This is a genomic window from Bifidobacterium sp. UTCIF-1 (assembly GCF_006408915.1).
In the GTDB taxonomy this organism is placed as follows: Bacteria; Actinomycetota; Actinomycetes; order Actinomycetales; family Bifidobacteriaceae; genus Bifidobacterium; species Bifidobacterium reuteri.
This window is the reverse complement of sequence record NZ_JFAG01000006.1, coordinates 1-57,671: the sequence shown is the minus strand read 5'-3', so window position 1 is coordinate 57,671 and position 57,671 is coordinate 1. Positions and strand designations below refer to the sequence as shown.

Annotated in this window: 37 protein-coding genes and 1 pseudogene (1 of these 38 running past the window's edge); 22 read left to right on the top strand and 16 right to left on the bottom strand. The window is 60.7% G+C overall.

Annotation, left to right across the window (positions count from 1 at the left end):
- The 4 genes in view from BW09_RS04015 to pknB are tightly spaced (at most 5 nt apart) and all read left to right on the top strand, a layout consistent with a single transcriptional unit that may run on beyond the window.
- On the top strand, positions 1–1,687 hold the 3' portion of the coding sequence (locus BW09_RS04015; RefSeq protein ID WP_258184982.1) for an FtsW/RodA/SpoVE family cell cycle protein. 56 nt of this gene lie to the left of the window's left edge; the window shows 1,687 of its 1,743 coding nt (coding positions 57–1,743); the start codon falls outside the window, past its left edge; it ends in the stop codon at positions 1,685–1,687.
- Positions 1,684–3,150, top strand: coding sequence for a penicillin-binding protein 2 (locus BW09_RS04010; RefSeq protein ID WP_140463402.1), 1,467 nt, complete (start codon positions 1,684–1,686; stop codon positions 3,148–3,150). The genes BW09_RS04015 and BW09_RS04010 overlap by 4 nt, the downstream gene beginning before the upstream one ends.
- Positions 3,147–4,097 carry a serine/threonine-protein kinase gene (locus tag BW09_RS04005; protein ID WP_044089513.1) on the top strand — a complete coding sequence of 317 codons (951 nt, stop codon included), beginning with the start codon at positions 3,147–3,149 and terminating at the stop codon, positions 4,095–4,097. Before BW09_RS04010 ends, BW09_RS04005 begins: the two co-directional genes overlap by 4 nt.
- Positions 4,098–4,102: 5 nt before the next feature.
- Complete coding sequence (gene pknB / locus BW09_RS04000; protein WP_140463434.1) at positions 4,103–6,181, top strand: Stk1 family PASTA domain-containing Ser/Thr kinase; 2,079 nt, start codon at positions 4,103–4,105, stop codon at positions 6,179–6,181.
- Between the two features lie 222 nt (positions 6,182–6,403).
- Here pknB and BW09_RS03995 read toward each other — a convergent pair whose 3' ends face one another.
- From BW09_RS03995 to BW09_RS03985, 3 genes are all read right to left on the bottom strand, one after another.
- Entirely contained in the window at positions 6,404–7,048 is a 645-nt protein-coding gene (locus BW09_RS03995; protein WP_140463400.1) for an aminodeoxychorismate/anthranilate synthase component II, read from the bottom strand.
- Between the two features lie 97 nt (positions 7,049–7,145).
- Positions 7,146–8,414: a class E sortase gene (locus tag BW09_RS03990; RefSeq protein WP_140463398.1), complete on the bottom strand. Its 1,269-nt coding sequence runs from the start codon at positions 8,412–8,414 to the stop codon at positions 7,146–7,148.
- An 8-nt stretch (positions 8,415–8,422) separates the two neighbouring features.
- A complete protein-coding gene (locus BW09_RS03985) occupies positions 8,423–9,226 on the bottom strand; it encodes a DUF881 domain-containing protein (protein WP_140463396.1) in 804 nt (267 codons plus the stop codon).
- 110 nt (positions 9,227–9,336) lie between these two features.
- Here BW09_RS03985 and crgA point away from each other — a divergent pair, with 110 nt between their 5' ends.
- Both crgA and BW09_RS03975 read left to right on the top strand, forming a co-directional pair.
- Positions 9,337–9,795 (top strand): cell division protein CrgA, encoded by a 459-nt coding sequence (gene crgA, locus BW09_RS03980; protein ID WP_140463394.1) that lies wholly within the window; start codon positions 9,337–9,339, stop codon positions 9,793–9,795.
- Positions 9,796–10,103: 308 nt separating this feature from the next.
- Positions 10,104–10,553, top strand: a complete 450-nt coding sequence (locus BW09_RS03975; protein ID WP_258184981.1) for a DUF4143 domain-containing protein — start codon at positions 10,104–10,106, stop codon at positions 10,551–10,553.
- Positions 10,554–12,125: 1,572 nt separating this feature from the next.
- Here BW09_RS03975 and BW09_RS03970 read toward each other — a convergent pair.
- Entirely contained in the window at positions 12,126–12,857 is a 732-nt protein-coding gene (locus BW09_RS03970; RefSeq protein WP_140463392.1) for a rhomboid family intramembrane serine protease, read from the bottom strand.
- A 273-nt stretch (positions 12,858–13,130) separates the two neighbouring features.
- Between BW09_RS03970 and BW09_RS03965 the strand changes: the two genes are divergently transcribed.
- Positions 13,131–13,361, top strand: coding sequence for a hypothetical protein (locus BW09_RS03965; protein ID WP_140463390.1), 231 nt, complete (start codon positions 13,131–13,133; stop codon positions 13,359–13,361).
- Positions 13,362–13,576: 215 nt separating this feature from the next.
- Here BW09_RS03965 and BW09_RS03960 read toward each other — a convergent pair whose 3' ends face one another.
- Positions 13,577–16,021, bottom strand: coding sequence for a glycogen/starch/alpha-glucan phosphorylase (locus tag BW09_RS03960; protein WP_140463388.1), 2,445 nt, complete (start codon positions 16,019–16,021; stop codon positions 13,577–13,579).
- 274 nt (positions 16,022–16,295) lie between these two features.
- On the opposite strand from BW09_RS03960, the gene BW09_RS03955 reads away from it, so the two are divergent.
- Positions 16,296–16,724 (top strand): sterol carrier family protein, encoded by a 429-nt coding sequence (locus BW09_RS03955; protein ID WP_140464755.1) that lies wholly within the window; start codon positions 16,296–16,298, stop codon positions 16,722–16,724.
- A gap of 375 nt (positions 16,725–17,099) precedes the next feature.
- Here the strand turns inward: BW09_RS03955 and BW09_RS03950 are convergent, their stop codons facing one another.
- Positions 17,100–17,483: a DUF3073 domain-containing protein gene (locus BW09_RS03950; RefSeq protein WP_044089522.1), complete on the bottom strand. Its 384-nt coding sequence runs from the start codon at positions 17,481–17,483 to the stop codon at positions 17,100–17,102.
- Between the two features lie 134 nt (positions 17,484–17,617).
- On the opposite strand from BW09_RS03950, the gene trpS reads away from it, so the two are divergent.
- Complete coding sequence (gene trpS / locus BW09_RS03945; RefSeq protein ID WP_140464753.1) at positions 17,618–18,709, top strand: tryptophan--tRNA ligase; 1,092 nt, start codon at positions 17,618–17,620, stop codon at positions 18,707–18,709.
- A gap of 686 nt (positions 18,710–19,395) precedes the next feature.
- On the opposite strand, the gene BW09_RS03940 is transcribed toward trpS, so the two are convergent.
- Positions 19,396–20,421, bottom strand: coding sequence for a hypothetical protein (locus BW09_RS03940; RefSeq protein ID WP_044090684.1), 1,026 nt, complete (start codon positions 20,419–20,421; stop codon positions 19,396–19,398).
- Positions 20,422–20,643: 222 nt separating this feature from the next.
- Here BW09_RS03940 and BW09_RS03935 point away from each other — a divergent pair, with 222 nt between their 5' ends.
- Positions 20,644–22,281 (top strand): amidohydrolase, encoded by a 1,638-nt coding sequence (locus tag BW09_RS03935; RefSeq protein ID WP_044090683.1) that lies wholly within the window; start codon positions 20,644–20,646, stop codon positions 22,279–22,281.
- A 270-nt stretch (positions 22,282–22,551) separates the two neighbouring features.
- On the opposite strand, the gene BW09_RS03930 is transcribed toward BW09_RS03935, so the two are convergent.
- Both BW09_RS03930 and BW09_RS11070 read right to left on the bottom strand, forming a co-directional pair.
- A complete protein-coding gene (locus BW09_RS03930; RefSeq protein WP_140464751.1) occupies positions 22,552–24,189 on the bottom strand; it encodes a sodium/proline symporter in 1,638 nt (545 codons plus the stop codon).
- A gap of 155 nt (positions 24,190–24,344) precedes the next feature.
- On the bottom strand, positions 24,345–26,474 hold the full coding sequence (locus tag BW09_RS11070) for a threonine/serine exporter family protein (RefSeq protein WP_238566986.1): 2,130 nt from the start codon (positions 26,472–26,474) through the stop codon (positions 24,345–24,347).
- Between the two features lie 692 nt (positions 26,475–27,166).
- On the opposite strand from BW09_RS11070, the gene BW09_RS03920 reads away from it, so the two are divergent.
- Positions 27,167–29,920, top strand: a complete 2,754-nt coding sequence (locus tag BW09_RS03920; RefSeq protein WP_140464749.1) for a phosphoenolpyruvate carboxylase — start codon at positions 27,167–27,169, stop codon at positions 29,918–29,920.
- Between the two features lie 386 nt (positions 29,921–30,306).
- On the opposite strand, the gene BW09_RS03915 is transcribed toward BW09_RS03920, so the two are convergent.
- Both BW09_RS03915 and BW09_RS03910 read right to left on the bottom strand, forming a co-directional pair.
- Positions 30,307–31,596, bottom strand: a complete 1,290-nt coding sequence (locus BW09_RS03915; RefSeq protein ID WP_258184980.1) for an ATP-binding protein — start codon at positions 31,594–31,596, stop codon at positions 30,307–30,309.
- Positions 31,597–31,829: 233 nt separating this feature from the next.
- Positions 31,830–35,234, bottom strand: a complete 3,405-nt coding sequence (locus BW09_RS03910) for an Ig-like domain-containing protein (RefSeq protein ID WP_140463500.1) — start codon at positions 35,232–35,234, stop codon at positions 31,830–31,832.
- A gap of 204 nt (positions 35,235–35,438) precedes the next feature.
- Between BW09_RS03910 and BW09_RS03905 the strand changes: the two genes are divergently transcribed.
- Positions 35,439–35,834, top strand: a complete 396-nt coding sequence (locus tag BW09_RS03905) for a substrate-binding domain-containing protein (protein WP_140463498.1) — start codon at positions 35,439–35,441, stop codon at positions 35,832–35,834.
- Positions 35,835–36,075: 241 nt separating this feature from the next.
- Here BW09_RS03905 and BW09_RS03900 read toward each other — a convergent pair whose 3' ends face one another.
- Both BW09_RS03900 and ahpC read right to left on the bottom strand, forming a co-directional pair.
- Entirely contained in the window at positions 36,076–38,079 is a 2,004-nt protein-coding gene (locus BW09_RS03900) for an FAD-dependent oxidoreductase (RefSeq protein WP_044089210.1), read from the bottom strand.
- Positions 38,080–38,384: 305 nt separating this feature from the next.
- Positions 38,385–38,948, bottom strand: a complete 564-nt coding sequence (ahpC, locus tag BW09_RS03895) for an alkyl hydroperoxide reductase subunit C (protein WP_044089211.1) — start codon at positions 38,946–38,948, stop codon at positions 38,385–38,387.
- Between the two features lie 561 nt (positions 38,949–39,509).
- Between ahpC and BW09_RS03890 the strand changes: the two genes are divergently transcribed.
- Positions 39,510–40,175: a carbonic anhydrase gene (locus BW09_RS03890; RefSeq protein ID WP_258184988.1), complete on the top strand. Its 666-nt coding sequence runs from the start codon at positions 39,510–39,512 to the stop codon at positions 40,173–40,175.
- Between the two features lie 92 nt (positions 40,176–40,267).
- Here BW09_RS03890 and BW09_RS03885 read toward each other — a convergent pair whose 3' ends face one another.
- Positions 40,268–41,404 (bottom strand): ATP-binding protein, encoded by a 1,137-nt coding sequence (locus tag BW09_RS03885; protein ID WP_140463496.1) that lies wholly within the window; start codon positions 41,402–41,404, stop codon positions 40,268–40,270.
- Between the two features lie 236 nt (positions 41,405–41,640).
- On the opposite strand from BW09_RS03885, the gene BW09_RS03880 reads away from it, so the two are divergent.
- From BW09_RS03880 to BW09_RS03870, 3 genes are all read left to right on the top strand, one after another.
- A complete protein-coding gene (locus BW09_RS03880; RefSeq protein ID WP_181161768.1) occupies positions 41,641–42,993 on the top strand; it encodes a hemolysin family protein in 1,353 nt (450 codons plus the stop codon).
- Positions 42,994–43,323: 330 nt separating this feature from the next.
- A complete protein-coding gene (locus BW09_RS03875) occupies positions 43,324–44,682 on the top strand; it encodes an ATP-binding protein (protein ID WP_140463493.1) in 1,359 nt (452 codons plus the stop codon).
- Positions 44,683–44,964: 282 nt separating this feature from the next.
- On the top strand, positions 44,965–45,444 hold the full coding sequence (locus BW09_RS03870) for a Dps family protein (RefSeq protein ID WP_044089218.1): 480 nt from the start codon (positions 44,965–44,967) through the stop codon (positions 45,442–45,444).
- A gap of 800 nt (positions 45,445–46,244) precedes the next feature.
- Here the strand turns inward: BW09_RS03870 and BW09_RS03865 are convergent.
- A complete protein-coding gene (locus BW09_RS03865) occupies positions 46,245–47,630 on the bottom strand; it encodes an ABC transporter substrate-binding protein (RefSeq protein ID WP_140463491.1) in 1,386 nt (461 codons plus the stop codon).
- 404 nt (positions 47,631–48,034) lie between these two features.
- Here BW09_RS03865 and BW09_RS03860 point away from each other — a divergent pair, with 404 nt between their 5' ends.
- From BW09_RS03860 to BW09_RS03845, 4 genes and pseudogenes are all read left to right on the top strand, one after another.
- Positions 48,035–49,069, top strand: coding sequence for a LacI family DNA-binding transcriptional regulator (locus BW09_RS03860; protein ID WP_140463488.1), 1,035 nt, complete (start codon positions 48,035–48,037; stop codon positions 49,067–49,069).
- A 309-nt stretch (positions 49,070–49,378) separates the two neighbouring features.
- Positions 49,379–50,728 (top strand): annotated as a pseudogene (locus tag BW09_RS03855) (ABC transporter substrate-binding protein).
- Positions 50,729–50,898: 170 nt separating this feature from the next.
- Positions 50,899–51,999, top strand: coding sequence for a glycoside hydrolase family 172 protein (locus BW09_RS03850; protein WP_140463486.1), 1,101 nt, complete (start codon positions 50,899–50,901; stop codon positions 51,997–51,999).
- Between the two features lie 587 nt (positions 52,000–52,586).
- Positions 52,587–53,924 (top strand): ABC transporter substrate-binding protein, encoded by a 1,338-nt coding sequence (locus tag BW09_RS03845; protein WP_140463484.1) that lies wholly within the window; start codon positions 52,587–52,589, stop codon positions 53,922–53,924.
- Between the two features lie 330 nt (positions 53,925–54,254).
- Here BW09_RS03845 and BW09_RS03840 read toward each other — a convergent pair whose 3' ends face one another.
- Positions 54,255–55,262 (bottom strand): LacI family DNA-binding transcriptional regulator, encoded by a 1,008-nt coding sequence (locus tag BW09_RS03840; RefSeq protein WP_140463482.1) that lies wholly within the window; start codon positions 55,260–55,262, stop codon positions 54,255–54,257.
- A 348-nt stretch (positions 55,263–55,610) separates the two neighbouring features.
- Here BW09_RS03840 and BW09_RS03835 point away from each other — a divergent pair, with 348 nt between their 5' ends.
- Both BW09_RS03835 and BW09_RS03830 read left to right on the top strand, forming a co-directional pair.
- Positions 55,611–56,465 carry a carbohydrate ABC transporter permease gene (locus tag BW09_RS03835; protein ID WP_140463480.1) on the top strand — a complete coding sequence of 285 codons (855 nt, stop codon included), beginning with the start codon at positions 55,611–55,613 and terminating at the stop codon, positions 56,463–56,465.
- Entirely contained in the window at positions 56,462–57,298 is an 837-nt protein-coding gene (locus tag BW09_RS03830; RefSeq protein ID WP_140463478.1) for a carbohydrate ABC transporter permease, read from the top strand. Before BW09_RS03835 ends, BW09_RS03830 begins: the two co-directional genes overlap by 4 nt.
- Positions 57,299–57,671: the final 373 nt, after the last annotated feature.

Genomic DNA, 57,671 nt, shown 5'->3' with positions numbered 1-57,671 from the left:
CGCCCTTGCGATCGTCCAGATGTTCGAGCGCACGACGAACTCCATGCCGCAGGACTATACGATGCTGTTCGGCATCGTCGCAGCACTGTTTCTGGTGCTGTGGGGGCTGACCGCGCGATTCCAGCAGTACGCGAGCCAGTCGATCATGCCTTGCGTGCTGCTGCTGACGGCCATCGGCATCACGATGATCGCCCGCATCGACCAGAGCATGGACACGACGGTGGCCAAACGCCAGCTGATGTGGCTGTGTCTGGCACTGGTTCTCAGCGGTCTGATCATCGTGTTTCTGCGGGATTACCGCGTATTGCGGCGGTTCTCGTATGTGTCGATGGTCGTGGGTCTGGCGCTGCTGCTCTCCCCGATGCTGCCGGTGATCGGCCAGGAGGTGAACGGCGCGCGCATCTGGGTGAGGATTCCCGGGCTCGGACAGTTCCAGCCTGGCGAATTCGCCAAACTGTTTCTGGCGTTCTTCTTTGCCTCGTATCTGTTCGACCATCGCGATCAGCTGGCCGTGGGCGGCAAGAAGGTGCTGGGTCTGCAACTGCCGCGCATCAAGGATCTGGGACCGATCATCGTGGTGTGGGTCGCCTCGATGGGCGTGTTGGTGATGCAGCATGACCTGGGTACCTCGCTGATGTTCTTCGCCATGTTCGTGGCGATGCTGTACACGGCCACCGGACGCACCAGCTGGATCGTCATCGGTCTGATCGCGTTCGCCGTAGGCGCGGTGGCCGCCGCCAGTGTCTTCAGCCATGTGGGGCAGCGCGTAGACGCCTGGCTGCAGCCGTTCAGCAATGAGCAGTACAACAAGGAATACGGCGGCTCGTGGCAGCTGGTCACCGGCATCTTCGGCCTGGCTTCAGGCGGCATGCTGGGTACCGGACTCGGCCAGGGGCATCCGGCGCTGACCACGTTCGCCAATTCCGATTTCATCTACACCGCGCTTGGCGAGGAACTGGGTCTCACCGGCGTACTGGCCATTCTGATGCTGTATCTGATCATCATCGCCTCGGGATTCGTGGCCGCGATGAAGATCAAGGACGGCTTCGGCAAACTGCTGGCATCCGGTCTGGTGTTCACGATGGCGTTCCAGGTGTTCACCGTGGTGGGAGGCGTGACGCTGGTGATTCCGCTGACCGGTCTGACGCTGCCGTATATGGCAGCCGGCGGCTCAAGCCTCATCGCCAATTACATTCTTGCGGCGCTGCTCATCGTCATTTCCGGCGCCGCCAACCGGCCTGAGCCGGAGCTCACCTCCGATTCCTTCCAATATGAGGCGCTTGCGGCCCTGCGCAACAAGGAGCTGGAGGAGCGCGCCCGTGCTACGGAGCCGGTTTCCCGTCCGCGCACGGCATCCGCTCGCGTCTACGATCTTGACGACCCGGACGGCGAGATCGTGGACACCACCAAGCGCGCTCCAGTGAACGAAGTCACTACGAACGATGGCGTTGCCGGCGACGGCACCGACTTCGACGGCGACGGCACCACCACGGGCTTCGCGGAATACACCGCGCCCACCGGCTCGCTGCCGCCGGTGCCATCCTCTGCAGCACCATCCCCCGCAATGCCACCGGCACCACAAATCCCGCCGATCCCGGCAATCCCGGCTCCCCCGATCCCGCCGGCAGGCGGCAGCCATCAATCCCCAGCCCATCACGGACCACGACATGGAGGTGCGCGCGCATGAACAAATATCTGCGTCAGCTGTTCACCGCAGTCGTATGCCTGTTCGTGATACTCGGGCTGTCGTCGACCATCCTTATGGCGGTGCGCGCCAATTCGCTGAACAGCGATTCGCGCAACGCCCGCTCCCTCTACCATCAGCTGGGCGCGTATCGTGGCGCGATTCTCGCTTCGGACGGCACGGTGATGGCCCAATCCGAGCCGGTCAACGACGCGTTCAAATACCAGCGCACCTATTCGAACGGCCCGCTGTATGCTCCCATCACCGGATTCTTCGCCATCAACCAGAACGCGGACCGCGGGCTTGAAGCCTCCCGCAGCATGCTGCTCAACGGCGAAGCCGATTCGCTGATCTGGCAGCGCGCCAAGTCGATGCTCACCGGCAGCACCAACAAGGGCGCCTCCATCGAGACCTCCATCGATCCGAAGCTGCAGCAGGTGGCCTATGACCAGATGAGTTCACGTGATGGTGCCGCCGTGGCCATCGAGGTCAAAACCGGCCGTATCCTCGCCATGGTGAGCACGCCAAGCTACGATCCGAACCAGTTGGCCACCCACGACACCAAGGCCGCTGCCAAGGCGTACAACGACCTGGCAGCCGGAGAAAACAGCCCGCTCATCAACCGCGCCACCTCACAGCTGTATCCGCCAGGCTCCACGTTCAAGACCATCGTGGCTTCCGCCGCCTTGGAAACCGGCGACTACCAGACCGATACGCAGATTCCCGCAGGAGAGAGCTACACCCTGCCCGGCACGGCCACACAGCTGCCGAACGCGGTCTGGCAGGCCAACGGCACCGACGGCAAAATCACACTGCAGAATGCCATCGCGTATTCCTCCAACACCGCGTTCGCCCAGCTCGGCGTGGCCCTTGGCGAGGACAAAGTCAAGGAAATGGCCACCAAATACGGGTTCGGCAATACGATCACCATCGATGGCACCAGTGCCACCGGCATTCCGATGACCGCCACCGCCTCCACATTCCCGTCCGCCACCACGCCGGACAAGCTCGCCCTGGCCTCAATAGGCCAGGGCGACACCAAGGCCACGCCTCTGCAGATGGCTATGGTGGCGCAGGCCATCGCGAACGATGGCAAGATGATGCGTCCGACGCTGGTCGACCGCGTGCGCGCCTCGGACCTGTCCGTCATCAGCCAGACGACGCCGGAAACCCTGGGCAAGGTCATGGGCAAGGATTCCGCCGACAAACTCACCACCATGATGGAGCACGTCATCACCGACGCCAACCCGTCACTGGCCATCAACGGCGTCACAATCGCCGCCAAAACCGGTACCGCGCAGATCGGCGTGGACAACACCAGCATCGATGGTTGGATCATCGGATTCGCCCCCGCCGAGGATCCCCAGATTGCAGTAGCGGTCTTGGTGCACAATACTGATTTGCTTGGTTCGCTTGCCGCGGGCCCGATTATGCGCGCGATGATTCAGGAGGCTCTGCAGCAATGAAACTGATCGAAGGACAACTCATTCACCGCCGCTACCGCCTCGACGCGCGACTGGCGCAAGGCGGCATGGGCGAGGTCTGGAAGGGCTATGACATCCAGCTTGAACGCCCAGTGGCCATCAAGGCGCTGCGCTCGGATGCCACGAACGCGGAGGCCAAACTGCGCCGCCTTCGTGCAGAAGCGCATAACTCCGCGAATCTGGCGCACCCGAATATCGCGGCATTGTTCGAGTATTACGAGCATGACGGCATCGGCTTCCTCATCATGGAATACGTGCCGTCGAAATCATTGGCGGACCTGTATCACGAACAGGGCGCGATGGACCCCATCGACCTGCTGCCGATCCTCATCCAGACCGCGCGAGGCCTGTTCGTCGCCCACTCGCATGGGGTAATCCATCGCGATGTGAAGCCCGCCAATATCATGGTCTCCGATACCGGCGAGGTGAAGATCACCGACTTCGGCGTCAGCTACTCCACCGGCCAGGGGCAGATCACCCAGGACGGCATGGTGGTCGGCACCGCACAGTACATCTCCCCCGAACAGGCGCAGGGCAAGCAGGCCACGCCGCAATCGGACATCTATTCGTTGGGCGTGGTGGCCTATGAGGGCCTGTCCGGGCACCGCCCGTTCACCGGTGCCACACCGGTCGACATCGCCGCCGCCCACGTGAACGATCCCGTGCCTCCGCTGCCGGACACCGTGGACGTTCAACTTCGTGAATTCGTCATGTCCATGCTGTCCAAGGACCCGCTCGACCGACCCAAGGATGCACTGGTGGTATCGCGCACCTTGGCACGCATCGAACGGAGGCTCCTGGACCAGCAGACCGAACAGGCGGATCAGACCATGGTCACATCCAGCGTCCGGCCATTGCGCCGAGTCATGAGCACACCTCGTATCGTATTGGACGCTCCTGCCTCGAAATTGGGAGGGAATAAGCAATGAGCAACATGCCTAATGCACTGGCCGGTGGCCGATATCAGCTGGGCCAGCTCATCGGCCGAGGCGGTATGGCCGAGGTGCGCATCGCCCTCGATACCCGACTGGGCCGCACGGTCGCCGTGAAGATCATGCGCGCGGAGCTCGCCAACGACGATATCTTCCTGGCGCGTTTCCGCCGCGAGGCCCGTTCCGTGGCACAGATGAACAACCCGAACATCGTGAACATCTACGATTCGGGCGAGGAGACCATCACCACCGACGCCGGTGACACCGAGCGCCTGCCCTACATCGTGATGGAGTACGTGAAGGGCCAGACCCTGCGCGACATCATCAAGGTGAACGGCGCGTTGAGCCAGCGCGACTGCGAGCAGGTGATGCTCGGCGTGCTGAGCGCCCTCGACTATTCGCATCGCATGGGCATCATCCACCGTGACATCAAGCCCGGCAACATCATGATCTCCGAGCAGGGCGTGGTCAAGGTCATGGACTTCGGCATCGCCCGCGCTCTGGACGATTCCGCCGCCACCATGACTCAGTCCCAGGGTGTGGTGGGTACCGCGCAGTACCTCTCCCCCGAGCAGGCCCGCGGCGAGACTGTGGACATGCGCTCCGACCTGTATTCCGCAGGCTGTGTGCTCTATGAAATGCTGACCGGGCGTCCGCCGTTCACCGGTGATTCCGCGGTGGCCATCGCCTACCAGCATGTGTCCGAAGTGGCCACTCCGCCGAGCGCCATCGTGCCCGGCCTGCCGAAGATGTGGGATTCCATCGTGGCGAAGGCCATGGCGAAGGACCGTCAGAACCGCTACGCCACGGCTGCAGAGTTCAAGAACGACATCCTGACCTATATGAACGGCGGCGTGCCGGTGGCGGCCGCGTTCAACCCGCTGACCGATCTGTCCGGCGTGAAGGCGCGTAAAGAGGCCGAACGCGACCAGCCGACCGTGCCGATGGGTGCCGGTCAGCCCACACAGGCGTTCAACCCGGCCACCGGCCAGTTCGAGCAGATTCCGCCGGCGAACGCAGCCATGCAAAACGCGTTGAAGAGCCGTGCCGAACAGCGTGCGGCGGCGGCCAAGGCGAAACGGAAGAAGCAGATCATCATCGGCTCGATACTGGGCGTCATCGCGGTGATCGCCATCGTGGTGGGCGTGGTGTTCGGCATGGATGCGGCAAAGAAGAACGCCGTGGAAATGGTCACCGTGCCGGAATGCGCCTCCACGACATCCAAGGATGGCTTGGAGGCAAAGCTCCAGGCGCTGGGTCTGGAGATGGTGGAGAAGCAGGATACCGATTCCACCAAGGCCGCCGGCACCTGCACCAAGATGAGCCCGGAAGCGGGTTCCAAGGTGGCCAAGGGCTCCAAGGTGACCGTGTGGTTCTCCGCAGGCCCACAATCCATCGCGGTGCCGGACGTCAAGGGCATGACCCAGGAGGCGGCCCGCACCAAGCTTGAAGACGCCGGTTTCGAGGTCAGCTCCACGGTGAAGACCGAGGACAGCGCCGACATCGACAAGGATGAGGTGACCCGTACCGATCCGGCCGCCGGCACGCCGACGCCCAAAGGATCGACCATCACGATCTACGTGTCTTCGGGCATGACCGCGATGCCGAACCTGGTGGGCCAGTCCAAAGATGCGGTGTTGAGCCAATACAACGGCATGTTCAACTTCGTGGTGGAGAGCGAGTCCTCCGACACCGTGGAAGCGGGCTCAATCACCCGCACCGACCCGGCCGCCGGCACATCCATCGAACAGGGCGCGTCCATCACGATCTGGGTGTCCACCGGCAAGGAGAAGGTCACCGTGCCGTCCATCAACGCCGGCACCGACTTCGCCACCGCCAAGCTGCAGCTTGAGGCCGTGGGGCTCGTCGCTGCCGCCAACGGCCCTTCGGACAGCACCGCCGTAGTGGTGAGCATCGATCCCGCCGCCGGTACCGAGGTGGACAAGGGCTCGACCGTCACCATCACCACCAAAGCCAGCACGTCCTCAGGCACTGACACCGGCGATTCGGACAACACGGGCACCGGCGGTACCGGCGGCAACACCAGCACCGGCAACAGCAACGGACGAGCCGGCGAGTAGCCGTTCAAAGTCATCTGGTTCCGGCTCTCGCTAGTGGTCTGTCTCGTGCTGAGGGGCGTTGGCCCCCTCTGACGGGACGTTGCCGTGAAGCAAACAGCGGAGCTGTTTTGTAGGCAACGTGCGAGCCGACAGGCGAGCCAGTAGGATGCCGCGCGGAGCGCGTCCATACTTGCAGGACGGGCTGTCAGCGAAGCTGACTGGGGGAGAGACTCTAATCCAGGACTACTTGGTAACCTTTGGCTGCAATCCTGCGGACTTGGCCACGGCGTTCGCCTGTCCGCACACGGCAAGCCAATTGGCCAGCAGACGATAACCATCCTGAGTCATCACCGATTCGGGATGGAATTGCACGGCGTACATCTTCTTGCCCTTGACCTTCAGCCCCTGCACGATGTGGTCGCCCTGCGTCCACGCGGTCACTTCCAACGTATCGGGCACCGAATCCGGCTCGACCGCGAGCGAATGGTAGCGGGTGGCGGTCATCGGATTGGCCACGCCGGCGAAGATCTCGTCATCGATATGCTCCACCTGGCTCGTCTTGCCATGCATGATGGTGGGCGCATGGTCCACCGTGCAGCCGAACACCTCAGCGAGCGCCTGCAGTCCCAAGCATACGCCGAACATCGGCACACCGGCGGCCGCGCACAAGCGAATCATATCCTCGCTGGCACCGGACTGGGCGGGAGCGCCTGGGCCTGGGGAGATCAGTACGCCGTCATAGCCGTCCAGCACACCGGGGGCGGCAGGATCGATGGCATCGTTGCGCACCACGTCCACCGTGGCACCCAGCGTCTTCAAATACCCGACGATGGTGTACACGAACGAATCATAGTTGTCCACCACCAGAATGTGCGCGGAATCAGTCATACTGCCTCTCCTTGGACGGGCTTGCGGGCATGCCTCGGCCCTTCGCGAACCTCACCTGTACATGTATGTGAGTCATACTACTTCAGCACAGCGGTCTTTACTCCGGTACGGCCACGAAGTTCGACATCTGCCGCAGGAACGGGATGTTCGTGGCTGCCCAGGGGAAGGTCCACTGGAACAGCGCGGCGGCGGCGGCGAACAGCAGCAGAAGCAGAAGCAGCCATCGAATGGGCAGCGCGCCCGGCTGCAGTCGCACCAACAGGCCATAGATGCTGGCGTCCGGACGACGGCGCTCACCCAGGCGGATGGCGCGCAGTACCGGCCAGCGCCAGGCGATGGCGGCGGCGATGAACATGATCAGCCAGGCGACAAGCGCACCGTACACCACCTTGTCAAGCGAGCCGATACGCGATGCCACGGACGGGGTTTCGGAGATCGCAAACTTCACCGAGCCGGACGAGTCGGTGGTGGCCAGTTCCTGGGGCACACCGTCCGACACCTTGGCCCAGTAGGAGAGCTCGCCGTAGCTGATCCAGCGATGGGTGGGAGTGGAGTACTTCGGCTCGCAGGTGGTCAGTGTAATCATGCGTTTGGTGGGATCGACGCCGGAGTTCTCCGGGTTGGGTGCGATGACCCAGATGTCGGTGGGCAGCACGATCTGATAGCGCGTGTAATGGTAGACGTACCAGTAATCCTGCGTACGGATGATGATTGGGTCGCCTTCCTGGAGCTTGTCCACGTCACCGAGCGGCTGACCGTAGCCGTTGCGGTGACCAGCGACGGCGAAGTTGCCGATCTGGCCCGGCAACTGGGATGACTGGTAGTGGCCCAGACCGTGACGGTTGATCTGTTCAAGGGTGGTGCCCTCCACCACGTTGCGATGCCATTGACTGCCGAAGCGCGGAATATAGATCTGTGCGATCAGGTCGCCGTATTTGGGACCCTGGGGCTGCACGGGCGGATCGCCTTCCTGGGCTTTCGCGACCTTCACGTCGCCGCCATTGCCTGCCGGGTCGGACCAGTTCATGGATTTGGTGGTCTCGTTCTGGGTCTGTTCGGCCTCCACGCCGGTCCACCACATCTGCCAGACGATATACAGCGCGCAGATCGCGGCTGCGGTCAGCAACAGTTCGGCGAGGATGCCCAATGCCTGCCACAACGGGCCACGGCGTTCGGCTGCGGCGGCAGCGCGGCGGGCGCGACGGGACTGGGGCTGGGCGGCCGTTGCCGTGAAGGCTGCAGCACCGCCGTTCCCGTTGCCGTTCCCGCCGAACGGCGTGAATTGTGCGGTGCTTTCGGGGTCCGCGAAATCATTCAGATCGGTCGAAGTCTGCACATTCGCAGCACTGTGTCTGTTGTGTCTCATGACTGCCTCTACTCCTCGTCCTTGGTCTTCGGCGTATCGACGGTGGCATATTTGAACTGCTGCAGCAAAGCCGTGGTGGCCTCGAACTGAAGATTGTCTTTGTTTTCCACCTTGTAACCTATGCCGAATGCGCTGACGTATTGCTTCAGAATGGTGATGGCCTTGGAATCGTTCAGCGCCTTGCGCATCGCATCCTGGTCACCAATGGCGGAAATGGTGAACGGTGGCGCGTACTTCTTGCCGTGGATGGAGAGCACATTGCCCGAGCAGATCACCGCCGAATTGAACAGTACCCTCTGATCCATGATTTTCATGGCTTCGGCGCCACCCGCCCATAGCGCATTCACCACGGATTCCACGTCCTGCTGGTGAATCACATAATCATTGATATTCGCAGTGGTACCGTTGTCGTTCACCGCACTCTCCCACAGCGGCGAATCATCCAGCGTCACTGTGACGCCTGCGCCGGATAGTTCCGGGAGCATCAGGCTTGCATCGCCACCGTTATTGGCGGCGTCGGTATTGGTATCAGTACTGGCATTGGAATCATCGGAACTCGACGAACTGCCGGAGCCCAGCGCCTCGGTAAGGTTGTTCACCTGCTTCTGCAGATCGTTGACATCGGTCTGCAGCTGGGAGACCTCGGCCACGCTGTTCTCCACGAGGTCGGCGGTATCGGTGTTCACCGTAGCGGTGCGATTGACACGGACGTTGGTGCTCAGCAGAAAGCCGGTCAGCGCGACCACCACAACCGCAGCGATCCCGCTGGGCACGGAGCGACGTGCGCTATGCCTTCCCTGATGTCTGGCCATACCAATCCCGTCTTTGTCACCGGTGTGTTCACCTTTTCACACGGCGTGTTCACCAGTTTCGAGTGTAGCCACTATTATGACTTCTAGCCTATTGAATGGAGAATACGCTGATGGCTGACGAAGAGCTGCACGAAAACGACTCGAAGGACCAGAAGGACTGGCCGGACGAGGGCGTGAATGACGACAAGTCCGCGGACACCGCCGCCGACACCGCCACTGACAAGGTCGCCGACGAAGACGAGACCTATGGTGTCGATATGGATCAGGTGCAGGCGGTGCTGAACGCCACTGCCGACAAGGCCACGCTGACCCCTCAGATGCAGCGCATGATGAACCGTCAGGCCGAGAACACGAAGCGTGTCGAGGAGACCATCAAGGGCACCAAGTCGAACCCGCGCTGGTTCGTGCCGGTGTTCTGCGCGTTCATGATCATCGGTCTGATCTGGTGCGTGGTGTATTACCTCTCCCCGTCCGGCGCTTGGCCGATTCCGAACATCGGCGCATGGAATCTGGCGATCGGCTTCGCGCTGATCATGATCGGATTCCTGATGACGATGGGTTGGCGCTGAACCTTAGTTCCCCTGTGAGCCGCTGGCGCTTTTCTGCGACAGCGGCTCGCTGTGTATTATCAGTGGTTATCAGTGGCTCACCTGACAGCGAAGCCGAGATTCTCGATTATCACTGAGACGAACCACTGGCATGCCGTGTCAATACTGCGTTATCGGCATGACTGCCCTCAGGCGGGCTTCTCAGGCGGGCTTCTCAGGCGGGCTTGCCTGTAATTCGCATCCCCATGCACAACATATGGCGCTACAGTTCCAAACGCGCAAAACGTGACAACCGCGTTATCACAGTTGAGAAAAACGTGACATAAAGCATGCTATTGTGCGCGGCCTCGATGGGCAACGTCCAGTTCGCGCTCCTACAGGGCGAGCTCGATGTCAATCTCGGATTAATCGCGGAGAACGTGGTGGCCCAGGAACTAACCGCGCATGGATACGCCGCGCATTACTTCGACGCCAAGAAATACGGCGAAGTCGACTTCGTCGTTCAGTCGGGCACCCGGGTCACGCCGGTAGAGGTGAAATCCGGCAACGATTGGACCAAGCACAAGGCATTGGACAACGTGCTCGCCGTGGACGAATGGGACATCGACCATGCCTGGGTGCTATGCAGGGGAAACGTAAGCCAGGATGGAGCCATCACCTATCTGCCGCTGTACATGACCATGTTCCTCGAGCCCGAACGGCTGCCCGCCTCGATGCCATTCACGGTGGATCTGAGCGCGCTGGATACGACGGGCGAGCCAGCTGAATACCGCGCGTAGCGCGACCGTGCGATACCGACTGGCCATTGACTGGCCGTCTGACTTCGCTGGGAGGCTACGTGCGATGCAGGCTGGCCAGTATATGGCCCTCTGGCGTCGCTGGGGTGTTGTGTGCGACGTCAGCCGGCCAGCATGTGGCCGTCTGACGTCACTGTCGGACGCTCAGTGAAGTCAGACGGCCAGTTCTCGTCCAGCGACTTCGCTGAGGGCCTGCTCAGTGAAGCCACCATGACATGTACTGGCCTTCCCCCATCGCTCGAGCCGCTCAGTGAAGTCGGTTGGGCACTTGGTGGCCGTTTGGCTTCGCTGCATGTCGCCGAGCGAAGCCATCAGGGCACGATGCGGCCGTTCCGCTTCGCCGAGGGCGAGCAAGGTGTGGTGCGGATGCTTGTCGCGTGTCACGGCGCTGCAATCGCGTGCCACGCCGCTGTAATATCGCCCGTATTGCACTGGCGTGGCACACGGGCGGTCCCACGCGCGTCCTGCGCCACGCCAGCGTCCTGCGCGGAATCATCGGAGATTGCCAGCACGAGGACGCACCCGGTTCTCGAACACGACCCGGGACAGATAGGACCATCGACGACGCGGACGTCCCGATGACCATGCCTTTCACGTTGAGAAGACGCCTGAACAAGCTGCCCATCAGGAGCTTTTCGGCCGTTGTTCTTCGTGGTTGATGAACATCCAACCCAAAAACGCTTCTCTCTCTTACCGGCTCAACGGCCCAACCACGAACCGCCGTCCACGAAAACAGCAACAGCGCCAGTCGGGAAGGCAATCCACAGGGGTTATACCCAGCTATCCACATGTTATCCACTAGTTATCCACATGGTTATCCACACGATGTGGATGAATTACATATCTGTAGTTTTCCACCGAATGTGGAAAACTCTGTGGATAAGTAGTGGATAAGTAGTGGATAAGCACCATTCGACGGTGCATAACACGTGGATAACTGCGAAATACCTCGAATACAACCGCTGTGGATATGTCCGCGGCCGAAGTCTCCCATGAGTTATCCACATTTGTTGTTGATGGACTTGTACACATCCCCACATCACAGGAGCTCCCCTCCTCACATCACGGAAGCTCCCTCAGACACATATCCACAAGTTATCCACCGTCTTATCCACAATTGTGCACAACTATCCACTGTTAACCTAACCATTACCTGCCAGTCACCATCCCCAGCACATAACGCTGCGCCAATCGCCGGGGAACCGGAACGCCAACGACGAAATACCCACGCGACAGCCCTAGCGGTATGCCTCGTAATTGGTTGAGTGGTGCTGGCTCCCTCTGATGGACGTTGCCGTGAAGCAAACAGCGGAGCTGTTTGTAGGCAACGTGCGAGCCGACAGGCGAGCCAACAGAACACGCGCACAGCGCGTCCATAATTGCAGGACCGTTGCCGTGAAGCAAACAGCGGAGCTGTTTGTAGGCAACGTGCGAGCCGACAGGCGAGCTGGCAAACCGCGCGCAGAGCGCGTCCCTGATTGCAGGACGGGCTGTCAGCGAAGCTGACTGAGGGAGAGAAAAGCTGAATCCCTCAATTATTTACGAGACAGGACACTAGTAGGAATATGGGTTTGCGAGGGCGCATAGCACTATTACGACGACCACCAGCGCCGTCACCGGCCACCCGTAGACCTGCATACGCCATGCCAGGCTTTTGCCGCGCCAGGCAGGCACGCCGCTGGTCAGCAGCCATGTCAGGGCGCCACCAATCAGGAATCCGCCCACATGCGCCTGCCATGCCACGCCGCCGACTACGAACGGCAACGCGAAGTTGATTGCCATCCACACCATCATCGAGCGCATATCCGCACCGATACGCCGATACACCACCAGAATCGCCGCGAACAGCCCGAAAATCGCGCCTGAGGCACCATACGCGGCCATGCGCCACCCCTGACCATCGGGAGCGAACACACCCCACAGCATCAGCCCCATGGCGCCGCCAAGACCGGAAATCATATACAAACCGAGGAAGCGCCAGTGACCCATCAGACGCTCCAGCACAGCGCCCACCGAATACAGCGCGATCATGTTGAACAGAATGTGCATTATCGTATTGGGCGCGTGAAGGAACATCGACGTCACCACAGTCCACGGGCGTTGCATCACGGAGGCGGGCGAGAACATGCCCCCGAGGAGGAGCAGCGACTGCAGGTACGGCGAAAGGAACCCCGCTATCACCTCAATCATCCAGATCACGGTGCAGATGGCGATCAACGCCCATGTGACGACCGGACCGCCACGTTCCCATTGCTGACGTATTTCCTGTTTGGTAGGCATATGCATGGGGCCAACTGTATCCGATGTATCAGAGCTTGGGAGCGAATTCCCTTGCCGGAGAAGCTGTCCGGAAAAGCTGCCCGGCAAAGCTGATCATTATCCTGCCCCAGCAATCCGCAGACGACATAACTACCCCGCTGTCGGCTTCGCCGGCCGCGGCGGCTAATCTCCCGGCGATTCAATCCACCCAATCGTCACAATCATCGGCCTAGAATAGGGAGCAGAGTCGGTCTTGGATGGACATGCCGACCAGACGATCCCTGAAGGAAAGGAGCCGTCATGGAGAACAACTCTTCTTCTAACGGTTGGAAGTTCTTCGCGCTGCTGTTTGGCGCAGCGCTGGCCGCGCTTGTTGGCCTGTACATCTACAAGCAGCAGAATCCGGATTACGATCCGTGGGAGGAGCCGTGGGAGAACAGCTCTTCGCCGGTCGATCTGGGCCTGAACAAGGCCGAGGACAAGGGCGACGAGGCTGAGGGCGAAGCCGCAGCAGCCCCTGCCGAGGCCTGATTCGGCAGCGTTAACGCAGGAAGCCCCGCAACCATTCGATGTGGTTGCGGGGCTTCTTTCGTGTGATTATTGCCGGTGATTCACAACCGATCGGGGAGGGGCGGGGAGTGCATCTCGACACACTCCCCGCCCCTCCATTTCCGATTTCAGCTGTCAATCATTCGACAGTCGTGAGGCAGGAACCCGCGCGCAGCTGGCGCGCCGGTTCCTAGCCGTCAGGCCAGAGGGCCGGTGTGCCAGATACGCTCGAGGTAATCCTCCATCGAGCGATCGGAGCTGAAGTAACCGGAGTTGGCGACGTTGAGCAGGGCCTTGCGGTTCCACTCGAGCGGGTCGCGGTAGAGCTTCTCGATCTGGGCCTGAATGTCGGCGTAGGAGGAGAAGTCGGCGAGGGCCATGAACCAGTCCTTGGTCAGCCAGTCGGCGACCAGCGGGGCGTAGGTGTTACGGTCACCGTTGGAGAAGGTGCCGTTGGCGACGAGGTCGATGGCGTGCTTCAGACGAGGATCGGCTTCGTAGTACTTGGCCGGATCGTAATCCTCGGCGTAGAGCTTCTCGACCTCATCAACGGTCATGCCGAAGAGGAAGAAGTTCTCAGCGCCGACCTTCTCGCGGATCTCGACGTTGGCGCCATCGAGGGTGCCGACGGTGAGCGCGCCGTTGAGGGCGAACTTCATGTTACCGGTGCCGGAAGCTTCCTTGCCGGCCTGGGAGATCTGCTCGTCGAGCTCGGTGGCCGGGATGAGGTTCTGGGCCATCTCGATGTTGTAGTTCGGGAGCATGTGGACGGCGAGCTTGCCCTTGACGTCCGGGTCGTTGTTGATGACCTTGGAGACGTTGTTGATCAGCTCGATGGTCAGCTTGGCCAGGTAGTAGCCCGGAGCGGCCTTGGCACCGAAGAACACGGTGCGCGGCAGGATCTCCTCGGCGGAGACCTCACCCTTCTTGAGGGCGGCGTACTGGGAGATGACCAGCAGGATCTTCAGGCTCTGGCGCTTGTACTCGTGCAGACGCTTGACCATGGTGTTGAACAGGGTGTTCTCGTCCACGTCGATGCCGTAGTGCTGCTTGGCGAAGCCCACGAAGGCGTGCTTGTTGGCCTGCTTGACGGCGGCGAACTTCTTGACGAACTCGTCGTCCTGGGCCAGCGGGACCAGACCCTGGAGCAGGTCGAGGTCGGACAGCCACTTATCGGTGCCCAGACCCTCGGTGATGAGGTCGGACAGGCCGGGGTTGGCGAGCTTGATGAAGCGACGAGGAGTGACGCCGTTGGTCACGTTGGTGAACTTGTCCGGGTAGGCGTCGGAGAAGTTCTTCAGGGTGACGTCCTTGAGCAGCTGGGAGTGGAGCTCGGCCACGCCGTTGACGTGGGAGCCGCCGTAGGTGGCGAGGTAGGCCATGCGGACCGCGTCACCGGTGTAGATGCGCATGTCTTCGATGGTCTTGTCGTCGATGCCCTTGTCCTTGAGCTCGTCCTCGAACTGCTCGTTGATCTTCTCGATGATCTCGAGGTGACGCGGCAGCAGCTCGCCGATCAGGCTGGCCGGCCAGACCTCGAGGGCCTCCGGCAGCAAGGTGTGGCAGGTGTAGTTGAAGGTCTTCTGGGTGATGCCCCAGGCGGTGTCCCAGTCGTAGTCGTACTCATCGATGAGGATGCGCATGAGCTCCGGGATGCCGATCACCGGGTGGGTGTCGTTGAGCTGGAAGGTGATCTTGTTCGGGAAGGTGGTCAGATCCGGCTTGTCCTGGCCCGGGTAGAAGACGCGGATGGCGTCGTGCAGGGAGGCGGACACGAAGAAGTACTGCTGCTCAAGGCGCAGTTCCTTGCCGACCTTGGTGGAGTCTTCCGGGTACAGGATCTTGGAGATGTTCTCGGCCTTGACCTGCGGCTTGACGGCGTCGAGGTACTCGCTCTTGTTGAAGGCGAGCAGATCGAACTCGTCGTAGGACTTGGCGGTCCACAGGCGCAGGGTGTTCACACGGCCGGAGGCGTAACCGGGGACCAGGTAGTCCACCGGCACGGCGCGCACGGACCAAGCCGGCTTCCAGACCTTCTTGCCGTTCTCGTCGACGACTTCGCCGCCGAAGGAGACCTTCTGGTCGCGGTTGTAGTCGACGTGACCCCACGGCTCTTCGTTGGTCAGCCAGTAATCAGGGGTTTCGACCTGCTTGCCGTTCTCGTCGAAGGTCTGCTTGAAGATGCCGTACTTGTACTGGATGCCGTAGCCGAACGCCGGCACGCCCAGGGAGGCGAGGGAGTCGATGAAGCAGGCGGCGAGACGGCCGAGGCCACCGTTGCCGAGGCCCGGCTCGTATTCGGCGTCGACGATGTCCTTCGGCTGGAAGCCCAGTGCTTCGACGGCGGCGTCGAACTGCTCGGTCAGACCGGCGTTGAGCAGCGCGTTCTCCAGCTGCTTGCCCATGAGGAACTCAGCGGAAAGGTAGCCAACAGCCTTGGTGTTGCCGTTGACGGTGTCGGCCTGGGTCTTGAACCAGGAATCGGCGAGGTGGTTGCGCACGGCCTTGGCAGCGGCAACGTAGACGTCAGCGGCAGTTGCCTGCTCGGGGGTGACGTTCTGGGTGTACTTGAGTTGTTCACGAATCTCGTCGGCGAACTGCTCTGCCGTGACGGGAGACTTGGGTGCGGTGATTTCGGTCATTATGACTTTCCTTCCGGGATAATTGCCCGTATTCATTATGCCGCGCAATAGGTAGCGCGATATGAACGTACGTATGAACTCTCCGTAACGGCATCGGCAAAGATCGTTATGCATACGTTCGCATAACAGAGCCTAGCATGACTACGTAGTTTGTGCATCTTTCATGCCTGTCATCGTTTGCAGACACAGGACAAACCATGCCTCGGCAACGCCACCTCGCCAAGGCCACCATGCCGCGACACGGCCGAGCGCCGTCCCGTGCGAAGATGGACGCATGGCTGTCATTTTGGAAAAAGACCTGAAACGAGGGGCCGAGGCGCTGCACCAGTGGAGCGACGCAGCCCATGAAGCCTCACTCGCCGCAGGCGCGACCAGCGTCGCGGACCGTCTCGCCATCGCCCCCACGCTGCCGCGACCGGCATGGGCCATGGCCGTGCGATACTCCTTATTCCTTTTGGAGCGCAAGGTGCCCGGCCCCGGCGTGGAAGTACGCGTGGCGCCGTGGGGTGCAGTCAAGATACTGGACGGCCCGGCATCGGATCCGCATAATCTCACACCGCCCGATGTCATCGAACTCGAACCGGACGTATGGCTGCGTCTGGCCTGCGGCATCACGACATGGGCGGAGGAAAAGGACGCCGGCCACATCAGCGCGGTCGGCGAACGCGACGACCTGAGCGACCTGCTGCCGCTGGCTCGCTGATTCTATTCCGGCTCTCCTTGTCAGGACAGCACCGTAAAGCAAACAGCGGAGCTGTTTGTAGGTGCTGTGCGAGCCGACAGGCGAGCTGGCAAACCGCGCGCGAAGCGCGTCCACAATTGCAGGACCAGCACCGTAAAGCAAACAGCGGAGCTGTTTGTAGGTGCTGTGCGAGCCGACAGGCGAGCTGGCAAACCGCGCGCGAAGCGCGTCCATAATTGCGGGACCAGCACCACTCAACCAATTACAACCGAATCAATGGCTCTTCAGTCATACTTAACAATCCACAAACAAACCCGAATGAATAAAGGCACCCACTACCGGGTGCCTTTATTCGTTACTGCGCTTTCGATACTGGATTCTCAGTACCGACTACCGTCACTGCTTCGGCTTGAGCGCGCTCGGAATCGGGCGCGGCTTCGGCATCGGAATCGGCTTGTGAGGAGCTACCGGCTTGGCGGCCGTCGTCTTCGGGAATTCACCGCTGGTGGCCTTGGCCGCAGCCTCAGCCGCCCACTTGGCGTACTCGTCCAAATCATCGTCCGCAACGGGAGCGGCATGCTTGCTGTTGGCGGAATCATCGGATTTCACATCGGTGTCCGCATATTGGTCTTCAACGTCGGCGAACGGGTCAACAGAACCTGTTCCCGGCTCTTGCTCACTCAGCTCTTTTGCCAGCTCATCGTAATCGGTGTCGGTAGTCAGATACTTCAGCTTACGGGCTATTTTCTGCTGTTTTGCCTTCTGACGTCCGCGGCCCATCTGACCCCCTGAAATTACTATGCTGTTCGATTCATCAACTTAAGAGAGTACCACCTAAAATGTCCATGTTCGTTGTCGGCTCACACTTTTACCATAAAAGCGTTTATTTCCAAGGCACTTTCAAAGGAATCCGCATGACCGACGAGCAGCAACTGACAGCGGCAGGCAATGAAATGAGCGCGAGCTTCCTCGCAGCGAAGAAGCGTTCCGACGAGACGCTTGCCAAGCTCGAGGCCGAGCCCGGCAAGTTCACGATGCTCACCGGCGACCGCCCCACCGGGCGTCTGCACCTGGGCCACTACTTCGGCTCCATCAAGGAGCGCGTGGCCATGCAGAACAAGGGCGTGCATTCGAACATCATCATCGCGGACTACCAGGTGATCACCGACCGCGACACCACCGAGCACATCCAGGAGAACGTGCTCAACTTGGTGCTTGACTACATGGCCGCCGGCATCGACCCGAAGAAGACCATGATCTACGCGCACTCCGCCGTGCCGGCCGAGAACCAGCTGCTGCTGCCGTTCCTCTCCCTGGTCACCGAGGCTGAGCTGCACCGCAACCCCACCGTGAAGTCCGAGATGGAGGCGTCCGGCCACGCGCTGACCGGCCTGCTGCTCACCTATCCGGTGCATCAGGCATGCGACATCCTCTTCTGCAAGGCCAACGTGGTGCCGATCGGCAAGGACAACCTGCCGCACATCGAGATCACCCGCACCATCGCCCGTCGTTTCAACGAACGCTACGCCAAGAAGCACCCGGTGTTCCCGGAGCCGGCCGCCATCCTGTCCGACGCGCCTGAAATCCCGGGCCTCGACGGCCGCAAGATGAGCAAGTCGTACGGCAACTCCATCATGCTGGGCGCCACGGCCGAGGAGACCGCCAAGCTCATCAAGAAGAGCCCCACCGACTCCGAGCGCCGCATCACCTTCGACCCGATCGCCCGCCCGCAGGTCTCGGCGCTGCTGACCACCGCTGGCCTGGTGACCGGCCGCGACCCGAAGGACATCGCCGAGGAGATCGGTGACGCCGGCGCAGGCGCGCTCAAGGCGTATGTGATCGAATCCGTGAACAGCTTCCTGGCCCCGCACCGCGAGCGCCGGGCGGAGCTCGCCAAGGACATGGACTACATCCGCGACGTGCTCGAAGACGGCAACAAGCGCGCCAACGCCATCGCCGAGGAGACCCTCGACCAGGTGCGCGAGGCCATGGGCATGAAGTACTGACCGGCTCCGACCGGTTCGGGGCCTCCGCCAAATCCATCATCCGAATCCCGCTCATTGCAATGACTACGGTCGTGCAATGAGCGGGATTTGCTGTATCTCATCGGCAACACGCCGCGATGCGTTTCAAACTGTCGCAAAAAGCAGGTGCAGCAACGGGCGCGCGCAATAAGACAGCCGCGAAAATCGACATCACCGGATTAAATCATGCTGATCATGCCTCGGCAACATGCCTCGGCAACATGCCTCGGCAACAGCTATCTGCTTTCAATGAGGTACTTTTACGACTTTGCGGAAAGCTATCTGCCTTCAATGAGGTATCGAAAACAGGAAACCGAGAGTATGTCTGGCGTTATTGCAGTGCTTGTACTCGCAATATCCCGTTATAGGCACCACACTGAAGGCAGATAGCTTTCCGCAAAGCCCCGGATGTACCTCATTGAACGGAGATACAAGAAAATAGAGGAGCGCACGTCCACATCTCCGAGGCATGGCGCAGTATTCCACGGAAACCCTTGTCCACAACAACGTCATTCCCGACGAAGCAACACCATCATGGGACTCATCATGGCCCGTCACCTCGATGAAACACGTACCACCCACATCACGTACCTCAGAACCCATGGATGAGCAGCAATCAGAGACGTTCCCCACTCACAGTAGTGATACGCGAGCAACATACGACGTATCTATGCGACGGCATCTAACTCATCCGAGGCAGCACCAAAAACAGCACCATCACCATTGCCGGCATGCAACAATGGCGTGAAATGGAGCTTCTCATGCATCGGCTTGCGACGCAAACCCCGACCATCGCAAACCTGCAATATGGTCTTGCGAGCAGTCAGCTCGACATGCTGCCCGACTACCTCCTCTATCCTCCTCGCCACCCTTCTCGCCAAGGCTTCTTCGCTCTCATCGTCTCCGAGGTCGAGTTTGGTGACCTGCACGTATTGCCATCCTTCATCTTCAATCGCCTGCCGTCTTCTCGTGTCATTCAGCCATTGTCCGGCATGATGAGAACCATCGTATTCAATGCAGACCTTGAATTCCGGATACGCCAAATCAAGGTACACGGGCTTGCGATTCCTTCCTGCGACAATCGGGTAATTCACCTGCGGGCAGTCCAAACCATATTTCAGCATCACCAACCGCGTTCGACTCTCCATCGAAGAGTCCGTGCCGCTTCTCGCCAACAGCAATGCCCGTTTGCAATTCTCATAACCCGGGAACAGTCTGGCCCGCTTTCCTTCGCCTTGCATGGTTCGAACCTGCGATTCCGCCGCATGCACATATGCGGCGAGTTCGTCCAATGTCGTTCGGCACAACCTCCCGTTCCTGCGCATCATCGAATCGGCCAGCACTATGAGTTCCTCCAAATCCAGATAGGCTGCGAACATCGCCCATGTGCAAGCTGGGGACGTGCACGGGAATTGACGTTCGACCATGACCTCGTCCAAAGGAAACGACCAGACGACCGGCGTGACACCATAAATACGGTATCGTTGGCTCGCATGCGAGACGGCGACTACGGCAGTGTTCTTCAGCCGTCGGCATTTACTGGACAGTCGGGGCAGCTCAATCGCCTGAAGCTCCAAAGCGGTCATCAGGGCATAAGGAGGACGCCACCCGCTACGCTGCTGAATCTCTGCGCACGCTTTCATGCGCTGGTACTTGAGTTCCGTCAGTTCCGACAATGTGTCCGCCCCGCCCATGATGATCACTCCTTTGTGACATACAGCACGGGTATTGGGAACCCGCATAATCGCAAGTCTAAAGACCGACGCCACCGCTTGTCCATCGTCCTGTTTTTCTGGTGGATAAATGTGGATAACACGGTGGATAACCCGGTGGATAACTCCGCATATGGCACAGGGTAGCCCGAGTTGTTCCCGGAACCGCAGCCAGCATTCACACAGGCGTGGCATGATGTCGGTATGAGCAGCTTGGTGCATATCGTCAATGCAGGTATTCCCGGAACGCGGGGACACGTGGACGTGGTGCTTCGCAATGGGAGCGTCGCGTCCGTCAGCCCGACCCCGACAGCGGAGAACGGTGGCGCTATGACGCGCAGCGGAGGCTCGCCGTCCGGCGAATCCACAACCGATGGGGGCGCAACCACAACCACCATCGACGCTGATGGGCTGTGGGTCATTCCCGGTCTGTGGGACTGCCACACGCATTTCACGCAATGGGCCAAGACACTGGGGCGTCTCGATCTCATCAATGCGCATTCGGCGGCCGAGGCGATGGATATGCTGCGCGCGCATCTGGATGAACGACGCGCGGCCGGGACCCTCAACCCTGATGCGTTCGTAGTGGGCATGCGTTTCCGTCATTCGCTGTGGGCCGACGACGAGCAGCCCACGCTGGCTGCCATCGACGCCGCGTCCGGCGAGCAGCCGGTGGCGCTTTCCAGTGCGGACATGCACTGTGGTTGGGTCAATTCCGCGGCGGCGCGCCGGCTCGGGGTCCACGTGGACGGCAAGACCGGCCTCGTGGGCGAGCTCGAGTGGTTCAACGCGTACACGCAATTCGATTCGGTTCCGGGAGCCGCCGAGGAGACCGACCGGTTGTTGCGCGAGGCGGAGAAGGACGCTGCCGGCAAGGGCATCGTCGGCATCCGAGACTACGAAATGGCCGAGAACATCAACACATGGATCGCTCGTTTCTCGGCCGGCATCAACGGCCTGCGGGTGGATACCGGCGTCTATCCCGAACGTCTGCGGGAGGCTATCGACGCAGGCTGGCATACCGGCGACCCGTTGCCCGGCAGCCATGGCCTGGGGCGCGTCGGCGCCATGAAGCTCATCGCGGACGGCTCGCTCAACACACGTTCCGCGTATTGCTCCACGCCGTATTCCGGCATCGAACCCCCAACCTACGGCACCCTGAGCTACACGCCGCAGCAGATTGAGGATTACATGCGTCTGGCCACCGAACATGGCTTCGACATCGCCTGCCACGCCATTGGAGATGAGGCAAACACCATTGTTCTGAACGCGGCGGAGGCCACCCATGCCCACGGCTCGATCGAGCATGCCCAGATGCTCAAGCCCCGGGATATTCCACGCCTGGCGGCGTTGGGCCTTGATGCGAGCATCCAGCCCCAGCATGCGATGGACGACCGAGACGTCATAGCTCGATTCTGGGCCCATCCCGCCGGCATCCCCTACCCGTTCCGCGCTCTCGCCGATACCATGGCTGTGGCTGCCGAAGATGCGCGCACGCGCGGAATCACGGGCATTCCCGGCAGCGGCCGATACGGACAAGCGCGGTTGCGCATGGGGTCCGACGCGCCGGTTGCGCCGCTCGATCCATGGTTGGCCATTTCCGCCGCCGTGTTCGAGACCGAAAGCTCGGATCGCGAGCCATTCCAGCCGGAGCAGCGTTTGAGCATTCGCACCGCATTGTCCGCGTCGACGGCCTTGGGACGCGAGTCCGTTCAACCAGGAGACCCGGCTGACCTCGCGCTACTTGACGTTGACCCATACTCCATTGACACGCCTGAGGACATGCGTGCTTTGTCCACGCACGTGGCGATGACATTCCTAGACGGCATGCGCACGCATTAGCGTCATGGTCCCGCGAATAATGTTTTCTTCATCCGCATACACGGTTAGCCTGATCATGCCTCGGCAACAGCTATCTGCCTTCAATGAGGTACTTTTACGACTTTGCGGAAAGCTATCTGCCTTCAATGAGGTATCGAAAACAGGAAACCGAGAGTATGTCTGGCGTTATTGCAGTGCTTGTACTCGCAATATCCCGTTATAGGCACCACACTGAAGGCAGATAGCTTTCCGCAAAGCCCCGGATGTACCTCATTGAAGGCAGATAGCCGTTCACACGCCGCGGACCTCGGACTCCATGACCTTCATCGGCTCATCCACCAACACGGAACCGTTGGGCAGGGTGCCGGGCAACGGGTCGTCCATGTAGTGGTCGAATTCATAGAGCATCTGGTCGCTCGGCGCCTTGGTCACGAGCGACACCACCACAATGAACAACAGCGAGACGATGAATGCCGGCAACAGCTCGTAGATGGCGAACACCCCGCCCATCGGCTTGATGAGGTTATGCCAGATCAGCACGGTCGCGGTGCCGGAAAGCATGCCGGCCACCGCCCCGGCCCGGTTGGTGCGCCTCCAATACAGCGCGCACAGCATCAGCGGCCCGAACGAGGCGCCCAGACCTGCCCACGCATAGGAAACCACCTGGAAGATCGAGGAATTCTGGTCGAACGCCACGAGAACACCGAACAGGAACATCACGACAAGCGTCAATCGGGCCACGATCATGACCTGCCTGTCGGTGGCCTTCTTGTGGAACAGCCCACGGAAGATGTTCTCGCCCATGGCGGAGGCGCCGATAATCATGTACGACGAGCTGGAGCTCATGGAAGCCGCGAAAATGCCGGACACCACCACGCCACACACAAAGCTCGGCAGTAGGGCCTGCGCCAACACGATGAAAATGGTTTCAGCGGATGCCGCAGTGAGCAGGTGGGTGGGCATCATCGCGCGTCCCACAAGTCCGATGCACACGGCGCTGGCCAATGACAGCACGCACCATCCCGTCGCGATGATTCGGGACTTGCGCACTTCCTCGACGCTGCGAATCGACAGGAACCTCACCAGCACCTGCGGCATGCCGAAGTACCCGAGGCCCCACGCCAGCATCGAAACAATGGTGATGACGCCGTAGTCGGTCGGCGCGCCGAAGAGCGCACGCCCCGCTTCGACGATCTGCTCCCCGCTCACCGGGTCAAGCTGAGGAGCCGCTACTTGGGTGCCGGAAAGGAATCCGGGGATGGACTGCAGAAACGCCACGGTATTGCCGATGCCGCCCGCAGACGCCACTGTGCCGATGAACACCACAGCGAGCGCGAAGAACATTAGCAGGCCTTGGATGAAGTCGGTCATCACGACCGAAAGATAACCGCCGACGATGGTGTAGACGAACACCACTGCCGCGCCGACGATCATCATCACGTGGTAGTCAAAGCCGAAGAGCGCGTGGAACAGCTTGCCGACCGTGACGAAGCAGCTGCCCACATACACGCAGAAGAACACCAGAATGATGACGGCGGCGATCGTGGAGATCACGCCACGACGGTCATGGAAGCGCTTGGCGAAGAAATCCGGGATGGTGATGGCGTCGCCGGCCACCACCGAGTAGCGGCGCAGGCGCCGAGCCACGAGCTTCCAGTTGAGATAAGTGCCGAGCGCCAGTCCGATGGAGGTCCACATCGGGTCGGCCGCGCCGGTGAAGTAGGCCAGGCCCGGCAGGCCCATGAGCAGCCAGCCGGACATGTCGGAGGCCTCGGCGCTCAGCGCGGTGAGCCATGGCCCCACGCCACGCCCGCCCGCGAAGTATTCCTTGGAGGAGGAGTTGGACCGTTTGGAGTAGATGAATCCGATGGACAGCATGGCTGCGAAATACAGCACCATGGCCAGCAAAATCCAGAAATCGTTTGCCAACTGCGTTCCTCTCTGCTCTATTGGCTCTATTGGCTCTCTTGCGCGCTGTACTTTTCGATTGAGCGATGCCGACGCTTGCCGCTATCCGCCCGATAGTAGCGGATAGCGGCTCCCCATGCCCAGTCATCGACACGATGCTGAGACTCGGGTGCCGACTAGATGTCGTATCGCCAGGATTTGTCGGTGATGACGCGGGCCATCGCCAGGCCGATCGGCAGGCAAATGATCACCATGAACGCGCGGAACGCCCAATCCAGCGCATTCAACGTGTCGAAACTGCCGAGGTACCACATGGCACGGTACATGTACAGGCCCGGAACCATGATCACGATCGACGGCACGGTCAGGCAGATACGCGGATAGCCGAGGTGCGGGGGCAGCCAGCCCTTGCGCACCGACGAACGCCATGCGGAGGCGAGCAGGCCGGCCAGCAACGCACCGATGAACGCACCGGCTTCAGGCGGCACGTTCATCAGTTCGACGATCTCCAGTCGCAACGTGTCGGTGATGGCGCCAATCAACGCGGCGACCAGGCACATGCGTTGCGGCGAATTGAACATGATGGAGAAGCCCCACACACCGAGGAACGCGAACATGAAGCGCAGCACCCCATTCACCCAGACGTTGAGTCCCAACGGCTCGAATCCGGTGGGGTTCAGATGCACGATGGTGGCGACCATCCAACCTGCGAGCGTGGCCATCAGCACGATGCACAGGAAGTACATCAGGCGCTGGATGCCTGACGGGAAGTCGATTTTGGCCATGTCGAGACCGCTGGTGATCAGCGGGAATCCGGGGATAACGAACAGCATGGCACCGATGTACGCGGTGTCGTGCTGCAGCGCCACCGGGTCGAACAGGCCGATGAGTCGCAGGGTGCCGGTGCAGGCGAGCGCCGCGACGGCCACGCATACGAACGTGACGAAGAACTGGTTGAGATGGTGTTTGAACAGCCGGCGCCGCAGCCAGTGCCCGAGGCCGGCGCCGACGAACGCACCGATCATATCGTACGGACCGCCGCCGAGCAGGAACACGAAGGATGCACAGGCGATGGCCGAGGCGAGTCCCGCGAAGGCCGGTGAATACAACGGCTTGCGACGCTCAATCATGTCGAGGCGCTGGTGGGCCTGCCGCACGGTGATGCCAGGGCGCCCCTTCACCGGCTGCTGGCCGACATGGTCGAAGTGGGCGGCGTACTCGCCCTTCGGCGGTTTGTGCGGATTCCCATGACGGTCGGTCGTCGCGGCGGAGACAAAACCGTCGTCCGGCGCAGCACCGTGGCGGCCGGCATGGCCGTGACCGCCATGCACGTCGTGGACATGATGCATTTGATCGCGGATATCCCGGAATTCATGGGCTTCACGGCTCGCCCCTGCGGCAGCGCCGTCTGCACCGGCAGTGCCAGCATTACCTACATCGCCAGCAACACCGACAGTGCCATCCTCTGCGGCTGGCGATTCCGCCGCACCGGCTGCATCGGCCGCCGCACCAGCCGCACTCGTCGCACCGGCGGAATCACTCATATTGTCGACGAATTCCGCGAACTCGACGCCCATCACTTCGGCATCCGCCTGCCCGTCCTCATCGCCATTACGGTGGCGATGGGCAAGGCGCCGGCGTTCCTCCTGCTCGGCGACGGCCGCCCTCGCAGCCAGCGATTCGGTCATCGCGGACTGCGACCAGTCCGTCTCGTGCACGTTGAGCTGTTCGGCCAGCGGCTGGCCCGGATCGGTGTGTCGGCTGGCCTCCTCGAGCGCGTCGAGCACGGCGTCCTGACCTTCCCGCGCATCCGCGCCGACCTGCTCATGCTGCACTTCGGCTTCCTGAGCCTCCGCCTGACGCTCCTTCTTCTCCTCGCGAATCCGCTTGGAAAGATCCGCCGATATCTGCGAGGCGTCCTTCTCGTCGAGATGCTGCATCAGCCCGGAAGACACCTCGGAGGTCTTGTGATACATCGACTCCTCGCCAAGGTTCACGCTGAACCAGTCGGCGAAATGCTCGAGCAGCCAGATGCGCTCGGTATTGACGCCGGTAGTAGGCAGATCGATGACTTCGGTGATGCGGTCCTTGCCGTCCGTGCAGGCGGCTTCGATGTCCGTGAGGTTGACGTCGGCGCGCACGTGCACGCCGAGCGGGTAGGCGATGCGGTGCATCATCTCGCGCACACGGAACGATCCGGTGCCGGCTGAGAGGTCGAGCAGGCCCACGCGCACGATCACGCTGGCTTTGGCTGCGATGCCGGCTTCGGTGATCGGCTTGTCCCAGTCGCGCTCGATGTCCTCCATGTCCAAAGGAATGGAGTGGGTGTGGAAATGCTGCACGGCGATGGCACCGTGTTCGTCGGGTTTGCGGTGTTCCTGATGCGTCTGCGGGTGCTCGATGTGATTCGTCTGCTGCTGCATGCGATTCCCCACTTCCCTAACTTAGTCTCTCGACTCTCGACTGTTGTGTCAGTGTTCCCGCTGCGTTCCTGCTGCATTACCGCTTCCGCGGCGGATTGCACAGTGTCTGCACTGCCGCGAATGGCTGGACGTATCACCGGGATGGATTCGCGGCCAGTGTCTGCCGAGTGGCGTCACGCGCGGGTTTACCGATGCATCCGCAGATGCGTCTCGTCCTAGAACACTCACGGCCCACCAGCAACTCAACGTACCCCGCGCCCTTCCCCGTGCGCACAGTCCCCCAGCTTGCGGTTTCATTTTTTGGACGTTTTCTATTCGATATGTGGAATCAAGAGAAGTGGCGCCACAGGAAGCGCCATTGCCGTCGCGCACACCGGGGCAGCGAATCCGGCATATGGTACCCACACAGTGGACTTCGTAACGTAAATGGCGATTATGCGGCGATACACTGTTGCCCACACAACAACCACGTTGAATACGGGCTGTGGGCTCGCAACGACTGGCCTCAACAACCGCGGAGGAGCCGCGGACGACCAGCAGACCGAGCAACCTGATATTCAGCAAAGGAGGTTAATTTGGCATCAGAAGAAGAACAGATCACTCCCGCTGACGCCGCCATCGTCACCACCGGAACCGGCAAGAAGGGTCCGGAGGAGCATGATCTTCCCGAAAACCTGAAGTACGACATGGATCTGTGCCTGCGGATTCTGCGCGACGTACTGGGCGAATACAATCCCGAACTGCTCTCCACGTTCGACACCGTGCGCAATTACGCGGTCGAGGCCAGCGCCGAGCACTTCGGCGGCTTGGTGGATCCGAACCCCGGCCATGATGGACTGAAGGCCGCCGTCGAGGTCATCGACAACATGACCCTGCACGACGCCCAGCTGCTCGCGCGCGCGTTCGCCACTTACTTCCACCTTGCCAACCTTTCCGAGGAGAACTACCGCGTCTCCGTGCTGCGCCAGCGCGAGAACGACGTCACCGACGACCAGGCCTTCGACCCGGTCAACGAGATGACGTCCGCCTACCACCAGCTCATCAACGAGATGGGCCCGGCCAAGGCCAAGGAGCTGCTCGACCGCCTGGAGTTCCACCCGGTCTTCACCGCGCACCCCACCGAGGCCCGCCGCAAGGCCGTGGAAGGCAAGATCCGCCGCATCTCCGAACTGCTCGAGGAGCACAAGGCCCTTGGCGGGTCGGACAAGAAGGAGAACCTGCGTCGCCTCTACAACGAGATCGACGCCCTGTTCCGCACCTCCCCGATCGCGCTGAAGAAGCCGACCCCCGTCGAGGAAGCGGACACGATTCTCGACATCTTCGACAACACGCTGTTCCACACCATCCCCAAGGTCTACCGCCGCTTCGACGACTGGGTCCTGGGTTCCAAGGCCGGCCTCGTGCCGCCGGTGTGCCCCGCGTTCTTCCACCCGGGCAGCTGGATCGGCTCCGACCGCGACGGCAACCCGAACGTCACCGCCAAGGTCAGCCGTCAGGTGGCCCGCAAGTTCTCCGACCACGTGCTCGCCGCCCTTGAAGAGGCCACCCGCACCGTGGGCAAGAACCTCACGATGGAGGCCGAGACCACGCCGCCGAGCTCCGCTCTGCGTATCCTGTGGAGCCACCAGAAGGAGATGAGCGAGCGTCTGACCGACAAGGCCGCCCTGATCTCCACCAAGGAGCTGCACCGCGCCGTGATGCTGGTGATCGCCGATCGCCTGCATTACACCATCGAGCGCGACGCCGACCTCATGTACCACACCTGCGATGACTTCATCGCCGACCTCAAGACCGTCCAGCAGTCGCTGGCCGACGCGGGTGCCAAGCGCTCCGCCTACGGCCCGCTGCAGGACCTCATCTGGCAGGCCGAAACCTTCGGCTTCCACATGGTCGAAATGGAGTTCCGTCAGCATTCCGTGGTGCATTCACGCGCCCTCGCGGACATCCGCGAGCACGGCCTGCACGGCGAACGCGGCGAACTGCAGCCGATGACCCACGAGGTGCTCGACACCTTCCGCGCCCTCGGCTCCATCCAGAAGCGCAACGGTCTGAAAGCCGCACGCCGCTACATCATCTCCTTCACCAAGAGTGCCCAGAACATCAAGGATGTCTACGAGCTCAACCGTCTGGCGTTCGCACACCCCGAGGATGTGCCGACCATCGACGTGATCCCGCTGTTCGAACAGCTTGAGGATCTGCAGAACTCGGTGGACGTGCTCGAGGAAATGATCAAGATCCCCGAGGTGCAGGCTCGTCTGAAGGCCACCGGCAACAAGCTCGAGGTCATGCTCGGCTACTCCGATTCCTCGAAGGACGCCGGCCCGACCTCCGCCACACTGGCCCTGCACTCCGCCCAGGAGCGCATCGCCAAGTGGGCCGAATCGCATGACATCGACCTGACCCTGTTCCATGGCCGCGGCGGCGCCGTCGGTCGTGGCGGCGGCCCGGCCAACCGCGCGGTGCTCGCCCAGCCGGTCGGCTCCGTGAAGTGCCGCTTCAAGCTCACCGAGCAGGGCGAGGTCATCTTCGCCCGCTACGGCAACCCGGTGCTGGCCATCCGCCACGTCGAATCCGTGGCCGCGGCGACCCTGCTGCAGTCCGCCCCGAGCGTGGAGAAGCGCAACACCGACATGACCGAGAAGTATGCCAACATGGCGCACGCGCTGGACGATGCCGCTCACGAGCGCTTCCTCGACCTGCTGCACACGCCTGATTTCGCCCAGTGGTTCTCCACCGTGACGCCGCTGACCGAAATCGGTCTGCTGCCGATCGGCTCCCGCCCGGCGAAGCGCGGCCTCGGCGCGAAGTCCCTGGACGATCTGCGCACGATTCCGTGGATCTTCTCCTGGGCTCAGGCCCGCATCAACCTGGCCGCTTGGTACGGTCTGGGCACCGCATGCGAGAAGTTCGGCGATCTCCAGACGCTGCGCGAGGCGTATGAGGAATGGCCGCTGTTCTCCACCTTCATCGACAACATCGAGATGTCCATCGCCAAGACGGACGAGCGCATCGCCAAGATGTACCTCGCCCTCGGCGACCGCGAGGACCTCAACGAGAAGGTGCTGAGCGAGATGGAGCTCACCCGCAAGTGGGTGCTCGACATCGTCGGCGACAAGTGGCCGCTGCAGCACCGTCACGTGCTCGGTCAGGCCATCCGCATCCGCTCTCCGTACGTGGACGCCCTGTCCGTCACTCAGGTGCTGGCGCTCAAGTCGCTACGCAAGAAGGTGGACAAGGAAGAGCTCTCGCAGAGCCAGCAGGCCGGATTCATCTATCTGATCCTCTGCACGGTCTCCGGCGTCGCCGCAGGCCTGCAGAACACGGGCTGACGTTTTGGCCGGTGTTGGGCCGCACGCGCGGCCCAACACCGCTGGGAAAGCCCAGTGGTCTTTCCCAAGCCAAAACGTAGCGGTGGGTTTTGCGCAATAGCTTTGCGCGCGCAAAACCCACCGCAGCACAGCAACCCCGCGTCTAGCGGGGTTTCCTTTTTATCAGCGCATATCAGCGCATATAGAATCCCCATTCACCAAAGTGGGGATTTCCCGTTTCCCGAGATTTCCGTTGCCTGATACAGCTTGGCAGCTGCTTCCATTCCACATAATCTTATCGATGAGATAATTGATATTCCAGTGCAATGAGGCTTATGACAATGCATGTCACCGAATTAATGTCAGGGACCTCCGCTTCGCGCCGGAGGTCCTTTTTGTTCGGGCTCCTATAGTGGCAATGCAGCAAGCCGATTAATCGCCCATAATGGCACATTCAGCAGCCAGTCATCGTCACGATACCCAGCAAGACTGGTGCGCACTGCTTTATGCAGGTCGAAATGGCCAACAGCCACACGCAGGCTCTTGGCTTGAAGGTTCTCTTGCGCCTTTACTTCAATGGGGAGAACTGTATCTGGATGGTCAACGACAAAATCAACTTCCGCACGACCCGTTGGCGACGACCAATAATACGGGGATAGCCTTTGCGCCACGAGCTGCTGACATACGTATTGCTCAGTGAAGGCTCCCTTGAACTCAGTAAATAGTTTCTCTCCCTCAAGGATCGTCGATGGACTAAGGCGAGCCAGCGCCCCCAATAGACCACAGTCCACAGCGAACAACTTGAACGCAGCGGAGTCCTCATACGCCGCTAATGGCGTGCGAATAGCCGTGACCGCTGAAACTTTTGTAATGGCTCCATAATCGCGAAGCCACTGAATGCTTTCTTCGAATTCCCTAGCGCGTGCGCCGGGCCGCAAGGCACCGTATATGAACTTTCGATTCTCCTTTGCCAGCTGCGATGGTAGAGAAGCCCAAACCATACGGATTCTCTCAAGGATACGTAGCGGCGCATGTTTCGAGAAGTCCCCGTCATAATCATCAAGAATCTCACGCTGCAATTTACGGGCTTCGTTGAAATCGTGATGTTCCGCGAAATCCGCAACTACTGCCGGCATTCCGCCAACAACCATATATTCCTTCAGCCAGTTCTTAAGCCGATCCCGGAATCCGGAATCCAAATCTGCAATACCTGCGCCGTCGCTCATGGCATCAGCCATCATTCCTTGGCCGATGGCGCGAAGGTACTCCGTGAAATCCATTGGACGCAATGTCAACGTATCGACTTTGCCAACCGGGTACGAAGTGTCTGCATGTCTGGCAATACCCATGTATGAGCCAGTCGCAATAACGTGATATTCACGAGCATCTTCGCAGAAATACTTCAGCGCAGTCAATGCGCGCGGACATTCTTGAATCTCATCAAGGAGCACCAAGGTATCTGTCGTGATAGGAACACCTGTTTCGAGGCTGATGTTACGCAATATCCTGCTCACATCTAAATCGCCGTCAAAGAAACTCCTCGCACGCTCATTGTTCATGAGGTCGATACGCGCCACTGCCTCATATCGTGTACGCCCGAACTCCTCCGACAGCCACGTTTTGCCCGTCTGACGGGCGCCTCGAATAATGAGCGGCTTTCTATTTCGAGATGTCTTCCAGGCCTCAAGCTGCTTCATAGCCGTACGATCCATAGTCAACCCCAATCTCCTACAGAAAATGTGCGAGTAAAACACATTTTATGTACAAGAAATGTGTGAGTCAAACCATTGTTCCGCGCTAGTTATAGTGGAAGGACCAACGCTAACGCATAATACAGAGCAAAAACGACAGCTCCCCTTGAGGGGACACCTTGAGGGGAGCTGTCGGGCGCAGGCTGACTGGGGGAAAACAGCCCCGGCCAAATCTGCAATCAGCTACGGCTACGCAGCCTCTTGAGCAGCAGACCCGCGCCAGCCAGCAGCACTGCGGCACCTGCCACAGATGCCACGGCAGCACCGGTGAGCGGCATATGCTTCTGGTTATTGCCAGAGTTGGCGCCCGCACCGGAATCAGAGTTCTGACCGCCAGTGTTTCCATCTGGCTTGCCGGTCTGCTCGCCGTTGTTGTCGCCACCCGAGGGCTTCTGTTCCGAATCCTCAACAACCGTCACCTCAACGGAACCGCTGCGCGCGGGGTCGGCCACGGAAGTGGCGGTGATGGTCACCGTACCGGCTTTTACGCCCTTGACCGCGCCATGCTCGTCAACCGTCGCAACCTGCTCGTCGGACGAAGTCCACTGCACGGACTTGTCTGCAACGGAATCGGGAGTGACCGAGGCGTTCAGCGACAGCGTCTCCCCCACCTTGAGCGAGGCCTTGCCATCGGCGGAAACGCCTTCGCCGCTCACCGTCACACCGCTCACGGAGTCGATCACATTACCGTCCGCAATCGGGTAGAACGTGATGGAATCCACGTTCGGCGCGACGCCCCACGAGACCGCCGCCTTGCGCGAGCCGACTTCGTCCCAGTTGCCGAGGGTCAGCGCGCCGCCATGAGTGGTCACGGTCACCGAACGGTTCATGAAGTGCTTCTCGGTGTAGGTGTATCGGAACGAGCCACGAGCAATCTCCTGTTCGCCCTCATGCACCTGAAGCCCCAAATCCACGACCTGCGGGTTGTAGGAGTGGCTGCCGATGAACGCATCATTGGAGAAACGCACCACCATGTTGTACGTGCCGGCCGGCACACCAGTCACGGTCATTGTGCCCTTGTTGTTCTGCACGACGGTGGGCACGTGGTTGGCATCGGCTTCAACACGAGTCTGGTCGCCGTAGCCGGCCTTGCCGCTTTCGTTGGTCACGAACTGGTTCCCCAATCCAGTGACGAACGACTTACCGCTGGCGTCTGAGGCATCATCCTTCTGGACCTTGGCACCGCCGCTCAACTGTGCGTCCTCGGCCTCGAAGCGAATCGCCTTGGAATCCGACTCCGATGCACGCGCGGTGGTGACACTCGCCACACGCACCCCCGCCTCACCGGACAGGGTGAGCTGGTTAATGCCTTCGGAGAATGCCACGCGCACGGTCGAAGTCTGCGCGCCGTCCGATTGGGCGGTGACATCGGCCGCGCTCTGTCCGTTCACGGACAAGACGAAGTGAGCACCCTTGGCGGCATTGTAGGCAATCGTCACGTTCTGGTAGCCGGCCTCCCACGCGTGGGCGAAGACATCCGCACGACCACCATTGAGGTCGGCGAATCCGTTCGTGCCGTTGCCGTCATAAGCCAGTACCGCGCCGGAATCCAAGCGCATGTCTGAGGCTGGGTAGGTCACCTGATCGACCGGCGTACTGTCACCACGGGAGACCTGGTAGAGCAGCAGCTTGTCCGATTCATTGTCCAGATCAGTGGCCTCCACCGTAATGGCGTGCTTGCCCTTGGTCAGACCGTCCAGCACGATTTCCGCACTACCGCGATACTTCCACTTGGCGGCCTCCTTCAGCGCCAGCTCGGCAGGCACATTCAGATCACCAACCGATTTGCCGTCGACGTACACATGATTGACGCCCGGGAAGCCGGCCGGAGCGGTAATGAGCTGCAGACGGTAGGAGCCGTCAGCCGGCACGTCCACATTCCACGTCATCTTGGCGCCGTTATTGAAATTGCCGACATCCCCATTGCCGGAGAACATGAAGTTGCCCCAGGAACCGGTATTGTCGCTCTTCGTATATGCCTTGGCACCGTCAGACAGCGTGGTGTTCTCGGCTTCGATGGCCTGCAGCGAGCGACCGTTTTCGGCGTTGTCCAGCACAGTGGCAACGTCCTGATGAGGCGTCACCACAAGCTGATAGCCAGCGTAGCGATCGATGCTGGTGGTGGTCACGTCAAGCGTGCCATTGACAAGCTTCTGATCGCTCAGCACGTTCACCACGCGCGGGGTTGCGGCAACACCGTCCGGGCCGGTGTAGGCGTTCTCACGCACCTGAACATCCACGCTCTCGCCGAACACCGACTGATCCAGCCCGGTCATGTGCACGGTGACCGGAATATTCGCGCCGATCTTGGTGGCATCATTGGCACCGCCGTACAGCACGGTCGCCTTGCGGTTCGTGGCATCGATGGCAGCCACGCCCTGCAGGTTATCCACGCTATCAGGGTGTTCGCTGGTCACCTTGACGGTCTGCGTGCCGCGCAAATCGCCGTACCACTTGTACAGCCACCAACCGCCGTTGGCCGAGTTGGCCCGAGCCATATTGTCGTTGAGATTGCCGGCGTAGTTCCAGTACGCGGTCTGCGCCTGTACCTTGGTGCTCTCGAACATGCTCATCCATTGGATCAGCTGACCGGGCACGGACATATCACGCAGTTCGCCGAATTCGGAGATGTTGATGGCGCGCGGCGTGATGCCGAGCTCCTGTTCGAAGCTGCGGTACTGGTTATAGTGGCTGCGATAGTTCTTCAGTGAACCGTTGCCGAGTTCGTGCCAGACGATCACGTCGGGCAAGGTGTTGGCGGCTTTGGAGCTTTCCAGCAGAGCCTTGGTGCGGTTCGCACGCCACACACTGTCGCCGGGCCCGGCAATCAGCGCATGGTCGGCGGTCGGCTTGACGCCGTTCACATTGGTTTTCTCGCCGGACTTGTACTGGTTCCACACCTTCTGAATCGTGGCGTAGGCATCATTCCAGTCGGTGAGGAATTGCTTGTAGATATCAGCGTGGGCGTTATCGCCAGAGGGATACCAGTTGCCGCCATCCGGCTCGTTGAACGGCATGAACACGATCTTGTCCGGGTGAGAGGTGTTGGCCAGAATCTTGTTCATCACCACTTCGAGCACTTCGTCGAAGTCCCAGCGATCGTTGGGGGCGTTGTCCGTGTAAGTGCCATACTGCGCATCATTGGGATCCACGTCCAACTTGTAGGAGCGCGTATCGCCGGGGCGTTTGCCGCCGTTGTAGGACCAGTCCGGGTACCAATCCTGAAGGTTGACCACCAGCTCCTCGCCGCCGTTGTTGAAGAACTGGTTCTCCACCGCCAGCACGTCGGCGCTGGGGTGCTGCAGACCATCGGCGGGCTTCTGCGAAGTTACTTGCACGCGAGCGCCATCGAGGATGGCGTCCGTGGGCGAACCCTCATCGCCCAGGCCGTACAGCATGCCGGACGAGCCGCCATAGAAATCGCCGGTCGTCGTGCCGTAATCAACATTCAGCGTCTGTACCGGCGCGGCCTCCTCCGCCGTCGCCGAGCTGACCGGCATTCCTATGCCCAGCGGCAGAACAATCGCCGCGCTGGCAGCCAAGCCTACCAGCCCTGGCACCAGCTTATTTCTGGATATACCCATAGTGTGTACCTTCCTGTACCTTTCCTCATTGAAACGGTGGCAGACCAATACAGCATGCGCATAACACGCGGCCTTGCCATATGAAAACCCGGGCTTCCTGCCATACGAGAAGGAGAAAACCGCAAGGAAGGAAGTCCGGGATTTGCGGGAGTCCACATCGCGCCCATCGCGCGAGTGACCTCCTACAGTGTGATGTGAGCGCTTGTGGACACGTCAGACTTTGACGATTTCAACCAGCCTCACCGTTTCGGGCCGGCATCGCGGGACACGCACGCCCGGGGACGCCAGCCACGCTCCGGATACCGAGCGCGACCCCACCGGCCCGATGCGATTTTCGCGGATTCCGATCTTGAGGCGATCGGCGCATTGCGAGCGCTGCATGAACGGCACGTACGCATTCCCGAGGACATCGCCATCGTCTCCTTTGACGGCACCATCGACTCACAGTTCAGCTGGCCTGCCCTCACCGTCGTGCAGCAGGATGCCACCGCCCTAGCCGAGCGCATGTTCCAGGCCGCGCTTGACCCCCAAAACACCCCCGACCTGCAGCTCATCGACACCACGCTGGTCCCCCGTCAGTCCTGCGGATGCCTGAAATAGCAAAGATAGTCCTGAGGGCATAACGGCAACTGACAACCCGTTGCGCAGTTGCAGGCTTTACCGGCGTCCTCTGTCCCTGCGCCTCCCATGCCGCCCATACTTGCCGCGCGGCGAAATGCGAAATGATGGACAGATGCCGAGCAACCAGCAACGATTCTGCCATGGCCGGCTTGGGCTGGCGCTATTACGCCAATCCCGCCCTGGCCATGGCAGAATCGTTGCTGCTGAAGTTATGGATCCGTCAAGCACCGACGAGCTCGAGCATCTGGGGGATGCTCTTCTTGCCGAACTCGACTTTCTGCTCGACCGTCTGCTCGGTCTCGCCACCTTCGCCCTCAGCGCCGGCACCGGAGCCGCGGTTGATGACGATGCAGGGCACGCTCATCGCACCGTACTGGTCCTTGAGCTCCGGGAAGTGCGAGACGTCGTAGGCTTCGGCACGCACCAGCGGGTTCAGGGAGGCGATGCGCTGGGCGGACAGTACGGTCTCTGGGCACATCGTGCAGGTCAGCGACACGAGGATCATGATGTCGGTCGGCTCCGTGATCTCTGCCGCACGGGCCTTGAGATCGTCGCCGAGCGGCTGGCCGGGGCCGGCCGCATTGTACAGGCCCAGCACGAACGAGTTGAACTCATGGCCGGACGGCACACCGTGGAAGGCGAGGCCGGTGAAGGTCAGACGATTCGACGTTTCCGCATCGGCGACGCACAGACGCACGGCCGGGCGGGCCAGCGGCAGCACGCCGGCCGGGTCGAACGTGGCGCGGCCGGAGTCGTCCAATGAACCGTACAGCGGCAGCGACGCAGTGGCGCTACCATCGCCGGCGCCCGCTGCAGAGCCAGCACCCGTCTCAGAGTCGGCACCCGGCAGCACGACCTCCAACGGTTCGCCGACCACCAGACCGGCCGGCGCCGATGCGCCATCCACCGCAGTAATAAGCCCCGCGGCATCCACAGACACCGAGTTCAGCTTATCGCCGGACAAAGCCACCATCTCCCCCACGAATCCTTGCAATTCCGAGGAAAGCGGAGTGTCATCCAGCTCAAGGACCAGCGTGACCGGGCGGGTCATACGCCCGAAGACCACGCCCAGCTGCTGCTTGATGGCGGCGGAGAACAGCTCGCCGGGCTTCTTCGCCGTCTGCGCGGCGGCGGCAGCGGCATCAGCACTGCGCTTGGCGGGCGCAGGGGCCGGCGAGGTGCCGGGGGCCGCTGCAGCACCGGACGCGGCGGCCGAGGCTTCGGCCTGCTCGTATGCGGAGGCGGTGGGGCGCGGCGGCACCAGGCCGGTCTTCTCGCTCATGGACTTGGCGTATCGCTCCAGCTCGACGGCCGCGATCGCGCCATCGGCGGTGGCGGTGACCACCTGACGCAGGTTCTTGACGCGCAGGTCGCCGGCCGCGTACACGCCCGGCACGGAGGTCTCCAGATAGTCATGGGTGACTACGTAGCCGTGGTCGTCGAGCTCGACCACGCCGCGCACAAGCTGGGTAGCGGGCACGTATCCGGCGAACACGAACACGCCGAACGTACCGCCATCGGCGGGCTTCCAGGTCTCGGTTTCGCCCGTGGCGCGGTCAAGAATGGTCGCCTCGCGCAGACCGCCCTGACCTGCGGTGACACCCTTGAGCTCCACGTTGTAGCGCACGTCGATCTTCGGATTGTTCTTGGCTTCGGCGGCAACAGCGGCGTCGCAGGTGAAGTCGGGTTCGCGAACGAGCACGGTGACCTTGGACGCGTACTTGGTGAGGAACACGGATTCCTCGGCAGCCGCGAATCCGCCGCCGACCACGAGCACCTCCTTGCCGGTGAAGAACTCGCCGTCGCAGGTGGCGCAGTAGGCCACGCCGCGGCCGGCGTACTCCGCCTCGCCCTCGAAGCCGAGCTTGCGCGGGGAGGCTCCGGTGGCGATGAGGATGCCGAAGGTCTTCAGGTCGCCGCGCGACGTGTGCACGGTCTTGATATCGCCGTCGACGTCCAGTCCGGTGGCCTCGGCGGAGAGGAATTCCGCTCCGAAGTCCTGCGCCTGCTGGCGCATGGTCTGGGTGAGCGCGCGGCCGGTGGTGCGGCCGACGCCCGGATAGTTCACGACTTCGTTGGTAATGGTGATCTGCCCGCCGAAATCGTCCTTTTCGAGGATGAGCACACGGTAGCGGGCGCGGGCGAGGTACAGGCCCGCAGTCAGGCCGGCCGGGCCGCCACCGATGACGACGACGTCATAGAGATTGTCCTGGGTTTCGGTCATGAAAAGCTCCTTATATGATAGGCCCCTCTGACGAGACGTTGCCGTGAAGCAAACAGCAGAGCTGTTTGTAGGCAACGTGCGAGCCGACAGGCGAGCCAGCAGGCTGCGCGCGTAGCGCGTCCGCGATCGCGCAGCGGACTGGGGGAGAGACAGCCGGAAAGATTCACGTCCTGTTTCTCTCCCCCACCCGGCTCCGCCGGGAGCCCCCTCGTCAGAGGGGGCCGAGATTGCGGCTGTTTGCGTTCCCTGCGACGCTCGCAACGCTACCGCTGCTCGCTGCTACAAACAGCCCACAGGGCTGTTTGTCACAGCTGGCCGACGAGGTCGAGGCTGGGCTCGATGGTCTCTTCGCCCGGGGTCCAGTTGGCGGGGCAGACCTGGTCGCCGTGCGCGTAGACGAACTGGGAGGCCTGCACGCGGCGCAGCAGCTCTTCGGCGTTGCGGCCGACGTTGGAGGAGATGACCTCATAGGCCACGACCTTGCCCTCAGGGTTCACGATGAAGTCGCCACGCTCGGCCATGCCGTCGGCCTCGTTGTAGGTGTCGAGGTCCTTGGCCAGCACGGCGGTCGGGTCGGCGAGCATCGGGTACTGGATCTTGGCGATCTTCTCGTTGGCGTCATGCCAGGCCTTGTGTACGAAGTGGGTGTCGGTGGACACGGAGTACACCTCGCAGCCGATCTCCTTGAACTTGTCGTAGTTCGCGGCGAGGTCCTCGAGCTCGGTCGGGCACACGAAGGTGAAGTCGGCGGGGTAGAAGAAGAACAGGGACCAGTGGCCCAGCACATCTTCCTTGGTCACCTCGTGGAATTCGTTGTTCTGGAAGGCGTTCACCTTGAAATCAGTGAGTTCATGCTGCAGCAGCGTCATTACAGGTCCTTTCGACTGTGGCATTGCCATTCGCCTTGCGCCAGGCAAGTCGGACGGCGGATGATGCCAATGGAACAATCCGCCGCCGCAATCGCCTTTCCGCCCCGGCCGCACGGCCGGAACCTGCGCAAAGCATTACCGATTCCATCGTAATGTGCAGCGGCGGCACACGCTCGAATAATCCTTATGAGCATTCTCACAGCCGAACATGTCCATATCCATCGTCCATTCCACTCATACCCATCCATGCACACCCCTGCGTCACCGGACAGCCGCCAACCGAGCGTCAGCCAACCGAACCACAGACAGACAGGCACTCGCCCACCAGAACGGCCCCTGCCAACCGAACCGCAAACGAAACCCTCACCGCTTCACCGGCTGGCCCGGCACAACCTCGTCACCTTTTCTGCCGATATCGCCAACTATGATGAAGCTAACAGCAAGCCCAAGCATGGAGGTTTCATGGCATCAATGTCGGCAGCAGACTTCGGGCAGTTCGCTCAAGGATCTCAGGAATCACCGGAAGAATCACAGACTTCACCCTCCCCCTTCCCCAGCAGCATGCACGAGTCCACCGCGAACGCCACCTGGAGCCGCATGCTCCAAGGCAATAAGCGTTTCGCCGAGGGTAAGGCCGAGCATCCGTGGCAGGACAAGGAAACGCGCAACATGCTCACCGACGGCCAGAAACCAGACGCCGCCGTGCTCGCCTGCGCGGATTCGCGCGTACCCCCGGAAATCATCTTCGATCAGGGCCTCGGCGACCTGTTCACCGTGCGCACCGCCGGCCAGATGATCGACGACGCGGTCATCGCATCCCTCGAATACGCGGTCAAGAAGCTCCATGTGAGCCTGCTGTGCGTGCTCGGCCACGGCCGTTGCGGCGCATTGCAGATGGCGGAGCGCGAACTGAACGACCTGATCCACGCCATCACCGCCGAGGCGGATGATTCGCTGGAGACCGCTGATCTGATGGACAGTCTGGACGAGCGACTGGCCCAGTCCGATTCCATCGTGCTGCGTCAGGCCGGCATCTCCGTGTGGCAGGCACGTCAGGCCGAGGCGGATTGCCTGGACGACATCGAGCGCGTGCATGTGGCCCACACCATCGAGATGCTGGTGGAGCGCTCCGAGATTATCCGGCAGTCGCTGGCCTCCGAACAGCTCATGATCGTGGGCGCGCGCTACCAGCTCGACACCGGCCGCGTCGAGGTGCTGAGTTTCTGAGGCTCTTAGAGCTAACTTGGGGCCGGTTCGGCCTACCGGCTTCGTCCGTCACAAAACAAACTGCCGAGCCGGCTCCCTGTATTCATGTGGAGCTACAACGACTGCAAATACTGCCCCAAATGCGGCACCGCAAATTCCAGCTGCCCATGACCCGCCGGGCGGATAAGTTTGTCCTTGATGAGAATCGCTCGGTACTTGCTGACCCAGCTGCGGCTTCTGCGCGTACGATCCGTGATATCGCCGACCTGCGTGGTGTTTGGCGAATCTTTGGCCATCGCCATAAGGAACAGCCGCTCCGCGCCAGTGATGCCGTCCAGCGCCGGAGCGCACACGGCATCATCGAAGGCGAGCAACGCATCGGAAACACCGGTCGACACGTCGTCCGCGGTAATGACATTCGAGCCTCGACGCTGCGCGGATTGCCACATGTAATAGCCGATGAGCTGCACCATATACGGATATCCTTCGGACTGGCGAGCGGCCTCCAGCGCGTCCTCCTCGCTGATGGTCTTACCGGAATCCGCAACCGTCTCCAAGAACGCATTCTTGACGTCTGGAAGCGGCACATTATCCAACTCGCGGCGTAGCGCACGGCGCAAGAATGTGGTTACCTCGTTATCCAGCAAATCATTGATCATATACGGCAAGCCGGCGAATACGATGGCGACGCCCTTCTTATCCGCATCAGGGGTATCGCCTTCATCTGCATCCGTAATGACGTGCTGCACTGCGGTGGCAATAGCGACCAGATCATCATGCGAGGCCGCTTGCGTCTCATCGATGGTGATGAGAATACCCTTCCCCTTACCGAGCTTCTTACTGCCCAACTGCTTATTCAACGCGTTGCGCAACGTCAGTGGATTGGATTCCGCAGAAAAGTGCGCTTGCCCAAAACTCGCCGTAGCAATGCCGGAAATTCCAATGGAAGGACTGATGTTGGCCTGATCCAGGCGCAATCCCGAAGGCGATAATGCCGCTATGAGTCTCGTGACCAGCCCTGCGGACGCCGTTTCTCCAATGACTTCCCAATGCTGCGCTTTGGCGATACGCCGAAATTCGGTGAGCATAACCGTCTTTCCAAAGCCGCGCTGCCCGGTGACCAGCATAATGCGCCCAGGAGCCCCTACTCCGTTGGTCAGCGCCTCGGAAAAATCCTCGATAATGGACTGCCGGCCAATAAGAATCGGCGGCATTTTACCGGCGGTTGGTTTGAAGGGATTGATTGCCACGACCATACTCCTGTCCACAACACGTACCATCTGCCACAATTGCGTACCGTATTACATGATTGTGCACTAAATTACATGAAATTATACCATGTAATACGATTGCGTACCATTGCATACTATCTCACACCGTCACACACGCCTACGCGCATCACGCCTCACATAGACGGCACAGCCAGCAAACCCTGCCGAGCCAGCAAACCCCGTATTTGACCCCCCACTCCCCTAGAGTTGGGCGTATGTCACTTGGTTTGAATGTGCTTCTGATCTTTATCTTCCTGCTCCTCGGCTCGGTGTTCTCCGGCACCGAGCTTGCGCTGGTCTCGCTGCGCGGTTCGCAGATCGAGCAGATGGAGCAGGAGGATGCGCGCGGCGCGAAAGTCGCGAAAATCGCGCGCGATCCGAATACCTTCCTCTCCACAGTGCAGATCGGCGTGACGCTGTGCGGCTTCCTGTCCGCCTCGTTCGGCGCCTCCTCGATATCCCCATATCTGATTCCCGTGGTGGAAGGCTGGGGTGCGCCAACCGGCATCGCCGGCGGTTTGGTGAACATCGTGCTCACGCTGATTATCTCCTACTGCTCCATCGTGATTTCGGAGATGGTGCCCAAGCGCATCGCGATGCAGCGCACCGAGCAGATTGCGCGCGCCGTGGTACCCGCCATCGACGCGTTCGCCACAATCTGCCGTCCGATCATCTGGCTCATCGGCAAGAACACGAACGGTATCGTGCGCGTGCTCGGTTTCGACCCTCAGCAGACCGAATCCGAGGTGTCCGACGACGAGCTGCGCGTGCTAGTCAGCTCCAATACGAATCTCTCCAAGGACGAACGCACGATACTCGACGATGTGTTCGATGCGTCCGAAACCATCGTGGCCGAAGTGATGCGCCCGCGCGCCGACGTGGTGTTCATCGAGGCCGACCAGCCGCTCGCCGACGCGGCCGCGTTCGTGCGCGACCAGCCCTACTCCCGCTATCCGGTGACCGGCAAGGATTTCGACGATGTTATCGGTTTCGTGCACGTGCGCGATCTGCTGGACGTGCGCGACCCGAAGGCGAAGACCGTGCGCGATGTGGTGCGCGAAGGCATTTCGCTACCCGGCACCTCCAAACTGCTGCCGTCGCTGGAACTGCTGCGCAAACGCGGCATCCATCTGGCCGTGGTCATCGATGAGTACGGTGGCACAGATGGCATCGTGACGCTGGAGGATATGACCGAAGAATTGGTGGGCGATATCCGCGACGAGTACGATCTGCCGACTGAAAAGGGCGGCGAGCGCACGACCCGCACGGCGTTCGTCAATGGCGTAGCCACCATCGAGGCCAGCATGACCATCGAGGACTTCGCCGACCTGACCGGCATCGAGCTGGAGGATGGCCCGTACGAGACCGTGGCCGGATACTTCCTGGCCCACACCGGCAAGATGGGTACCGTGGGCGATGTGCTGCATTCCGACGATGGCGGATATGACATGGTTGTCACCAGGGTGGACGGCCGCCGTATCGAGACCATCGAGGTCCGCAAGGCCGGCGCCACCGATGCGTCCTCGCAGACGGATACTGTGACGGGTTCCGGTGCCACCGCCGCCTAGGCCTCTTCCCAGTATCCCGCGTCATTAATTCGTTGATTACGGCTCCCTAACAGGACGTTGCCGTGAAGCAAACAGCGGAGCTGTTTGTAGGCAATGTGCGAGCCGATAGGCGAGCCAACAGGGTGCCACGCGTAGCGCGTCCATAATTGCAGGACGAGCCGGCCAGCGAAGTGTTCCCAACAGAAATTTCGTTAACCCTTAGAAACGTGCAATCTGGGCACTAGGTTAACCCTTAGAAACGTGCAATTCACCCACCGCGCGAAACCTTAGAAACGTGCAATCTTGTACTATACTTATCCCTTAGAAACGTGCAATCATAGGGGAGGAGCCATGTTTCGGCGCAAGGCTTACGACCAGTTGGTCGAATGGAAGCGGTCAAGCGGAGGCCGCACCGCCATGTTGATCGAGGGGGCCCGCCGTGTGGGCAAATCCACCATTGCCGAGGAGTTCGCGCGCAATGAATACAATTCGTATGCCCTCGTGGACTTCACCAAGGTGGGAGACGAGTTTCGTCGAACGCTGCTCGACACGAGGGGAGATCTCGACTCCTTCTTCCTGTACCTAAGCGCCACGTTGGGCGTGACCCTGACCGAACGTAAGTCCCTAGTCATCTTCGACGAAGTGCAGCTGTTCCCACCAGCCCGCGAGTTCATCAAGCACTTGGTCGCCGATGGCCGGTACGACTTCATAGAGACGGGATCCCTAATCTCCATTAACGAAAACGTGAAGGACATACTGATTCCCTCCGAGGAAGAGTCCATGAAGATGGGTCCTCTGGATTTCGAGGAGTTTCTGTGGGCCATGGGCGAAGAGGCGCTGGCTCAGATGATCACGAACTCGTTTGCATCGGGGAGTCCCTTGCCGGACTCGCTGCACCGCAAGGCGTCGCGCCTATGGCGCGAATACGTGCTGGTGGGAGGCATGCCACAGTCGGTCGCGGCCTACGCCCCGAATAGGGACATGGCGGCCGCCGACAGGGCCAAGCGCATGGTCCTCAAGATCTACCGCGAGGATATCGAGAAATACGGCGGCATGGCGGCTAAACGAATCCGAGCAGTGTTCGACGCAATTCCCGGTCAGCTGTCGAAGCACGAGAAGCGCTTGGTGTACACGCAAGTCGAGAACGGCTCGAGATCGCGTGATTTCATGACGGCCTTCTCTTGGATGCGCGAAGCGGCGACGGTCAACCTATGCACCCTCGCCGAGGACCCGTCAATTGGTCTGGCGCTCAGCGCCGACGACGCAACAGTGAAATGCTACATGGCTGACACCGGACTGTTGTCTACCATGGCATTCTCCGCCTCAGGCTCCGCCTTGCCAGAAGTGTACCGGCAAGTGTTGCTGGGAGCGGACGGCGTGAACGAGGGCATGCTCGCGGAAAACGCCGTCGCTCAGCAGCTCACCGCATCCGGGCACGACCTGTATTTCTACTCAAAATCCTCGAGTATCCGCGAGGAACGCATGGAGATTGACTTCCTGATCATCCGGCCTTACCCGGACGCAGCCATGAAACCCAGAGTCAGCCCTGTAGAGGTCAAATCCGGCAAGCGCTATTCCACGGTGTCCCTAGACAAGTTCCACGCGAAATTCACACAACGAGCCGGCGAAGAATACGTGCTGCACCCCCGCCAGATGAGTCAGGATGGCATACGCCGCTTCCTGCCCCTGTACATGTCATTCTGCCTGTGAATCTCGTTTTCCAACGATTCCACAGAGCATGAATGAACTGCAGAATCCTCTCTCCCTCTCTCTCCTCTCTCTCCTTTAACGGTGGAATGCAGTTTGCTCAACAGCTCTCAACTGAGCGCAAATGCCAATAAGGCGCACCATCATTGGCGACACGCCGAACGCGCCATCTTCCCGATCAAAGACCCGAAGACCAGTTGGCGGCCTTCCGCAGCGCGGCCAGCCGTCGGACGAGGGCATGTAGACTGGGAGGGACGTTCCCTGAAGATGAAAGGAAGGAACATCATGACACTTGCATTTGTGGTGCCGGGCCTCGATGAGGCGGCCAGCGAGAAGGCCATCGCCATTCTGCAGAACCGTCTGAGCCAGGAGCAGGAGGCCGCGCTGGTCCTGAAGCACGCACACTGGAATGTGACCGGACCGAACTTCATCGCCGTGCACGAGATGCTCGACCCTGAGGTCGAATCCGTGCTGGCCCAGGCGGATGAGACCGCCGAGCGTATCGCCACGCTGGGCGGCACGCCTGACGGCCGTGCCGACGCTATTACGCGCAATCGCACGTGGAAGCCGTTCGACGTCGAAGGCCGCGCCGGCACCGAGGCGTACCTCAAGGCGCTGATCGAGTACTACGACGCCTTCATCGCCGACGACCGCAAGGCCATCGCCGAGCTGGACGAGCTGGACGTCATCAGCTCCAACGTCATCCAGGATCACGTCCAGCAGCTCGAGAAGTTCCAGTGGTTCATGCGCAGCCACCTAGCATGACGCTTCGCAGCCGGCCAATACTGGCAATGTGATTCTCATATGATCGCTGACTTGCAGCAGCGACTCTATGCAGCGACTCTATGAGGGGAGTCCCGTATGGGGGGCTCCCCTCATAGAGTCGCTGCTGTCTCAGCGGTCTCCGCACTTGTACGGTTGGAAAAGTGTATGAACCACCAATAGCGCCGAAATGTTGTCGAGCGCGCCTCGTGGGCGCAGACCGGAATCCCGTCAACGAGCTTCCGGTGCCGGCCGACGATGCGATGCGAGCGAGTGGGCAATGCGAGTAACGCGGGCAGGCCATTGGCTGGCCATCTTGGCTTCGCTGTACGTCAAGTATGACGCAAGCGGGCCAGTGCGTGCCCCTCGGGCGTCTCCAGAAAGTCGCGTGTGACGCGAGCAGGCCAGTGCATGGCCCGCCGGCTTCGCTGGGGCGTTGCGTGCGAAGTGGAAAGGCCAACATATGGCCATCTGACGTCGCTGTCGGACGCTCAGTGAAGTCAGACGGCCAGTTCTCGTCCAGCGACTTCACTGAGGGCCTGCTCAACGAAGCCACCATGACACGTACTGGCCTTTTCCCTTCGCCCGAGCCGCTCAGTGAAGCCAAACGGCCACATGTTGCCCGGCCTCCATCACCTGAGCCACCCAGCGGGCCGTTCAGCGAAGCCAAATGGCCATATGCTGCCCGGCGAGCCGCGCTGAGCCAGTTCGCAACAACACAACAACGCGTGAGGGGCGCCCGGCACTATGAACCGGACGCCCCTCACGCTGCGACCCCTCGAATCGCCTGTCGTTTACTTCGTCTACTTGGCGAAGGCGAGCTTGTATTCCTTGGCCCAGTTATCGGTGAAGACCTTCTTCACCGCATCCCAGTCACCCTGCCCCTGGGCGTAGTTGAGCTCCGCGGAACCGAGATCCTTCTCCCACTGGTGGGACACAGTGGACACGCTGATGACGTCGTAGTAGCCGTTCTTCTGGTACTCACGGTTGGCTTCGACCAATGGGTTCTTGACGGTGTACGCCTCCTCGTCGAAGGTCTTGAACGGCGTCACCAGGCCCATGTCCTGCGAGATGGATTCACGTGCGGTATCGGAGGTGACGAGCCACTCCAGGAACTGCTGGGTCGCCTCCTGATCCTTCTGGGAAGCCTTGGAATTGACGCACCAGTAGTTGGAGATCACCTGGTTGAGGCCCTGCTTCTCCTCGCCGTCGACACCCATGTAGATCGGCAGCACGCCAAGGTCCTCATCCGGGAATCCCTGATCCTGCAATGCGGAGTAAATCCATACGCCGTCCTGGAAGAACACCGCCTCGCCGAGCGCGAACTCCGAAGTGGCGTCATCCATGGTCTTGCCGGAAAGCGAACTGGCCGGCACCGTCGCATCGGTGATGTACAGATCGTAGATGTTCTGCATGTAGTCGACATACGTGCCCTTGACGGATTCCGGCACGGAGTTCATATCGACGCCGTCATCACGGTACTCGTAGAACAACGGCAGAGATGGCAGATGGAAGTTGTACCGGAACGCCGAGGAATCCATGCCGGCCGACGTGAACGCGCCCTTGACGCCCATGTCGTCCTTATGCTCCTGGATCTCATCGGAGACGGTCTTGAGCGCCTTGAAGTTGTTGAGATCGTCAATCGACTTGACCGATGACCATGATGCATCGAAGTACTTCTTGAGCAGCGACTTGTTGTAGATGATGCCGTAGCTTTCCACCGCGTACGGGATGCCGACCGGCTTGCCGTCGGCGTTCTTGAGCGTACGGTCCTTGTAGTTGTCGGTCAGCTCGCCGTAGATCTTGGAGTCGCTCATATCAGCGGCATAATCAAGCCAGCTGTACATGAAGCTCGGGCCGTCGGCCTGGAACATGGTCGGCGCCTCATCCTTGGCCATTTCGGAACGCAGCGTCTGGTCGTAGTCGGTGGCCGAAAGCTGAATCTGCGTCTCGATGCCGGTCTCGTCCTGGAACGCCTGCGCCAAGGCCTCCCATTTCTCCTGCTCTTCCGCCTTCTTGTTCAGGTAGTACACGCGCCCCTTACTGCTGTCGACCGCGGTTGTATTGCCACATGCCGTCAATGCTCCAAAGCTGAGCGCCGCCACCGATACCAGGCCGATCGCCTTAGCGATGGTGTTCCACGTTCTTCCCGCCATCATTACCACCCTGTAATGGCTCTCCTTGCTCATGCGATACGTGCCTCCATGCACATATCCGTGTACGACCTTGCGGCCGCGCTGCCGGATGCCGGATGCCGACTGTGTCAACCGAGCATCGCTTGACACATAGAAATGATAGCGCTTACATTCTTCACCGTCAACCACCGCCCGCTGATTGCGCGCCACATCACATGCGAACAATAGATAACATCGGCAATCCATTGCAAACACAATCAAACTGTGACCGCTAACAACGCGCACATCGTGGTACAACATAATGTAAGCGCATGCATATATGCTATTGATGTGTACGGGCGTACGTCGCAGCGATTGCGACGGTGCCGGCACGGCTACGGTATCCGGTGCAGTACTGTGCTGCGCAGCGCGGCACCGCACAGTACTGCACCGCCCGCCACACAGCGAAAGGAGACATCATGGCGACAATCCACGACGTGGCCATAGCCGCAGGAGTCTCCGACGCCACGGTATCGCGCGCATTGCGCGGCATGAACAGCGTCCGGCCGACCACCCGGCAACTCGTGCTGGACGCAGCCCGCCGCCTCGATTTCACACTGTCCCGCAGCGCATCATCGCTGGCATCCGGCAAAACCATGCGCGTCGTCATGCTGTTCGGCTGCACGATTGCGTCATGGTTCAACGCGAGCTGCATCGAAGGCGTGCTCGAAACGCTGGAACCCCACGGCTACGATCTTGTGCCGGTACGGGTCTGCGACCTGAAGCAACTGCATGGATTCTTCGCCGACCTGCCCAGTAACGGACGCAATATGGATGGGTTCATTCTCCCGTCATTCTCGCTGGACGACAGCGAATCGGCGTTGCTTTCCAGCATGCATATCCCCGCGGTCGCCCTCGACGCACGGAGCGCTTCCCGCCTGCCCGCATCCGTGATGCTCGACAACAAGCGCGCCATGAACGACGCCGTACGATTCCTGCGCCGGCTCGGCCATCGCCACATCGGATACGTCGCGCATCCGAAACCTGCGCCGTTCCCCGCCAGCTCGTATCTGCGCAAGGATTTCTTCCTCCATGCGATGCGCGAATGCGTTCCCGACGCGGAACCGGTCGTATTCGCATCATCCAGCGACATGGACGCCATGAGCGAAAACGAGGCCATGGCCGCCATGGCCGGCCGGATCGCCAGCAGCGAGCATCGGCCGACCGCGATCTGCGTCGAAACCGACGAAGCGGCGGTCGCCATCATGCGGCATCTGCGGCAACTCGGCATCCACATCCCCGAAGACCTGTCGATCATCGGATTCGACGACCATCCGACCGCCGTAGTCGCCGGACTGACCACGTTGCATCAGGATCCGCAGCACATGGCGCGACTGGCCGCGCAGCAACTGCTCGCCCTCATGCAGGGCGAGACGTTGAACGAAACGGTCACCACGGTAAGAGCCACGCTGATTCCGCGCGCCACCACTGCCGCCGCGCCCGCTCTGCAGTGACCGCGCGGCGCCGCGCCCGCCTCACCGCCAGCGCCACCGCTGCACGCCACGGACAAACTCGACAGCGACACGCTGGAACACGCCCGATTGACGATAGCGAACCGGTTCGATATCCTATAAATCGAACCGGTTCGACTGCATGCTTACGCAACGAGGCAACACCTGAGCCGGACCAATAATCCACTCCAACGCATAACGAAATGCGCTACAGCAAAACCGGCTGCACCAACGGTGACGTATGCAGTCCGGCACCCCGTACAACCACAAGTGCGAGGCGGCTCCGTGGCCGCAGAAGAAGAAAGGGAATCCATGAAAAAGCTGTCCAAAGGAATTGCCCTGATCAGCGCCGCAGCATTGACGCTGGGACTGGCCGCATGCGGCTCAAGCACGAACAGCGACGCAGGCCATGTCTACTTCCTGAACAACAAGCCGGAAGTCGTCGACCAGTGGAACGAACTCGCCGACATGTACACCCAGGAAACCGGCGTGCAGGTCGACATCCAGTCCGCCACTTCCGGCAGCTACGAATCCACGCTGTCGTCCGAGCTGGCCAAGAACAACGCCCCGACCATGTTCGGCATCGGCGGCTTCGACCAGTACGCCAAGTACAAGAACTACCTCGAGCCGCTGCAGGACTCCGAAGCCTACAAGCTGCTCAACGAGCAGGGCAAGCAGATGGCCCACAAGGACGGCGACGACGTGTACGGCCTGCCGTACGCCGCCGAATAGTTCGGCATCATCGCCAACAAGAAGATCATCAACGAGTACGCCAAGAAGAGCTACTCGGTCATCAAGTCCTTCGACGACATCAAGGATTTCGACACCCTCAAGAAGGTCGCCGACAGCATCCAGCAGCACAAGGATGACCTCGGCCTCGACGGCGCCTTCTCCACCCCCGGCCTCGACGCCTCCAACTACTACCGTTACGCGTCGCACATGACCCAGGTCCCGGTCGCCTACGAGTACATCGACGAGGGCGTAGACTTCGAGAAGGAGCTCAAGGGCACCTACCTCGACAACTACAAGGCCCTGTGGGATCTTGAGATGAAGGACAACCCGACCGAGAACACCATGCTCGGCTCGGTCAACTACGAGGATTCCACCGCCGAGTTCTCCACCGGTCGCGTGGCGTTCTACCCGAACGGCGTGTGGGCCTACTCGCAGATCAAGGACAACGACGTGGCCGACGAGGACCTCGCCATGCTGCCGTACTACATGGGCTTCCCGAACGAAAGCAAGTATGCGGCGAACTCCATCTACGACATCTCCTGGTCCGTGAACAAGAACGCATCCGAGAAGGACAAGAAGGCGACGCTCGACTTCATCAAGTGGATGGTCACCAACGACGACGCCAAGAAGATCCTCGCCAAGGACATGGGCTTCGCCGTGCCGTTCACCACGTTCGACAGCGAAGACTTCCAACCGGACAACCCGCTCACCAAGTCCGCACTCAAGCTGGAATCCGATGGTCTGACGCCGATCCACGGCGCCTACATTCCCGGTCAGGCATGGGCCGACGGCGTGGCCAACGCACTGCTCGAATACGCACAGGGCACCGGCGACTGGAACGGCGTCAAGAAGGCGTATCTCGATGATTGGACCAGCGCCTGGAACGACTACGAGTCCAACTTCGGCATGCTGCCGCCTGTGCACAAGTGATGCGCGCGCATAGGCAACGAATGCGATAACCGGCAGCCACGGACAAAGCAGTTGACATCGCTGCAATCGTCATAGCTGCCACAACACAGTGCGGTTCCGGCGTCGTGCGTCATGTGCGGCACCGGAACCGTTCGCGTAATGGTTCGCGTAATGGAAGGAATAGATTGACGATGATTGCCGACCTTGGCTCATTGATGACCCTGCGGCGCGAGTCCAGCCGTGCGATCAACGCGGAGAATCCGACCGGGGAGCCCGGCCGCGGCGGCATCGCCGCCAGCGAACTGGGCCCGTCGCGCAAGGGCAGCCCCTGCCTGCGCAACATTCCCAGCGGCGAAACGGTCACGCTGGCCGACATCGACGGCCCCGGCTGCATCCGTCATATCTGGATCACCGTCGACGAAAAGACCACGGACGCCGACTGTTTCGTGCTGCGTGATCTGGTGCTGCGGTTCTACTGGGATGACGAAAGCGAGCCGAGCGTGGAGTGCCCGCTCGGCGATTTCTTCTGCTGCGGATTCGGCCGCGCATGCCTCGTCAACTCCGAACCGGTGGCCGTGGTGCCCAACCGCGGGTTCAACATGTTCTTCCCGATGCCGTTCGCCAGGCACGCGCGGGTGACGCTCGAGAATCAGCATGCGAACACAATCGGCGCGTTCTTCTATCAGATCGACTACAGCCTGTACGACGATCCGCTGCCACCCGATACCGCCTACTTCCATGCGCAATGGCGTCGCCAGCGGCTGACCGAGCTGGGCAATGATTATGTGGTGCTCGATGGCGTACGCGGCTCGGGGCAGTATGTGGGTACCTATCTGGCGCTGACCACGCTCGAACGGTACTGGTGGGGCGAAGGCGAGTTCAAGTTCTATATCGACGGCGACCGCGAATACCCGACGATCTGCGGCACCGGTACCGAGGACTACTTCGGCGGCTCGTGGAGCTTCGCCAAGCAGGTGAACGGGAAGACCGTGGAGCAGAACTACTGCACGCCGTACATGGGATATCCGTATTACTCCGCGCACGACGAGCTGGTGCACAACGATTACCACAACGACGACTGTCCTCCGATGCGCGGCTTCTATCGCTGGCACATTCCCGACCCGATTCGCTTCCGTTCCGACCTGCGTGTGACGGTGCAGCAGATCGGCGTGGGCCATCGCGGCTTCTTCGAGCGGCAGGACGACGTGGCATCGGTCGCGTACTGGTATCAGCGCGAGCCGCATGCCGCATTCCCCACGCTGCCGGATCGCGAGTACCGCTGGCCGCGGTGACGAGCGCGATGAGACGAGGCGGGCGAGGAGCAGATTCCATGCTCTTCGCCCGCCTCATTGCGTTGGTGCGAAGGACGCCGAAGCAGCGCAGAGGATTCACGAAGCGAACTAGTGATCGGTCTTGCATTCGCCTGAGTGGCATTGCCTCCTTTGACGGACCGTTGCCGTGAAGCAGACAGTGGCGGCACGTTGCCCCCTCTGACGAGGGGGCTGGCAGCGTAGCTGACTGGGGGAGAGACACAAAACCGAAATCCTCAATCATTAGTGAAACAAACCACTGGGCCGCCTCTGAGCGGAATAATGCCCGCGACACGCGGGGCGCAGCTTGGTCGCGCGCGAAAAATGACACAGTTGCAAACGTTTATTGCAATCGCTTGCAGTCTGTAAAACGGCGAAAACAGCGGTAAAAATGTGCGGTTTTGATTACTTTGTCTATCCGGGATTAGCTGTTCTGCCGAGAGATGGATTGCACTCGTCTGCATTCTTCTGGGAAACAGTGCATAATAGATTCTGTCGCCGGAAGCAACGGTGCCGATGGCGCCGACTCAACGAAGATGGGACCGGCAGCATTTAGGGAAAGGTTGAAGATGAATCGTACAATCAAATCCGCAGCAGCGATATTCGCCGTGGCAGCCATGTCCATCAGCATGGCCGCGTGCGGCAGCGACACCAACTCCAACGCCGATGGCGGGGACAACGGCAAGGTCTACTACCTGAACTTCAAGCCGGAAGCCGCCGACCAGTGGAAGGACCTGGCGCAGGCCTACACCGACGAAACCGGCGTGGAGGTCACGGTGGAGACTGCGGCATCCAACACCTACGAGCAGCAGCTCAAGTCGGAGATGGCCAAGTCCAACGCCCCCACCCTGTTCCAGGTCAACGGCCCGGTCGGCTACGCCAACTGGAAGGACTACACGGCGGACATGTCCGACACCGAGGTCTACAAGCAGCTGCAGAACCCGGATGTCGCACTCAAGGACGGCGACAAGGTCGTCGGCGTGCCGTACGTCATGGAGACCTACGCCCTGATCTACAACAAGGACATCCTCAACAAGTACTTCGGCCTGTCCGGCGCGAAGGCCAAGTCTATCGACGATATCGACTCCTTCAAGACGCTCAAGGCCGTCGCCGACGACATGCAGGCCCGCAAGGATGAGCTCGGCATCAAGGGCGCGTTCACGTCCGCCGGCTTCGATTCCAGCTCCGACTGGCGATTCAAGACCCACCTGGCCAACCTGCCGCTCTACTACGAGTTCAAGGAAGACAACGTCACCGAGCAGCCGGCCACCATCAAGGGTACCTACCTGGAGAACTACAAGAACATCTTCGACCTGTACATCACGGACTCCACCACCGAGCCGTCTCAGCTGAGCTCCAAGACCGGCGATGACGCGAACTCCGAGTTCGCACTCGGCGAGGCCGCCTTCTACCAGAATGGCACCTGGGCATGGACCGATCTGCAGAACGCCGGCATGACCGCCGAGCAGGTGGGCATGATGCCGATCTACATCGGCGGCCCTGACGAGAAGGACGAAGGACTCGCCACCGGCTCCGAGAACTACTGGTGCATCAACTCCAAGGCCTCCGAGGCCGACCAGAAGGCCACCGCCGAGTTCCTCAAGTGGGTCATCACTTCCGACACCGGCAAGGAGGCGCTGAGCACCGAGATGGGCTTCACCACCCCGTTCAAGACCTTCGATGACGTCAAGACCGACAATCCGCTGGTTGCGGCCGCCGTCGCCGATCAGAAGTCTGGCAAGACGCAGGTCAGCTGGAACTTCACCATGATGCCGTCCGAGCAGTGGAAGAACGATCTCGGCAACGCGCTCCTCGAGTACGCACAGGGCACCCAGAGCTGGGATGCGGTCAAGACCGCGTTCGTGGACGGCTGGGCCAAGGAGTACTCGGCCGCGCACGCGTCCTGAGTCCGACTCCAGCGCAATAACCGACCAGCATGCCGCGTCAGAAGTTCGTTGATTATATCGTCGGCTCCCCTTGTCAGGGGAGCTGGCCCGCAAAGCGGGACTGAGGGGTAGTTACTCGTCAACGAATTTCCGACGCAGGACACTAGCACAACATAAATCGCACAACTCAATACAACATAACTCAACAGTGTCATGAGCGCTCAACGGTTCACCCAGCGTCCGCCGTCAGCAGCATCGCCCCAGTCGGCTGTCAGCCCATGACCACGCAACATCAACGAACGGGGTTTCGATACCATATCGGAACCCCGTTTTTACGATGGTGTCTGGTCGTCAGCCCTTCGCCTCGGTCGTGCTGGACCGCACCAGCAGCTGCGCGGGAAAGACCTCAAACGGCTTGGCCGTCTTCCCTGTCTCGATGAGATCAAGGGCTTTGAGCGCCGCGCTTGTCGCCATCGCGATCGGATCCTGCCGCACGGTCGTCAGCCCGACCTCATTGGCGTAGAAGCTGTCGTCGTATCCGACCATGGACACGTCGAACGGCACACGAAGACCAGTGCGCGCCAGCTGGAACATGAGCGGAATCGCGATACCGTCTTCTTGGCATGCGATGGCGGTCGGCATGCGATCCATCGAGAGCAGCTCGGTGGTCGCCCGGCTGATGCGGTCGTCGCCGTCCGCGATGACGATGGTGGTCAGGTCGATACCGGATTGTTCGCATATCTGCGCGAACGATTCGTATCGCTGCTGCACGCTGAAGTGCAGCGTCACGGCACGATCGGTGCGGACGTACGCGATGCGCCGATGCCCCAGCCCGATAAGGTGCCGGGCGAGCAGCTTCGACCCCTGATCGTCGTCGATGTTGACCGCAGCGTTGAAACCGGTGTTCGGCATCACGCAATTGATGCCGACGATTGGCACACCGACAGTGACCAACTGGCTGATCTCGTCGGTATCGATGTCGAACGAAGCGACGATCACGGCGTCGGCGTTGCGGCGTATCGGCAGCATGTCGAAGAACTCGCGGCGCTCCTCAATGCTGGAGATCTGGAAGATCGACAGGTCGTAGCCGTTCGCATGGAACACTTGGTTCAGTCCTTCGATAATCGAAGCGCTGAACCATAGGCGGATGTGATCGCTCATCAGCAGGGCCACGCGCAGCGCGCGCCCGGACTTGAGCACCATGGCTGAGCGGGAGATCGAGAAGTTCAGCTCCTCGGCGATGGCCAGCACCTTGGCTCGTGTCGCTTTCGACACGAGCTCCGGCCGGGTGAACGCACGGGAGACCGTGGAGACGGAAACGCCGGCCTTGTTGGCCACGTCTTTGATGTTGGTTCCCATGCCGGTCTCCTTTGCAGCGAGATACGTCTATGACACAACAATAAACGCGGACGGCGTCGACCACGAGCTGAACAGTCGATAAGACAACGTTATCATGCGTGCTAATCTGCGTTGGGAATGCCGAGAAATCAGTATTTCCAGTATTTCACTCTGGTGTTTGACGGCGAGGAAGGAGTGGTGGACACGCCTTTTATGACAACGTTTGACCATCGGTCATACGCGTGGTATGGTAACCTTAAACCGGTTCGATTTGGTGCTATTCAGCACTAAGGAGACTGAACAATCCCAAATTCGGACCACTCGCACGCGGTAGTGCGGGTGTGCTCAAGGAGGAGAAAGTAGGCTGGCATGATTTCTATGACTGGCAAAGCGATTCGCAGGTGGTGGGCTTTGTTCGCCCTGCCTACGTTCGCAGCATTCATGATTGGTTTCGTGGTGCCCTTCATCATGGGCCTGTACCTGAGCTTCTGCAAGTTCAGCACGGTGACGGACGCCCAGTTCATCGGCATTGACAACTACGTCAACGCGGTGCAGGACAAGGAGTTCTGGAACGCATTGGTGTACACAGTGCTGTTCACAATCGTGACGACCATCGTGATCAACGTGGCCGCATTCGCGATCGCATACATGCTCACCAAGAAGTTCGCAGGCACCAACGTCTTCCGTTCGGTGTTCTTCATGCCGAACCTTATCGGTGGCATCATCCTGGGCTACATCTGGCTGCTGCTGCTCAACGGCGTGCTGGCCCACTGGGGTTGTTCGATCACCTACTCGGGTGTGTATGGCTTCTGGGGCATGGTCATGCTGTACTGCTGGCAGCAAATCGGCTACATGATGATCATCTACATCGCCGGCCTGCAGGCGCTTCCGGGCGACGTGCTCGAAGCCGCCGCGGTTGACGGCGCAACCAACACCCAGACGCTGTTCCAGGTCACGATCCCGCTGATGATGCCGTCCATCACCGTGTGCTCGTTCCTGACCGTCACCGGTGGCTTCAAGATGTTCGATCAGAACCTTGCTCTTACCAACGGCGCCCCGTCCAACAGCTCCGAGCTGCTGGCCCTGAACATCTACCGCACGTTCTACGGCCGCGCAGGCTTCGAGGGCGTCGGCCAGGCGAAGGCCGTCGTGTTCTTCATCATCGTGGCGCTGATCGCCATCATCCAGAACCGTCTCACCACTAGCAAGGAGGTGTCCGCATGAGCGAGAAAGTCAAGCATCCGGTACTGTGGACCACGCTGTTCACCATCATCTCGCTGGCTTGGGTGTTTCCGATCGTCCTCGTGGTGATCAACTCGTTCAAGCAGAAGGCATACATCAGCCGCAACGCGTTCTCGATTCCGACCGGCAAGGCGTTCGTCGGACTGCAGAACTACACGCGCGGCATCAAGCGCACCAATCTGATCGAATCCTTCGGCTGGACCGTTGTGGTCACGGTCGGCGCAGTGCTGCTCATCCTGCTGTGCACCTCCATGTGCGCATGGTGGATCGTGCGTGTGAACAACCGCACCGCGAAGTCCCTGTACCTGCTGTTCCTGTTCAACATGATCGTGCCGTTCCAGATGGTCATGTTCACCCTCTCCAAGATTGCCGATATGCTCGGCCTGAACACTCCGTGGGGCCTGTGGATCGTGTATCTGGGCTTCGGCGCCGGTCTGGCCGTGTTCATGTTCACAGGCGTAATCAAGGGCATCCCGCAGGAGCTTGAGGAGTCCGCAATGATCGACGGCGCCTCCGTGCCGCGCATCTTCTTCCAGATCGTGCTGCCGATCATGCGCCCGTCCGTGATCTCGGTCGCCATCCTGCAGGCCATGTGGATCTGGAACGACTTCCTCCTGCCGTACCTGACGTTGGACATGCGCCGATTCAAGACCATGTCGATCGCCATCCAGTACCTCAAGGGTGGTTATGGCTCGGTGGATATGGGTGCCATGATGGGCTGCCTCGTGCTGGCCATCATCCCGATCATCATCTTCTACCTCGTGTGCCAGAAGTACATCATCAAGGGTGTGATGGCTGGCGCCGTCAAGGGCTGACGATTACAAGCCGAAGGGGGGCTTCCCGGATTGTTCCGGGAAGCCCCCTTTCGTATGCGCATTGGAGCGCGCGGCCCTGGCCCCTTTCTTCGCCGAACTGAAATACACCTAGTGGTCCATCTCGTAATTGGTTGAGTGGTGCTGTCCCCTCTGACGACTACCCCTCAGTCGGCTACGCCGACAGCTCCCCTGACAAGGGGAGCCATACAAGCCGGTATCGGCCCCCTCTGACGAGGGGGCTGTCAGCGAAGCTGACTGGGGGAGAGAAAAAGCTGAATCCCTCAATTATTTGCGAGACAGACCACTAGTATCTTGCGTCAGAAATGCGTCGATTCACTCTGGCTCCCCTTGTCAGGACAGCACCGTAAAGCGG

Excerpts from the sequence above, each read along its gene's own strand:
- BW09_RS04010 (WP_140463402.1), top strand. The coding sequence starts at position 1,684 with ATGAACAAATATCTGCGTCAGCTGTTCACCGCAGTCGTATGCCTGTTC.
- BW09_RS04005 (WP_044089513.1), top strand. The coding sequence starts at position 3,147 with ATGAAACTGATCGAAGGACAACTCATTCACCGCCGCTACCGCCTCGAC.
- pknB (WP_140463434.1), top strand. The coding sequence starts at position 4,103 with ATGCCTAATGCACTGGCCGGTGGCCGATATCAGCTGGGCCAGCTCATC.
- BW09_RS03995 (WP_140463400.1), bottom strand. The coding sequence starts at position 7,048 with ATGACTGATTCCGCGCACATTCTGGTGGTGGACAACTATGATTCGTTC.
- BW09_RS03990 (WP_140463398.1), bottom strand. The coding sequence starts at position 8,414 with ATGAGACACAACAGACACAGTGCTGCGAATGTGCAGACTTCGACCGAT.
- BW09_RS03985 (WP_140463396.1), bottom strand. The coding sequence starts at position 9,226 with ATGGCCAGACATCAGGGAAGGCATAGCGCACGTCGCTCCGTGCCCAGC.
- crgA (WP_140463394.1), top strand. The coding sequence starts at position 9,337 with ATGGCTGACGAAGAGCTGCACGAAAACGACTCGAAGGACCAGAAGGAC.
- BW09_RS03975 (WP_258184981.1), top strand. The coding sequence starts at position 10,104 with ATGCTATTGTGCGCGGCCTCGATGGGCAACGTCCAGTTCGCGCTCCTA.
- BW09_RS03970 (WP_140463392.1), bottom strand. The coding sequence starts at position 12,857 with ATGCATATGCCTACCAAACAGGAAATACGTCAGCAATGGGAACGTGGC.
- BW09_RS03965 (WP_140463390.1), top strand. The coding sequence starts at position 13,131 with ATGGAGAACAACTCTTCTTCTAACGGTTGGAAGTTCTTCGCGCTGCTG.
- BW09_RS03960 (WP_140463388.1), bottom strand. The coding sequence starts at position 16,021 with ATGACCGAAATCACCGCACCCAAGTCTCCCGTCACGGCAGAGCAGTTC.
- BW09_RS03955 (WP_140464755.1), top strand. The coding sequence starts at position 16,296 with ATGGCTGTCATTTTGGAAAAAGACCTGAAACGAGGGGCCGAGGCGCTG.
- BW09_RS03950 (WP_044089522.1), bottom strand. The coding sequence starts at position 17,483 with ATGGGCCGCGGACGTCAGAAGGCAAAACAGCAGAAAATAGCCCGTAAG.
- trpS (WP_140464753.1), top strand. The coding sequence starts at position 17,618 with ATGACCGACGAGCAGCAACTGACAGCGGCAGGCAATGAAATGAGCGCG.
- BW09_RS03940 (WP_044090684.1), bottom strand. The coding sequence starts at position 20,421 with ATGGGCGGGGCGGACACATTGTCGGAACTGACGGAACTCAAGTACCAG.
- BW09_RS03935 (WP_044090683.1), top strand. The coding sequence starts at position 20,644 with ATGAGCAGCTTGGTGCATATCGTCAATGCAGGTATTCCCGGAACGCGG.
- BW09_RS11070 (WP_238566986.1), bottom strand. The coding sequence starts at position 26,474 with ATGGAGGACATCGAGCGCGACTGGGACAAGCCGATCACCGAAGCCGGC.
- BW09_RS03915 (WP_258184980.1), bottom strand. The coding sequence starts at position 31,596 with ATGAAGCAGCTTGAGGCCTGGAAGACATCTCGAAATAGAAAGCCGCTC.
- BW09_RS03910 (WP_140463500.1), bottom strand. The coding sequence starts at position 35,234 with ATGGGTATATCCAGAAATAAGCTGGTGCCAGGGCTGGTAGGCTTGGCT.
- BW09_RS03900 (WP_044089210.1), bottom strand. The coding sequence starts at position 38,079 with ATGACCGAAACCCAGGACAATCTCTATGACGTCGTCGTCATCGGTGGC.
- ahpC (WP_044089211.1), bottom strand. The coding sequence starts at position 38,948 with ATGACGCTGCTGCAGCATGAACTCACTGATTTCAAGGTGAACGCCTTC.
- BW09_RS03890 (WP_258184988.1), top strand. The coding sequence starts at position 39,510 with ATGCACGAGTCCACCGCGAACGCCACCTGGAGCCGCATGCTCCAAGGC.
- BW09_RS03880 (WP_181161768.1), top strand. The coding sequence starts at position 41,641 with ATGTCACTTGGTTTGAATGTGCTTCTGATCTTTATCTTCCTGCTCCTC.
- BW09_RS03875 (WP_140463493.1), top strand. The coding sequence starts at position 43,324 with ATGTTTCGGCGCAAGGCTTACGACCAGTTGGTCGAATGGAAGCGGTCA.
- BW09_RS03870 (WP_044089218.1), top strand. The coding sequence starts at position 44,965 with ATGACACTTGCATTTGTGGTGCCGGGCCTCGATGAGGCGGCCAGCGAG.
- BW09_RS03865 (WP_140463491.1), bottom strand. The coding sequence starts at position 47,630 with ATGAGCAAGGAGAGCCATTACAGGGTGGTAATGATGGCGGGAAGAACG.
- BW09_RS03860 (WP_140463488.1), top strand. The coding sequence starts at position 48,035 with ATGGCGACAATCCACGACGTGGCCATAGCCGCAGGAGTCTCCGACGCC.
- BW09_RS03850 (WP_140463486.1), top strand. The coding sequence starts at position 50,899 with ATGATTGCCGACCTTGGCTCATTGATGACCCTGCGGCGCGAGTCCAGC.
- BW09_RS03845 (WP_140463484.1), top strand. The coding sequence starts at position 52,587 with ATGAATCGTACAATCAAATCCGCAGCAGCGATATTCGCCGTGGCAGCC.
- BW09_RS03840 (WP_140463482.1), bottom strand. The coding sequence starts at position 55,262 with ATGGGAACCAACATCAAAGACGTGGCCAACAAGGCCGGCGTTTCCGTC.
- BW09_RS03835 (WP_140463480.1), top strand. The coding sequence starts at position 55,611 with ATGATTTCTATGACTGGCAAAGCGATTCGCAGGTGGTGGGCTTTGTTC.
- BW09_RS03830 (WP_140463478.1), top strand. The coding sequence starts at position 56,462 with ATGAGCGAGAAAGTCAAGCATCCGGTACTGTGGACCACGCTGTTCACC.